Genomic DNA, 57,490 nt, shown 5'->3' with positions numbered 1-57,490 from the left:
GGCTGCTGCTCGACGCGTTCGCCCGGTTCCGCTACGCCGACGGGTTCACCAACTCGCGTTCTCTCGCCTTCCAGGTCGTCCTGGGCATGGTGCCGTTCACCATCGCGCTGGTCGGGGTGGCGACCACGGTCCACACGGAGAGCGTGGGGCGGATCATCGAGCTCACCCTCGGCCACATCGTGCCGGGCGCCAGTTCGGGTCTGGTCGAGGAAGCCCTCGACGGCACCGAACGCAGCGCCGGTTCAGGTATCTGGAACGCCGTCGCCATGTGGGTGGGCCTGGTCTTCGCGGTCCTCAACCTCGCCTCGGCCATGGCGCAGGTCGAACGCGGCGCCAACCGCATCTACGGCATCGAACGCGACCGGCCCTTCCTCGCCAAGTACGGGCGGTCCCTGGTCCTCGCCCTGGCCGCGGGCATGCCGATGGTCCTCGGGTTCCTCGTACTCGTCGCGGGGGACGCCGTCGGGGAGGCGGTGGGGGAGACCTTCGGCCTGCCCCAGGGGCCGCTCGACTGGTGGAGCTTCCTCAACGTGCCGCTGGGTGTGGCGCTGGCCTGGATCGGCTCGGCGGTGATCTTCCGCTGGGCGCCGCGCAGGGACCAACCGGGCTACACATGGCTGGCGTTCGGTTCGGCCGTCCATCTGGTGCTCTGGATCACGGCCACGTGGCTGCTGGCGCTGTACGTCGCCAAGAGCGGATCGTTCGGCGCGGTGTACGGGCCGCTGACCGCCTTCGTCGCCCTGTTGCTGTGGGCCAACCTCACGGGCGTGACGCTGTTCCTCGGCATAGCCTTCGCCGCCCAACTCGAAGCGGCCCGGGCGGGGATCACCGACGCCGTGAAGCCGGATCCCGGGTCAGGCCCGTGATCGGCTGGGCCGTGATCGACCGGGCCGTGGCCGACCCTTCGGCGCCAAGTCTTGACTGCTTTGGTTCAGACCTTTAGCTTCACCGGGGATCGGTCACAAACTGACCTTCTGGTCATGTATCTGAATGCCTTGCATTGCCCCCACCATTGCGAAGGGCGACAACATGACACGATCCCGTCCCAGATCCCGGCTGTCCCGAACAACCCGCTTCCTGCTGGCCGGTGTGGTCGCGGCGGCGACGCTCGCCGCGACCGGCGGCACGGCCGAGGCGGCGAACGAGCCGGTCAACGTCTGGCTGACGACCACGTCCGACTCCGCCGGGCGGAACGTGACGCGCGGTCTGGCACAGCAGACAGCGCTCCGGTTCGGCCCCGCGGGCGGAACGGCCCAGCACACCATCACCGTCAACGAGGGCACGACGTACCAGCAGTTCGAGGGCGGCGGTGCCTCGATCACGGACACCACCGCCTACCTGTTGCGCGGCGGGCCGATCAGCGCCGCCACCCGTGACGCCGTCATGCAGAAGCTGTTCTCGCCGACCGCGGGCATCGGACTGTCCTTCGTCCGCAACCCCATCGGAGCCTCCGACCTCTCCCGGCCGGGCAACGTCTCGCTCGACGACACCTGCTGCGACCTGAACGACTTCGGCGCCAACGGATACGACACCAACGTCCGCCTCCTGACCGGACAGGCCAAGCAGCTCAACCCGGCGCTCCGGGTCAAGGGTGTGCCGTGGAGTTCGCCGGGGTGGATGAAGGACAACGGCCGCATGGACCAGATGGGCTGGCTCAAGTGGGAGTACTACCCCACGTACGCCCAGTACCTGGTCAAGTACATCCAGAGCTACCAGGCCGCCGGCATCCCGGTGAACTACATCTCGGTGCAGAACGAGCCCAACTGCTGCCAGGCGGCCAACCCGACGGCGATGAACTACCCGGGCATGAGCTGGAACCCCTCAGGGCTGGTGGAGTTCACCAAGAACCACGTGTACCCGGCGTTCCGGGCGGCCGGCATCAGCACCAAGGTCCTCGTGCACGACTGGAACTACGGCGACTACGCCAACTTCGGTTCGGCGATCCTCGCCGACGCCGGTGTCCGCAACGACCCGCTGTTCGGCGGGATCGCCTGGCACGGCTACTTCGGCGACCCGGCGGTCGGCACCCAGGTTCACAACCAGTACCCGGCGGTCAAGCAGTTCAGCACCGAGCACTCGGGCGGCACCTGGATCGGCAACCAGCACAACGAGGACCTCGCCGACATCGTCAACTACACCCGCAACTGGAGTGGCAGCCTGGTCAAGTGGAGCCTGGCGCTGAACCAGAACATGGGCCCGCACAATGGCGGTTGCGGCACCTGCACAGGCCTGATCACCGTGCAGGAGGGCGGCTCGCGGGCCGGACAGGTCGACTACACCGTCGAGTACTACACCACCGGCCACCTCACCAAGTTCGTCAAGCCGGGCGCGTACCGCATCGCCTCGACCGCCAACGGCACGGTGCAGAACGTCGCCTGGCGCAACCCCGACGGCTCCAAGGCGCTGATCGCCCACAACGGCGGCACCAGCAGCCAGTCGATCCGCGTGAACTGGGGCAGCCAGTCCTACGTCTACACCCTCCCGGCCCGCACCACGGCGACCTTCACCTGGTAACCGACACCCACCGTGCGGGGTTCGTCCTGGCCGGACCGGACCCCGCACCCGCCGACACCGTCCTCGCCCCTCGACCGTCGGCCTCTGTCGGTCGTCAGGCCCCGTCGACCGGCAGGGCGTACAACCGGGGAAGGTTCACCACGATCGCCTCCTGGGTGCTGCGGGCGATGACGACCACGGCCTCGTCCGCCGGGTCCGGGTTCTCCTCGCGGTGCGGCACGAACGGCGGTACGAAGATGTAGTCGCCGGGAGAGGTGCGCAGCCGTACCTCCTCCGGCTCGTCGCCCGAGTCGTCGACGAACACGAACTCCGGATGCCCGCCGACCACGTAGATGGCGGTCTCCGACTCGCCGTGATGGTGGTCGGAGGAGGAGGTCGCGGGGGCCACGTGGGTCTGGCCCATCCACAGCTTCTCGGAGCCGACGGTCTTTCCGCTGACGGCCGCGAACCTGCGCATGCCACCGGTCTGCGCCGTGTCGCCGTCCAGGGAATCCGCCCGGACGTGGTGCAGCCGGGCACGCAGGGGTGCCGTCAGGTCGCCCTGTCGGGTGTGGAGGTGAGGGTGAAAGCCCTCGCCGGGGGTCGTCAGCGGCTCGCTCATGGCGGGGACGCTAGGGCGGCGCCGGAAAGGATGTCAAGAGGTGTCCATTAGCCTTCATCTGCGGCAATGTTCCCGCAACGCATGCGGCGATGCGGTGGAGAGCCGCGCTTCGGCCGGGCCGTCGGGCATGATGTGGGCATGCATATCTCCGCGAAGGCGGACTACGCCACACGGGCCCTTCTGGAGCTCGCCTGTGAGCCGGAGCGTCCGCTTACCTGTGAGGCCATCGCTTCCTCCCAGGAGATCCCGTTCAGGTTCCTGAAGTCCGTGGTGGGCGAGTTGCGCAAGGCAGGCCTGGTGCGCAGCCAGCGCGGCTGCGAGGGCGGCTACTGGCTCGGCAGGCCCCCCGAGGACATCACCCTGCTGGACGTGGTGCGCGCCATCGACGGCGACGTCATCACCCTGCGTGGCGAGCCGCTTGCCGGGCTCGACTACCCCGGTCCCGCGGGTGCGATGCCCGGGGTGTGGCGGCAGGTCGAGGCAGGCGCCGCGGCCGTTCTGGGCGGGCTGACCCTGGCCTCCCTGCTGCCCGCCGAGGCGGTCGAACGGCGGCCGAGGATCGGCGCCGCGTGACCCACCCCCCGGCAGCCGCCCTCGAAGTCGTCGAGTACACCGACCCGTTGTGTCCCTGGGCGTGGGGATCGGAACCCGCCTTCAGGAAACTGCGGGCGGCGCTGGCCGGCCGGGTCCGCTGGCGGCGGGCGTACGCCATCCTCTTCGACCACGACGACGACCCGGCGCCCGATCCCGCGGCCGAAACGGCCTGGTACTCGCGTTACGTGGCGGACATCAGCGCGCACACCCAGGCCCCGCGCGCCGTCCGGCTGAAGCGGGTGGCGGCGAGCTCCTGGCCGGCCTCGCTCGTCGCCAAGGCCGCGGAACTCCAGGGCCCCGAGGTGGCCGAACGCGTGCTGCGGCGGCTGCGGGAATCCGTCTTCGTGCTCGGCGACCCGGCGGACACCGCAGCCCTGGCTCTGTCCGCGGCGCGCGGCGTGCCGGACCTGGACCCCGGGCGCCTGGCGGTGGACGCCGCGTCCGCCGACGTACGGGAACAGGTCCGCGCCGACCGTGCGGAGGCGCGCCGTCCGGTCCCCGAAGTGCTGTCCGTGCCGGGCGGAACGCCGCATCCCGGAGCGGCGAAGGAGACGCCCGACGGTGGGCACCGTTACGCCCTGCCGACCCTTTTGTTCCGCGCTCCCGGCGGGTACCGCGCGGTGCCCGGCCGACGGCCCTACGAGGCGTACGCGGCGGCTGTCGAGGAGCTCTGCCCGGGACTGCTGATGGACCCGGGGCCGCTGCCCGCGACGGTGGCACTCGAGTGTCACCGGAGCCTGACGGAGCCGGAACGCGGCCTGTTGACGGAGGGCGAGTTGCCGTCGTACGCGGTCCGGGTGGAGACCGGCAACGGCCCTCTGTGGCTGCACCCCGAGGAGGCGGCCGTGCACCCGGCGGCCATCCCGCAAGCCGACGCAGGGCTCTGATCTGCGGTCAGGCGCCGTCCCGCCGAATGAGACACCAATTGGTGTCCATTGACAGCCGCCGACGACTGCCCCCAGGATGTGCAACATGCTCACGACGCACCCCGGCGTGGAGTGCCGCTACGTTGATCTGCGGCGCACCTCCAGCGCCCTCTGTCGCTGACCGCCGGCCGGCCACGGCCCACCGGCGCCTGACGGCTCCCGGCAGCACCGGCCTCCCGCCGCTTCGCTGAGCCGCGCCCGTCGCCCGCGCCACCTCCGCGCCCCGTCGCTTCCTCCCTCTCCTCCCCGCATCCCGGTCCGCCCCGCGAACCTGCCGACACCCCGTGCCCCGAACGTGGTGTGCCGACGTGCGCAGCGAAGCCACGTCGCCATGCCCGCTCCCGGCTGGGCCGGCGACAGGCGCGGACAGGTCCAGCTTCCGCGCCCCGACCCCGCCGCACGGCAGGGGTCCGGGCCGTCAAAGAAAGAATGAGATGTCCGGACGACTCACGCCCCGCCGCCCCAGACTGGCCCCCCGATCCTCCCGACGGGCCGGCCGACTGCGCGCCGCCGCCCTGGGAACCGCACTCGTCACCGTGCTCGTCCCCGCCCTGAGCGCCTGCGCCGGTGACGCCTCCACCGCGAACGGCGACGCCACGCTGAAGTGGACCTCGTCCTACTTCCCCACCCACTGGGACCCGGTCGTCGGCGGAAGTGGCGCCCAGTTCCGCGAACTCGCCCTCGTCTACGCGTCGTTGACGCGCACGGACGAGAGCGGCAAAGCCGTCCCGGACCTCGCCAAGAGCTGGAAGTACAACGACAAGGGTGACGAGATCACTTTCCACCTGCGGCCGAACCTGAAGTTCAGCGACGGTGAACCGGTCGACGCGGCGGCCGTCAAGGCGGCCATCGAGCGGGCCAAGAAGCAGAAGAACTCCGCGCTCTTCGGCGACCTGACCTCCATCAAGTCCGTGCAGGCGAAGGGACTTGACGCCGTCATCCACCTCAGCCAGGTCGACTACCAGATCCCGCAGCTGCTCGGCGAGCGCGTCCTGCAGATCGCCAGCCCCAAGGCCGCCAAGTCCCCGGAGAAGCTGGACCAGTCCCCGGTCGGCGCCGGACCGTTCACCGTCACGCAACTGGTGCCGGGCACCAAGGTCGTGCTGAAGAAGAACCCGGACTACTGGGACGCGAAGAACATCCACATCGACAACGTGGAACTCACCTCCGCCCCTGACGCCTCCACGGTCGTCTCCGGTCTGCAGACCGGCGTCTACAACTTCGCGGACATCGACCCGAGTCAGGCCGCCGCCGCGAAGAAGGCGGGCCTGGACGTCTTCGTCCAGCCGGGCTTCAACGCCTCCAACATCAGCCTGAACATCAACAAGGCGCCGTTCGACAACGACAAGGTCGTCGACGCCGTCCGCTACGCGATCAACCGTCAGGAGTTCGTCGACAAGCTGACCTTCGGCTACGGCTCCACGACCAACCAGCCCTTCCCCAAGGGGTATGTGGCCTACGACCCCAAGTCGGAGAACGACTACGCCTACGACCCCGCCAAGTCGAAGCAGCTCCTCACCGAGGCGGGCTACAAGTCCGGCGAGATCAAGCTCGACCTGGTCATCCCGGCGGAGGACCCGCAGGCCGAGGTCGTCCAGTCGCAGCTCGCCAAGGTCGGCATCACGGTCAACATCAAGATCGACAAGAACTGGGCCACCCCGTTCTTCGCCAAGGACCTGACGTTCTCGCTCTACGGGACCACGGGCCGCGACTCCGCCGCGCAGACGCTCACCGCCCACTTCGGCCCCAACGGCCCGCTGAACCTCAGCTCCCCGTACGAGCCCGACGGCTTCGAGGCCGCCATCGCCAAGGTCCGCCAGACCCCGCTGGACTCCCCGGACTACGCGGACGTCCTCCAGGCCGCGACCCGGGCCGGCCTGGAGAGCAAGGCGCTGGTCTTCACCTACTCCCAGCCGAACCTCATCGCCAAGAGCAAGTCCATCTCCGGACTGCCGAAGAACCCGGCCCACATCGACTGGACCGGCGTGACCATCTCCGGCGCCAACTGACATCCGTTCACCGAGCTCACCACAGAGAGCTCAACTCACTACAGAGAGGGGGCAACCCATGACGACGACCGCGGTACAGGCCACGCCTTCCCGCCGTCGCGGGGTCGCCATGACCAGGGCGCGGCACACGCTGGGCCGCGTCCTGGTCACCCTCGCCCGGTCGATCGCGATCTTCGTGCCCGTCTTCCTGGTCGCGACGTTCGTGACGTTCGCGCTGCGGTCGCTGAGCGGGCTCAGCCCGGCGCGGATCCAACTGGGCGAGGAGGCGACACCCGAGGCGGTCGCACGGGTCGAGGCACAGTGGGGCCTCGACAAGCCGTTCCTGACCCAGTACTGGGACTGGTTCACCGGCATCCTGCACGGACAGCTCGGCACCAGCTGGACCAACGGCGCCGACATCTCCACCCTCATCGGCCTCGGCCTGGGCGTGAGCCTGTCGGTCGCGACCTTCGCGCTCGTCATCGGCGTGGTCGTGGGGTTCGTCCTCGGCACGGTCGCCGCGCTGAAACGCACCACCGCCATCGACCGCGCCATCACCGGATTCGTCACCGTGATCTCGGTGATGCCGGCCTTCGTCGTCGGCATCGTGCTGGTCGCGGTGCTCGCGGTGGGACTCCACGTCTTCCCGGCCGCCGGCTACGTCCCGGCGGAACAGGGAGTCGGCCCGTGGCTCGCGCACATCACCCTGCCCGCACTCGCCCTGAGCTTCGACGTCATCGCCGACGTCGCCCGCCAACTGCGCGGCAGCCTCGTCGCCGCCTACCGCGAGAACTACGTGACGGGCGCGGTCGTACGAGGGCTGAGTCCGCGCCGGATCTTCTTCGGCCACGTGCTGCGCAACGGACTCGGTCCCGCGCTCGCCACGCTCGGCCTGAAGTTCCCCACGCTGGTCGGTGCCTCCGTCGTCACGGAGTGGATCTTCGGCCTCCAGGGCTTCGGCAGATTCGCCAACGACTCCGCCCAGGCCGGTGACGTACCCGCCGTACAGGGCGTGCTCGTGGTCTCGATCGTCCTGGTCGTCGCCTTCAACCTGATCGTCAACCTGGTGCTGGCACGCGTGACGCCGGCATCCCAACGAGGGGTGTGACCATGGTGCGCCGCGTCCTCGCGCTCACGTCCGGACGGATCGCCGTCGCCATCCTCGCCGTCATCGCACTGCTCGCGCTCTTCGGCCCCTGGCTCGCTCCGCAGAACCCCCTGGCGACCAGCGACAACACGCTCGCCGCCGCCTCGGGCGCACACTGGCTCGGCACGGACTACCTCGGCCGTGACGTGTTCAGCCGCCTTCTGGACGGCTCCCGCGTCAGTGTGCTCGGCTCGCTGGAGGTCGCGCTGATGGCACTGGTCGTCGGCGCGGTCCCGGGCATCCTCTCGGTCTACCTCGGCCGCGTCTTCGAGTGGCTCACCCTGCGGCTCGCCGACACCCTGGTCGCCCTGCCGTTCCTGTTGTTCGCGGTCGCCGTGATCGCGCTGCTCGGCAACGGCATCACCCAGGCCATGCTGGTCACGGGCGCCCTCGTCTCCCCGCTCTTCTACCGGGTGTCCCGCGCCGCCACCCTGGCCGTCGCCCGGTCCCCGTACGTGGAGGCCGCGCTCATCTCCGGTGCGTCCGTCGGCTGGGTCGTACGCCGTCACGTCTGGGCCAAGGTGCTCCCGCCGATCGCGGTAGCCCTCGCGCAGACCATCGGGGTCGGCTTCGTCATCGTCTCCAGCCTCACCTTCCTCGGCATCGGGGTCCAGCCTCCCGCTCCCACCTGGGGCGGGCTGCTCGCCTCGGACCTCGGCTACCTCAACTACCAGCCGTGGGCGCCGCTGGCCCCCGCGCTGCTGATCATGATCACGGTCTGGGCCAGCAACGTGCTCGCCGACGCCATCCGCGACGTCTCCGGGGAGGCGGGCCGCGCGTTGCTCAACACCCGCAAGGCGCGCGCCAACCGCCTCGACAAGGCCGGTCCCGTCTCCGCCGGAGGTGCCCGATGAGCACGCTGTCCCAGAAGTCCGCGCCTGAGCGGTCGGAGAGCTCCGCGCCCGAACGGACGGAGAGCTCCGCGCCTGAGCGTACGGAGAGCTCCGCGCCTGAGCGTACGGAGAAGTCCGTGCCTGAGCGCACCGAGAACCCGGCGCCTGAGCGCACCGAGAACTCCGCGCTTGAGCGCCCCGAACGCCCCGAGCGGACCCGAGCGTCCGAGGCCGACCCGGCCGGCCCGCCCGACCCGCCGCCCGCGCCGGTGCTCGCTCTGCGAGACGTCCGCATCAGCGACCCGGTGACCGACCGGGAGATCGTCCACGGCGTGAGTTTCGAGCTGACGCCTGGGAGGACCGTCGGCATCGTCGGCGAGTCCGGCAGCGGCAAGACCCTCACCTGCCGGGCCGCGCTCGGCATCCTGCCCGCCCACTTCGAGGTCTCCGGCGGCTCCGTCGAGATCACCGGCACCGACATCGCGACCCTCACCCCGCGCCGGTGGACGGAGCTGCGGGGGGCCACCATCAGCGCCGTCTTCCAGGACCCGGCGTCCTACCTCAACCCCTCGATCCGCGTGGGCGCCCAGATCGCCGAGGTCATCCGCGCCAAGCAGGGCCTGAAACGGCGCGCCGCCCGCCACCGTGCGGCGGAGCTGCTGCGGGCGGTCCAACTCCGCGACCCCGAACTGGTCTACAGCCAGTACACCTACGAACTCTCGGGAGGCATGCTCCAGCGCGTCCTGATCGCGGCCGCGATCGCCGCCGAACCGCGCATCCTCATCGCCGACGAGGCCACCACGGCGCTCGACGTCACCGTCCAGGCGGAGATACTCGACCTGCTCGCCGAACTCCGGGAGCGGACAGGCCTCGCACTCGTGGTCGTCTCCCACGACCTGGCCGTCGTCGCCCAACTCTGCGACGAGGTCCTGGTGATGCGCGAGGGACACGTGGTGGAGCAGGGCCCGACGCGCGAGGTGCTGCACAACCCGCGGCACGAGTACACCCGGCTGCTCATCGCCGAGCACGACCAGTACGGCCTGGAGAAGTTCCTCGCACCGCAGGAGGCGTCGTGACCACCGAGCGGACCAAGTCCCACAACCCCGGCCCGGTGCTGGACATCACCGGCCTCGAAGTGCACTACGGCCTGGGCCGCCGGCGCCGCCGGGCCCTGCACGGGGTCTCGTTGAGCGTCGAACCCGGCGAGACCATCGGCGTCATCGGCGAGACCGGGTCGGGCAAGTCCACCCTCGCCCGCGCCCTCCTCGGCCTGGTGCCGTCGTCGGCGGGCTCGATCCGCATCGCCGGCGAGGACGTGACCGCGTACCGCAACCGCCAGTGGCGCGCCCTGCGCCGTCGCGGCGTGATCCAGTACGTCTTCCAGGACCCGCTGCGCAGCCTCGACCCCGACCTCACCATCGAGGACTCGCTGACCGAACCGCTGCTCGTCCAGGGCGTTCCGCGTCAGGAGGCGACGGCACGGGCCCGCTCCTTCCTCGACCGCGTCCGTCTCTCCGCGGACCTGCTCGACCGGCTGCCCGGGGAACTCTCGGGCGGCCAGCGCCAACGGGTCGCCGTGGCACGGGCGCTGGTCACCGAGCCCCGACTCGTCATCCTCGACGAGCCGGTCAGTGCCCTGGACTCCGCCAACCGCGTCCAGATCCTGGAGATCCTCAAGGAACTCCGGGCCGAAGGAGTGGCCCTCGTGTTCATCTCCCACGACCTCGGATCCATCGCCGGCACCGCCGACCGTATCGCCGTCCTCTACCAGGGCGAACTCGTCGAGGTCGGCGCCGCCCGCGACGTCATCACCAGCCCGCGGCACGTCTACACCCGGCTGCTGGTCAGCTCGGCGCCCACCCTGCGCGGGAGCCCCGTCGGCCGCGCCGAGCGCGAGGCACTGCGCGCCCTCCTCAACGCCTGAGCCCGTCCAGCCCGAAACGCCGGGTCTGCCCCCCCCTGAAGCGCCTGAGCACACCACCGACAGGCCTGAACGCACCACCGAAAGGAACACCCCCATGTCCCGTACGATCCACCTCGCGCTGCACCCGTACGGCGTCGGCGGCCCCGGCCAGCACGGTCTGTGGAAGGACCCGCGCGTCGCCAAGAACGCCAGCATCGACATCAACTACTACATCCAGCAGGCGCAGGCGGCCGAACACGCCCTCTTCGACGCCCTGTTCGTCGTCGACAGCCAGTTCATCAACTCCACCTACCCGGCGCACTACCTCAACCGGCTGGAGCCCCTCACCCTGCTCTCGGCGGTCGCCACCCACACCAGGCACATCGGCCTGGTCGGCACGGCCAGCTCGACGTACAACTCGCCCTTCAACCTGGCCCGTCGGTTCGCCTCGCTCGACCACATCAGCGGCGGCCGGGCCGGCTGGAACGTCGTCACCAGCTTCGACACCGGCACGTCGAGGAACTTCGGGCTCGACGAACACCTCGACTACACCACCCGCTACGGCCGCGCCCTGGAGTTCGTCCAGGTCGCCCGCGGGCTGTGGGACTCCTACGAGGACGACGCCTTCCCGGCCGACGTGGAGCGCAACCTGTTCCTCGACCCGGAGAAGCTGCACGCCCTGGACCACGAGGGCGAGCACTTCCGGATCGCCGGACCGCTCAACCTCTCCCGCTCGCCGCAGGGCCAGCCGGTGATCTTCCAGGCCGGGGTCTCCGAGGAGGGCCGCGACCTGGCCGCGCGGGTCGCCGAGGGCATCTACGCGCCGGGCGGATTCCTGGAGCAGGCGCAGGAGTACTACTCCGACATCAAGAGGCGTACCGCCGCGTACGGCCGCGACCCCGAGCACATCAAGATCTTCATCCACGGCGGCCCGGTCGTCGCCGCCACCGACGAGGCCGCCCGTCTCCGTGAGCGGGAGATCTTCGAGGAGGACAACGACTTCGACCGCAACCTCGCGCTCCTGGGCCGCGCCTTCGGCGCCTACGACTTCAGCCGGCACGACCTGGACGCGCCCTTCCCGGACGTCGCCCACCTCGCCGAGAAGGGCGGCAGGACGGGCGCAGCGAAGATCATCGAGCGGGCCACGCAGGAGAACCTGTCGCTGCGTCAGGTCGCCGACTCCCTTACGGCGTTCCGCCGTTCACCGTTCGTCGGAGCCCCGGAGACCGTCGCCGACAGCATCGAGCACTGGTTCAACGCGGGCACCCTCGACGGCATCAACCTCGCCTTCCGTACCACCGACGACCTCAACCTCTTCGTCGACGGCGTCGTCCCGCTCCTCCAGAAGCGCGGACTGTTCCGCACCGAGTACGCCGCCGACACCCTGCGCGGCAACCTGGGCCTGCCGATCCCCGCCAACCGCCACACCCGCGAGCCCCAGCTCGTGACCGACTGAGGCCAGGACCATGAGCGAACTGTCGGTGACCGGTGGGCGTGACGTCCACACCGTACGATTCCCCCTCGCCGCACCGCCGACGACGGTCGACGTGCTGATCGTCGGCGCCGGCCCGGTCGGCCTGGCCGCGGCGACCGAACTGACCGCCCGCGGCGTCGAGGTCGCCGTCGTCGACCGCGCCCGCACCGCGACGCTGGTACGGGCGGGCGCGATGGGCCACACCCCGCGCGTGGTGGAGCACTTCCGCCGCTGGGGGCTCCTCCAGCGCGTCCGAGACGCCTGGACCTTCCCGCCGGAGTGGAACCAGGGCATCAAACTCCTCACCTCACTCGTCGGACACGAACTGGTGCCCGTGCCGCGCCCGGCGTTCGACGGCGACGTAGGACAGCCGGCCGGTGAGGCGCTGCGCCGGCCGCAGACCGTGCTCCAGCAGGTCTTCCTCGAACACCTCGGGGAACGCGGCGTCGGCGTGTCCGGCGGCTGGGAACTGCGGGCACTACGCGAACACGCCGACGGTGTGGTCGCCGAGATCGCCGACACCGAATCCGGCGAACGGCGCACCGTCCGCGCGGCGTACGTCCTGGGCGCCGACGGCGGTCGCAGCACCACCCGCCGGCTGTCCGGCATCGACCGGGAGGGCGAGCACGCCACCGAGAAACGGCTGCGCCTCATCGTCCGCACCGGCGACATCTCCGACCGCGTCGGCGCGGCGCCGAGCGCCACCAACCTCGTCTTCAACCACCGCGCCTCCGGATTCCTGGCGGCGGTCAGCAGCCGCGAGTGGCGCGTGTACGCCGGTCCCTACCCACTGGCGTACGAGCCCGGGGAGGACGAGCTGCTGGAGATCGGCCGTGCCGCCTTCGGGTTCGACCTCGACCTCGAACTGGTCTCCGCGACGACCTTCTACGAGGCCACCCGCATCGCCGAGACCTTCCGCCGCGGCCGGATCCTGCTCGCCGGGGACGCAGCCCACGTCCGCACCCCCGGCGGCAACCTCGGCGAGGGCATCGGGGATGTCGTCAACCTCGGCTGGAAGCTGGCCGCGGTGCTCGAAGGACAGGCCCCCGAGTCGCTGCTCGACTCCTACGACCAGGAGCGGCGCAGGCACAACTGGCGGATCGCCGACCACTCCCTGGAGCGTTCGCGGCGCGCACGGGCCACCCTCGACGAGATACGCCGAGGCGGCATCCCCGACGACGCGGACCTCGGCCCCGAGGCGGCACGGCGGCGGACCGCGATCGGTGACCGGCTGCGCCGGGACCACGTCGACGCGGTGGGAGTCACCTTCGACGAGCGGTACGACGCCTCGTCGGTGATCTGGTACGAACCCGGCCAGCTCGACACCGAGCCGCCTTGGCGCGCGGACCGCTACGAGGACGACCCGCGGCCCGGCCACCGGGCACCGGACGGCCCCGTCGATCCGTACGGAGGGACGTTGCACGACCGCATCGGCAACTCCTTCGCCCTGCTCGTGCTCACCGAGAACCGGAAGGTCGAGCGGGCCTTCGCCGCCGAAGCCGCGGCCCGGTCCCTGCCGTTCACGGTTGTCCACCTGACCGACCCGGCGGCGCGAGCGGTCTACGGCGCCGAGGACGTCCTCGTACGCCCCGACCAGCATGTCGCCTGGAGAGGCACCGAGTTGCCCGCCGGAGGGGCGGCAGGAGTTCTCGACCACGTACTGGGCGGTGGTCGCCGGCCCGCGGTGACCGGCGCCCTCGTCACCGCAGGCGCGGTGCGGGCATGAAGGCGCCTTGTGAACCCGGCTTTGAGCAGAGGGAACTGACGATGCGTCAACTTCGGCTTCCCGTGAACTCCCCGCGGGCCGAACCCCGAAAGGCGATCCACCCATGACGACCGAGACCCCGCGTTTCAGGCTCGGCTTCCTCACCCATGTCCAAGGCCGCGGTGACGACCTGTCGCGCACCTACCGCAACGCGCAGGAACTGTTCGTCGTCGCCGACGAACTCGGCTTCGACGTCGGCTGGGTCGCCCAGCACCATGTCTCCCTGGGCGGCGGCGGACTGTCCTCGCCGTGGACCTTCCTGGCCCACGCCGCCGCGCAAACGACCCGCATCCGGCTCGGCACCGCCATCACGATCCTTCCACTGGAGGACCCGGTCCGCCTCGCCGAGGACGTCTCCGCCGTCGACACCCTGAGCGGCGGGCGCGTCGAGATCGGTGTCGGCAGCGGATCCAGCGCTCTGGAGTACGCCGCGTTCGGCAAGGACGCGGCCCGCAAACGCGAGCTGACCAGCGAGAACCTCTCCGTGCTGCGCCAGGCACTGGCCAACGAGGAAGTGGGTACGCGCGGCTTCCGCATCCAGCCGCCGGCCACCGGCTTCGCCGACCGGATCTGGCAGGGCGTCTTCAGCGGGGAGGGAGCGGCCTACGCGGCGAGCGGCGGCTCGAACCTCCTGCTCAACCGGGCGGCGTACGGATTCGACGCCCCGACCGACGAGGTGCAGCGGCCCTGGGCGGATGCGTTCCTCTCCGCATGGGACCGACCGCGACGGCCCCGGATCGGGCTGTCCCGCTTCGTGTTCCCCGCGAAGGACCGGAGCACCGCTCTCCGGCAGATCGGTGACGACGTCCACCGGGCGGCGCTGCGCATGGCGGAGAGCGGGGCCTTCCCCCAAGGGCTCGACAGGGACGAGGCGTTGCGCCGCTTCCACTCCTTCTACGGCCACCCCGACGAGATCGTCGCGGCGCTACGGCAGGAGAGGGTCCTGCCGGTCGCGACCGACCTGATCACCCAGTTCAACCCCGCCGTCCCCGACCACGACGCCGCGCTCCGAGCCCTTGAGCTCATCGCGACCGAGGTGGCACCCGCCCTGGGCTGGAAGCCCGCGCGCGATCCCGAACCAGAACCCGCAGGAGTGTGAGATGACCGAGTACACCGACCACCACGGCCCCGAAGGCCTCCGTATCCGTGGCACTGTCGTGGTGGTGCCCGGCAGGGGAGAGACCCGGGCCACCTACGGCCGGTTCGGCAGGCGGCTCGCCGCCGACGCCTACCGCGTGCGGGTCGTCGACGCACCGGACATCGACGCCGACGACCTTCCCGGCTCGCTCGACCGCCTCGGCACACGGCTCGCCGAGGCCGTCGAGGGCACCGCCGCCGAGGCCGGCGTCGTCCACCCCGTCGTACTGGTGGGAGCCGACTCGGGCGCCGCGGCCGTGGCCGCACTCCTCAGCCGTACGAAGGCCCCGTCGCCCTCCGCGGCATGGTGGCCGGACGCCGTCGTACTCGCGGGCCTCCCCGGCCACACGGCGACCACCGTCGGCGAGTGGGACGACGAACTCGACGTACGCACCTCCTGCCCCGCCCATCGGGGCACACTCACCGACGACTCCCAGGTCCGGCGGGGCTCGCTCGACGAAGCCCTGCCCGGCCCCCTGCTCACGGCGGCCTACGAGAGCGAAGCCGGCGTCCCGGCGCTGCTCCTCATCGGCGACGCCGACCCGCTCGCGGACCACGACGCACTCGCCCGCGCGGCCAAGTCCCTGCCCCGTGCCCGCCTTTCGATCGTCCAGGGCGCACACCACGACGTCCTCAACGACCTGCAGCACCGCTCGGTGGCGGCCGAGACCGTCACCTTCCTGGAGACGCTGCGCAACGAACTCGTGCCGGTCGTCGCGGTGGAATCCAGCGCATGGTGAGCACCGCCGTCCGTCCGCGAACCGGCGCGCCGACCCTGCCGCCGCCGGGCGGACGGCGGCGTAGGAGGGCGGCGTAGGCGGCCGGCATAGGCGGGCGGGCCCGCCGTCCACCCGGTCCCCCCGCCGTCCACCCGGTCCCGGCACTTCTGAAAACCCCGAACCCGGAAGGTCCATTCATGGCCGCCATCCTGTCCGTCTCCGGAAGTCCCTCCGCCACCTCCCGCACCGCACGGCTCGTGCGCCACCTGGACGACCGGCTCCGGCGCCAGGGCCACGACGTGACCCCGCTGGACGTGCGGACCCTGCCCCCCGAAGCCCTGCTCGGCGCCGACTTCCGGCACCCCGCCATCGTCGAGGCCACGGCACTGTTCGAACAGGCGGACGGCGTGGTGATCGGCACGCCCGTCTACAAGGCCGCCTACTCGGGGCTGCTGAAGTCACTGCTCGACCTGCTCCCGCAGTACGCGCTGACCGGCAAGACCGTGCTGCCGCTCGCCACCGGCGGCAGCACGGCCCACGTCCTGGCCATCGACTACGCGCTGCGCCCGGTCCTGAGCTCGATGGGCGCCGCGCACATCGTTCCGGGCTGGTTCACCCTCGACAAGGACCTCACCGTCGCCGACAACGGCACCCTGACCGTCGCCCCGGCCGCCGCGGAGGCCCTGGCCCAGGTGACGGACCGGTTCTCGACGGCGCTCGGCGGACTGACGAGCGTGCCGGCGCCCCTGACCGGCCGGGCAGCCGCCGCGCACGCCGCCGCCGGACTCCAGGCGGGAGGCAGGCAGGTGGCGCGCAGCGCGGGCTAGCGGTCAGCCATGGGCTCGGAGCCGCCCCGGCGCCTCGTCTCCAGGGGTGTCGGGACCGGCGAAGCGGAAGGGGACCGAGAGGCGGGCGGCGAGGGCTCTGCCGGCTCTGTCCGCGGCGAAGGCCGACGGGTGCAGCGGGCCGGGATCCTCGTCGCCGAGGTGCCGTACGGCGGAGTCCCGGTAGATCGTGGCGAGCGGATGCCCGCCCGCGGGGTCGGCGGTCACGGCGAGCGGAAGCACGAACCAGTCGTGGACGGTGTCACCGTCCCAGACCGCCTCGATCGCCACCACGCGGCCGGGAACACCGGCTGCTCGGGCGCCCAGGGACTCCAGGTCGAGCGGGCTGTCGGCGGTACGGGCGATTCCGGTCCCGGTGCCGTACGTATCGCTCGTGGACGACCAGTTGGGCTTCGTGGAGGCCCAGACCGCGGGCGCGGCAGACCTCGAACACGACGAGGACCGCCGGAAGGCGGGCATCCCGCAGGACATGGCCGTCCACCTCGTCGCGGACTTCGGGCGGCAGCGACTCCCACCACTGGCCCGGGGAGATGTCGGTCATGGGACGCCCGCCCCCGCTACTCGACCCCGGCGGCTGCCAGCAGGGCGGTCGCCGTGGTCGCGCCGATGCCCCTGAGCGCCTCGGCGCGTACGACGGCCCGGGCGCTCGCGCCGTCGAACACGATCGTCAGCTGCACGGCCAGGGTCTCCGGATCCTCGGCGCCGGCGGCGACCAGCTGCTCCTGGAAGTAGTCGGTCAGGTGCTGCTTCATGCGGCGCGCGACCACGCTGCCCGGATGCCCGGGGTCCTTCAGTTCCACCGCGGCGCTCACGAACGGGCAGCCGAGCAGTCCGCCCTCGCTGAGCAACCGGTCCTGCCGTTCGAACACGGTCAGGACGCGCTCGCGCGGTGAGAGGTCGGCGTCGGGGTCCGGCAGCAGAGCGGCCTGATAGCCGGGGCCGAGGCCGGCGAGGCTCTCCGCGATCACCTCGTCCTTGGACCGGAAGAGCTGGTACATCGACTTCTTCGAGACCCCTGCGGCCTTGCACAGGGCGTCCACGCCGACACCCATGCCGTCGCGGTAGAAGAGTTCGCCCGCCGCTTCGAGCAGTCGCTCGCGGGGTGTCGTCGAGGTCGTCATGGCACCGAGAGTACCGGCTCGGCTTGCCAGAAGAAACCGATCGGTTTACGGTGAGCGGAAACCGATCGGTTTCTCATTCTCCCTGGAGTTGAAATGACCACTCTCGAAGGCGCCGTAGTCCTGGTGACCGGCGGCAACCGCGGCATCGGCAAGGCGATCGTGGACGACCTGCTCACCCGTGGCGTGAGCAAGGTGTACGCCACCGCGCGCAAGCCCCTGCCCAGCACCGACCCGCGCGTCGTCACGCTGCCTCTCGAGGTCACCGACCAGGCCTCGGTCGACGCGCTGGTGGTGGCCGCGCCCGACGTCACCGTGCTGATCAACAACGCCGGCGGCAGCTCGCCCGACACCTACCTGGACGCCCCGATCGAGGACATCCGCAACGTCTTCGAGACCAACTTCTTCGGACCGCTGAACCTGACCCGGGCCTTCGTCCCGGTGATCGAGGCCAACGGCGGCGGCCACATCCTGAACGCCCACTCGGCGCTCTCCTGGGTCGCCCTGCACGGCGCCTACTCCGCCACCAAGGCCGCGCTGTGGCTCCAGACCAACGCCCTCCGTATCGAGCTGCTTGCCCGCGGTATCGGCGTGACGGGCCTGCACATGGGCTACGTCGACACCGACATGACCGCCGGGGTGACCCAGCCCAAGTCGAAGCCCGCCGACATCGCGAGGGAGGCGCTGGACGGGATCGAGAAGGGCGCGTACGAGGTGCTCGCCGACGAGACCTCCCGCCAGGCCAAGGCCGCGCTGTCCGGCGACATCACCAACCTCTACCCGCAGCTCAAGGCCTGATCGGCGGCACGTCGTACCCGCGGGTCTCGCGGCGGCGGCGCCGGTGGACGCACCACCGGCAACCGCCACCCCGCGCCACGAACGCCGGGACTTCCCGCTACGTCGTGAAGCGGTGGCGGCCGGAACCGACCCGGTACACCGCGCAGCCGTCCTCGGTCCGCAGGAACGTTCCGTGGGTGTGGGTGACCGCCTCCGGAGCCTTCGCCGGAATCCACACCTCGGCGGTCGTGTTCGGCGGCACGGCACAGGTCAGCAGGAACCCGTCGGACCGCTGCCGCCACTGGGTGGATATCGGGCCGTAGACCGAAGTGAACGTGGCGCGCGCCGAGGTGACGTCACCGCCGGGCCGGGGCCGGACGACGATCTCGCGGTAGCCGGGCCGGCCGGCCGAGATGCCGGCGATGTTCGTGTACATCCACTCGCCCACGGAACCGTAGGCGTAGTGGTTGAAGGAGTTCATGTCCGGGGTCTGGAAACTGCCGTCGGGCCGGATGGAGTCCCAGCGTTCCCACATCGTGGTCGCGCCCTTGTCGATCTGGTAGCCCCAGCTGGGGAAGGAGCGCTGCTGGAGCAGCCGGTAGGCGACATCCGTGTGCCCGGTGTCGGTGAGGACGGGCAGCAGCCGGGGCGTACCGAGGAAGCCCGTCGACAGGTGCCAGTCCTTCGCCTCGATCAGGGCGAGGAGACGGTCGGCCGCCGCCGTTCGCAGATCCGTCGGCACCAGGTTCATCGAGAGGGCGAGGACGTAGGCGGTCTGCGTGTCACCCTTCACCCTGCCGCCGGCGTCGACGTAGGCGTTCCGGAACGCCGTGCGCACGCGCTCGAACAGGTCGAGGTAGGGGGCGGAGTCCTCGCCGAGTTCCTCCGCCGTACGGGCCGCGAGGTCGGCGCTGTGCGCGAAGTACGCGGTGGCGACCACGTCCTTCGGCGTCTCGTCCTCGATGTTCAGCCAGTCGCCGTAACCCCCGGCCGGCCGCAGCAGGTTCTCGCTGTGGTTCTCCAGGTAGGTCAGCCAGGCCCGGATCGACGGCCAGGCATCCGCCAGCACCTGCCGGTCGCCGTACGCCTGGTACAGCGCCCACGGGACCGTCACCCCCGCGTCTCCCCACCCGGCGACACCGTTGCCGACCGTGCCCACCATGGGAGCCACGTCCGTGAAGGCGCCCTCGCTCGTCTGCGCGTCACGCAGGTCCACGAGCCACTTGGTGAGGAAGCGGGCCGACTCCATCGTGTAGGCCGCCGTCGGCGCGAACACGTTGATGTCACCCGTCCAGCCGAGCCGCTCGTCGCGCGCGGGCGTGTCCGTCGGGACGGAGAGGAAGTTGCCGCGCTGGCCCCAGGTGATGTTGCGGTGCAGCTTGTTGAGCATCGGGACGTCGGTCTCGAAGTCGAAGGTGAAGGGCGCGGAGGTGTGCATCACGCGACCGGTCACGGCCTTCGCCGAAGGAGTGCCCGGGAACCCGGTCACCTCGACATAGCGGAAACCGTGGAAGGTGAAGCGCGGCTCGTACGTCTCCTCGCCCTGGCCCTTGAGGGTGTACGTGTCGGTCGCCGTGGCCGTGCGCAGGTTCGCGGTGTAGAGGGTGCCGTCCGGGTTGAGGACCTCGGCGTGCCTCAGCCGTACGGTCGTTCCCGCGTCGCCCGAGACCCGCAGCCGTACCGCCCCGACCATGTTCTGGCCCAGGTCGAGGACGAAGACGCCGGGACGGGGCTCGGTCACCTTCTTGACCGCGAGTTCCTCGGCCACCCGGACCGGGCCGTCCACCTGCGCGACGATCAGACCGGGAGCGGCGTCACCGGCGTCGGTGACATCGAGCCATGTCCGGTCGTCGAAGCCGGCTGCGGTCCAGCCGGGGGTCTCCTTGCGCGCGTCGTACGTCTCGCCGCCCAGCAGGTCGGCGGCGACGATCGGCCCGGCGGCGGCCCGCCAGCCGGTGCCCGACGTGACGCGCTCACTCGTACCGTCGGTGTACTCGATCTCCAACTGCGCGAGCAGAGCCGGGCGTTCGCCGTACTGGTGCGGCCCGAACATGCCGACGTTGCCCGCGTACCAGCCCGGCGCCACGTACGCGCCGATGGCGTTGGGACCGGTCCGCAGCAGCTTGGTGACGTCGTACGTCTGGTACTGGACGCGTTCGCGGTAGTCGGTCCAGCCGGGAGCGAGCTGATCGCGGCCCACCCGGCGGCCGTTGAGGTGGGCCTCGTAGACCCCGAGAGCCGTGGCGTACAGGCGGGCGCGCGCCACCTTCTTGCGCGGCAGCCGGAACTCGTGCCGGAGCTGGTTGGCGGCGTACTTCACCGGGACGACCCGCCCCCAGGGGCCGGCTCCCCAGGCCGCCGCCTCCTTGGCCGCGGGCCAGCCGCTGTCGTCGAAGCCGGCCTCGCGCCAGTCGGCGGCGGGTTCCTGGTTCGTCGACCTCCAGGAGTCGTCGGTGACGGTCCGCTGTTCGCCGGAGGCCGTGTGGAGGGTGAGGACGGCGTCGAGTCCGGCGGGACCCTCGGACGCGTTGATCGCCGAGACCGCGATGACGTTCCTGCCGGAGAGCAACTGGGGGAGTACGTCGATGATCGCGGGGCGCCGCCAGTTCTCGAACTCCGTCGCCAGGTCGGTGCGGGACACCTCGGTGCCGTTCACGGAGGCGGCGTACACGTTGTCCGCGGTGATGGTCAGGGTCGCCGCCGTGACCGCGTCCGTGATCTCGACGGTTCGGCGGAACCAACGGGTGCCCGCCGGAGCGCTCCCGGCCGGGTCGCCCTCGGGGAACCAGATCCACGAACTGCCCTCCAGCGAGGGCGCGTCGGTGAGGGCCGGGGGAGCGGACACCCACTGCGCGGACCACTGCGAGGCGTCCATGAGGCCGGTTTCCCACCACGACGGCGTACTCCAGCCGGAGACCCCGCCGCTGGTGTCCCACACCTGGACGGACCAGAAATACCGTGTGCGTGGCTTGAGTTGAGGGCCCGCATACGGGACGAGCACGGACTCACCGGACGTGACTCTCCCGCTGTCCCAGACGTCCGGGTGCGAGAGGCCGGACTCGCTGGAGGCGACACGGATCTGATAGGCGCTCTGGCGCACTCCCGGACTGTCCGAGGCCATCGGCCAACTGAGCCGGGGGCGTTGGGAGTCGAGACCCAAGGGGTGCTGTACGTACTCGACGGTCGGCGTGGTGACGCGTACGGCGCCGCGTCGCGCTGGCGCCTTGGCGGGGGTGGAAACCGGTGCGGCCACTGCCGGTCCCGCGGCGGCCGTCGCGGCCACCGTGGCCGCCGCTCCCGCCAGTATGTTCCTCCTGCTGATCATTGCGGCCCCTCACGTAGAAAGGATGAATCGATTCACAGCGGTGAACGTAGGTGAACGTAGGGGCGCGCGGGATGAGGGTCAATGAGCGTGCAGAGACTTTCTTGACGGGGCGTCGGATGGGTATGCGCTTTCCGTCGGGTCTGACGCGACTGCGGAACGGGCGATTGAACGGTTTCAATTCCCCCGCCGAATTCGGCCGTTCGCGGGTTGTCCGAAAGCCGGGCCGATACCGCTCCGATGACGCTCCGGCACCGCTCCGTCGCCGCGCGGGTGCCGTCACCGGTGCCGCTCGGGCCCGGGTCGGGCGCGGGTCGGCCGGAGCGACCGCTCGGACCGGCCGGGGCGACTGCACGGCCCGTCCGGAGCGGCAGCGTCGCCCGCCAGGAGCGGCTGCCAATCGTGCGGCGAACAGAACGCGGCGTTCAGCTTCCTGCCATCGCCCGGCCATCGCTGATCAGCACTGTGCGGACTGATCCCAACCTCGCTCCCATGGAGGACACATGAGCACCACAGGGCATCAGGACGGACCGGGCAGACGCTCGCTGCTGCGGGCCGCGGTCGCCGTACCGGCCGTCGGCATGGCGGTCGCCGCCTCGACGGCGGTACCGGCGGAGGCCTCCGCCACGTCCGGCGGCGGTGGCCGATTCGATCCCGAGAGTCCGCGCTTCGCGCTGGCCGTGCTCCCGGACACGCAGTACCTCTTCGACGCCGACAGCGCGGACCCGGCGCCCCTGAAGGAGACCTTCCGCTATCTCGTCGCCGAGCGGGCCGAGGCGAACATCGCCTTCATGACGCACCTGGGCGACGTCACGGAGCACGGCACCGAGGACGAGATCGAACTCGCCGCCGACACCTTCCGCACCATCCACGGCAAGGTGCCCTACAGCGTCCTCGCGGGCAACCACGACATCCGTTCCTCCACGGACGACCAGCGCGGTGACTCCGCCTACCTCACGGCGTTCGGGCCCAAGCGCTACGCCTCCATGCCGACCTTCCGGGGTGCTTCGCCGGACGGCTACAACAGCTACCACGTGCTGAACGCGGCGGGCCGTGAGTGGCTCGTTCTGGCCCTTGACTGGCGGGTGTCGGACAAGGGGCTGGGCTGGGCACAGGGTGTCCTCGACGCGCACCCGACCCTGCCCGCCATCCTCACCACGCACGACATCGTCTGGTCGGACGACGAGGGCAAGGCGCAGCTGTCGGACAACGGCAAGCGTCTGTGGGACGGCCTGGTCCGCGGCAACGACCAGATCTTCCTGGCGCTGGGCGGCCACTACTGGCCGCCGGGGCGCACCGTCCTCACCAACGACTCCGACAACGATGTCCACGTCCACATCACCAACTACCAGGACCGCTACTACGGTGGCGCCGGCATGATCCGTACGTACGGCTTCGACCTGGCCCGCGGAGTCATCGACGTCGAGACCTTCTCGCCGTGGTTCCTCGCCCGCGACCCGGGTAAGCGGGCGCCGTTGGAGGCCGAGACGATCGAACTCACCGGCGACGTCGACCGGTTCAGCCTGGACATCGACTTCGAGGAGCGGTTCGCCGGCTTCGCCCCCGTCGTACCGCCGAAGCCGCGTCCGGCCTCCGCCGTGATGCTGCGGGGCACGCTCGCGTACTGGCGCTTCGACGCGTCAGGCACCGTGGGCGCCCCGGTCGCCGACGGGACGCGGGTGCGCGACCTGACCGGCAACGGCAACGACCTGACCGTGAGCCGCCTGCACTCCAGTGGCCCCGAGGCGCTCACCTGGTCTGCCGACCACCACGTGGGCCAGCCCGCGCACGCCAGCCTTCGCTTCGACGGCGGCCAGAGCCCGGACCGCGGCGCCGTCCTCACCACCGGACCTCACGCGGCCCTGAACAACGAGAAGTTCACCCGCGGCTACACCATCGAGACCTTCGTCCGCCTGCCCGAGCCCTTCGACGGCGACCACAGCTGGATGGGCATCCTCAGCTGGGAGGGGCGCAACGGCGACGCGGGCAAGACCACCGGCTGGTCCCCGCTGGAGCCCACGTGCAGCCTCAACCTGTCGCCCGAGCGCTTCCTCCAGTACGTCGTCTACCCGCACCGTCAGGACGCCGACCCGACATCCTGGAGCCACGCCGTCCCGGTGGGCCGCTGGATGCACATCGCCGTCGTCAACGACGGCCGCCGTACAGTGATGTACGTGGACGGGTCGAAGATCGCCCGTAACCCGTCCCAGCCGTCGACGGGCATCGCCACGCTCGGCAAGCCCTTCGTCATCGGCGGGACGCAGTTCGACGAGAACTTCGGACAGGGTTTCTACGGGTGGATCGGCGACACCCGCATCGTCAACCGTGCCCTGCCCGTACGGGACTTCCTCACGTCCTTCGAGTAAGCCGCGGCGTGCCTCGCACCCCCTCGCCGGTCCGGCACCGATGCCGGACCGGCGGCGGCCGCGCCCTTTCCCGCGGTACGACGGTCAGCGGCTGCCGGTTCGCTCGCGCCCGTTCGTGCAGGGGGCCGGAACGCCTCGGTCAGGGGGCCGAACGCTTGGGTCAGGGGGCGAACGCCTCGGTCAGGCGCACGTTGAAGCCGTCCTCCTCCATCAGGATGACGGTGACGCCGAAGGGGGAGGGGTGGTCCAGTTCGAGCGGGGTGAAGGAGTAGTCGACGGCGGCCCTGACCGGCACGACCAGTTCTCCGTCCGGTTGCGGCACCGGAGCGGGCAGCCACTCGGGTGCGACCGCGGCCCCGTCGTCGGGGGAGCCTGCGGGCGGCTGCTCGGTGTAGGGGAACTGGTGGAGGATGTGCCCCTCCTTCGTGGCGTGCACCATGTTGAGACACGGGGCCGGGCCGACGACCGGCAGTTCGCAGGCGGTGGCGACATCGCGGGTCTCCCAGGCGAGGACCACCTCGTCGGCGCCGGCCGCCGCGGCGATGTTCGAGAGCTGGGCGATGCCGGTGAGCGCGTCGTCGCCGGACTTGAGTGGGCGCACCCAGATCAGTCCGACCAACTCACCGCGTACCAGGGGCATGATGACCGGGCGGGGCACCGTCCCGTCGCCCAGACCCGCGGTGTACGCGTTCTTCATCGACGCCACCAGCGCGTCCCACACCTGCGTGTCCACGAACTCTCCCTCACCAAAGCCACGTTCACGAGCAAGCCGACCCTGTCACGACGCCCTCGCCGCCGCCAGTCGCGGTGACCCGACGGGGTTCTCCGACAGGCGTGTCACGGGGCCACCGCGCGGGCACGAGGGGGCGCGGGAAGCCGCGCCGGGTGACGGCCCCGTGAGCGGTAGTCCCACCGCGTATCCGGGCTCGAAAGTCCCGCTCCCTGCGGCAGTCCCACGCGGGGCTTCCGTTCCGGCGGCGCGGTGGCGCGGTGGCCGGGCGGCGGTCCCACGCCGGGCTCCCGTTCCGGCGGCGCGGTGGCCTGGGCGGCGGTCCCACGTCGGGCTTCCGTCTCGGCGGTCCGGCTGCCTGAGTGGCAGTCTCACGCGGGGTTTCCGTTCCGGCGGCGCGGTGGCCTGGGCGGCGGTCCCACGTCGGGCTCCCGCCCCGGCGGCCCGACTGCCTGAGTGGCAGTCCCACGCGGGGCTTCCGTTCCGGCGGCGCGGTGGCCCGAGTGACGGTCCCACATCGGGCTCCCGCCCCCGCAGCCCGACCGCCTGAGTGGCAATCCCACCGCCGACTCCCACCCCCGCAGCCCGACCGCCTGAGCGGCACCCCCACCGCCGACTCCCACCCCAACGGCCCAACCGCCTGAGCGGCACCCCCACCGTCAACCCCCGGCCCCTCAGCCGAGGAGACGCCCCCGGCCAAGGCGGTCACCCGTCCGCCCGCGGCCGAAAACCGCCCCGCTCGACGGCGAACCCCCAGTACACGGGGGCCAGTTCGAGCCGTTCTGTTGTCGCATCCATGACAAGATCGTGCGGGCGGTGTCAGTCTGATCGTCGCGCGTTCACTGTTCCTTCACGCCCCCACGTCTTGCGCGCCACCGAGTTCGGACACGCCTCGTGTGTGTTCTCGGGCGCGCCCTTCCCCGTTCAGCGCGTCGCCGGTCGGCCACACCCCGCCGACCGGCTCTCCCGGCCTGCATCACAGGCCACCGTCGCAGAAGGAGAAGCCCTTGTTCCGGCCATCCCCCACCTCCAACCGACGCAGACGCACAGCGGCGTTGGCCCTCACGGCCGCGGGCACGCTGCTCGCCGCCGGCTTCCAGACCGGCGTCGGATCGGCGGCCCCCCGCGACCGCGACGACGCCAAGATCGTCGCCACTCCCCGGGCCGGTGCGGCTCCGGCCGAACTGTCCCCCGCCCAGCGCACCGCGCTCCTGAAGAGCGCGACGCGGACGGTCGGCGACACCGCGAAGTACCTCGGCCTCGGTGCCAAGGAGAAGCTGGTCGTCAAGGACGTCACGAAGGACGCCGACGGCACCACCCACACCCGCTACGAGCGCACCTACGCCGGTCTGCCGGTACTCGGCGGCGACCTCGTCGTGCACGTCAAGGGCGCTCGCAGCACGGTGTCCGAGGCGACTGAGGCCGCCATCAAGGTGCCGACGACGAGCCCCAAGGTCACCTCGGGCACCGCCGCGGGCCAGGCGCTCGCCACCGCCAGGAAGGCGGAGGCCAAGAGCCCCGCGGTCGAGGGCGCCCCACGGCTGGTCGTCTGGGCCGGCGAGGCCAGGTCGGTCCTGGCCTGGGAGTCGGTGGTGGAGGGCATGCAGCACGACGGCACGCCGAGCGAACTCCACGTCGTCACCGACGCCACCTCGGGCAAGAAGCTCTTCGACTTCGAGAAGGTGCACACCGGCAGCGGCACGGGCCAGTTCAGCGGACCGGTTCCGCTCGGCACCACGCTCGTCGGCTCCACGTACCAGCTGACGGACCCCGACCGGGCCGGCCACAAGACGTACGACCTGAACCAGGGCACCTCGGGCACTGGCACCCTCTTCACGGATGACAACGATGTCTGGGGAGACGGCACCACGGCCGACCGGCAGACAGCCGGTGTGGACGTCGCGTTCGGCGCCGCGGCGACGTGGGACTACTACAAGGACGTTTTCGGTCGCAACGGCATCCGCAACGACGGTGTGGCCGCCTACAGCCGGGCGCACTACGGCAACGCGTACGTCAACGCCTTCTGGTCCGACAGCTGCTTCTGCATGACCTACGGCGACGGCGCGAGCAACACCCACCCCCTGACGTCCCTTGACGTCGCGGCGCACGAGATGACCCACGGTGTCACCAGCGCCACCGCGGGCCTGGTCTACTCGGGCGAGTCCGGCGGCCTCAACGAGGCGACGTCGGACATCTTCGCCGCGGCCGTGGAGTTCAAGGCCGACCTGGCCGCCGACGTCCCCGACTACCTGGTCGGCGAGAAGATCGACATCCGCGGCAACGGCACCCCGCTGCGCTACATGGACAAGCCGTCGAAGGACGGGGCTTCCCGCGACAACTGGGACTCCTCACTCGGCAGCATCGACGTCCACTACTCCTCCGGTCCGGCCAACCACTTCTTCTACCTGCTCTCCGAAGGCAGTGGCACCAAGACCGTCAACGGGGTCGACTACGACAGCCCCACCTACGACGGCGTGGCGGTGACCGGCATCGGCATCGAGAACGCCGAACAGATCTGGTACCGCGCCCTCACCACCTACATGACCTCCACCACCAACTACGCCGCTGCCCGCACCGCGACCCTGCAGGCCGCGGCCGACCTGTTCGGCGCCTACAGCGACACCTACCTCTCCGTCGCCGCGGCCTGGGCCGGGATCAACGTCGGCGACCGGATCGCGCTCGGTGTCAACGTGGCCCCGATCGACGACCAGACCAGCGGCGTCGGCCAGGAGGTCTCCCTCCAGATCGACGCCTACACCACCAACTCCGGTGCCGGCCTGACCTATGAGGCGACCGGCCTGCCGGACGGACTGACGATCAGCGACACCGGACTGATCTCCGGCGTTCCGACCGCTGCCGGGTCCAGTGACGTGACTCTGACGGTCACCGACAGCACCGGGGCGACCGCCCCGGTGAGCTTCGTCTGGCGGATCGCGTACATCTACGCCAACGGCACCCGCGTCGACATCCCCGACGTCGGCGCCGCGGTGGAGTCCCCGGTCGTCATCACCGGCCAGGACGGCAACGCCTCGGCCACCACCCAGGTCTACGTCAAGATCGTGCACACCTACCGCGGTGACCTGACGGTCGACCTGGTCGGCCCCAACGGCACCGTCTACTCGCTGCTGAACCGCAGCGGCGGCTCGGCGGACAACGTCGACCAGACCTTCACGGTCGACGCCTCCGCGCAACCGGTCAACGGCACCTGGATCCTGCGGGTCCGTGACGTCGCCTCGATCGACGTCGGCTACATCGAGCGGTGGCAGCTCACCCCGTAACCCTTCCAGCCCTTGCCACCTCGCCCAGAGCTGCCCGCCCGGACCGCTTCCCGCGGTCCGGGCGGGCAGTCCCGCCGCAACCCGCAACCCGCAACCTGCCGGGACGGCTACCGCTGTTCCACGGGAGTGACGGGAGTGTCCTCGCGCAGGCCCCACGGCGAGCCGTACTCCGTCAGCAGGTCGAGGAACGGCCGGGGCGGAAGCGCCTCGGGACCGAGGACCCCGCTGCCGTGCCAGGCGCCGGACGCGATGAGTTCGAGCGCCGCCACCGGGTTGATCGCGGTCTGCCAGACCACGGCCTGCGAGCCGTACTCCCGCATCGACCACTCGTTGTCGACCACGTGGTAGAGGTAGACCTCTCGGGGCCGGCCCTCCTTGATCCCCTTGACCCAGGTGCCCGCGCACGTCTTGCCGTGCATACGGTCGCCGAGGCCGGCCGGGTCGGGCAGACAGGCGGCGACGACATCACGTGGGGAGACCGCGACCCGGCCCGCGCCCGCGCTCCCGTCGACGGTGACCGGTTCCGTGCGGTCCAGGCCGAGCTTGTGCAGGGTCCGCAGGACGGCGATGAACTCGTCGCCGAGGCCGTACTTGAAGGTGACCCGCTTGGCCTTCAACCACCGGGGGACCAGCAGTACTTCCTCGTGCTCGACGTTGACGCACTCCACCGGCCCGATGCCCTCGGGGAACTCGAAGACCTCCGGCTCACTGAAGGGCGGTGTGGTGAACCAGCCCCGGTCGGCTTCGTAGACGACCGGCGGGTTGAGGCACTCCTCGATCGTCGTCCAGATGCTGAAGGAGGGGGCGAAGTCGTATCCGTCCACGGTCAGATCGGCCCCGTCGCGGATGCCGATCTCCTCGATCTCGTCGAAGAGTTCGTCGGCGGCGTACCGCGCGAAGACGTCCGACAGGCCCGGCTCCACCCCCATGCCGACCAGCGCGAGGCGCCCGCTCTCCTCCCACTCGGCGGCCCGTTCGAACTGGGCGTCTCCCAGCTTCACGCCGCACTCCTCGTACGGGCGGGAGGTGTGCGGCCTCGACAGGGACATCGCCATGTCGAGGTAGTGCGCGCCGTGCGCGAGGGCCGCCTCGAACAGCGGCATGACGAAACGGGGGTCGGTGGCGTTGAGCAGGACGTCGCAGCGATGCTCGGCGAGAGCGGCCCGTACGCCTGCCGCGTCCGAGGCGTCGAGGCGTACCGCCGTGAATCTGCCGTCGTCCCCGACACCCGCGACGGCCGACTCCGCCCGCGCCCTGTCGTAGTCGGCGACGACCATGTGCTCGAAGAAGGCGCGGCGGGCCGCGATCTTCGTGATCGCGGTGCCCACGCCTCCGGCTCCGACCATGAGAACTCGCATAGCACCGTGCTCCTTCGCCCCGCCCTCGGCAGGGGATGCCGACACCGCTGACCCCGTGCGCGAGGACGATATCGGCTTTCGGCGCCGCTCAGTGTGAAGGGGTGGCGGGAGGCGGCTCGGGCGGCCGGGGGCCTCCGCCACCTGTCAACTCGCCTCGCCGACGGCCCGGTTGGCCGTCAGGCGGGAGTGTCGGCCGGGTCGGACTGGAGTACCCATAGGGTGATCCCCATGTCTGCCACCCTGAGTTCGACGAAAACCCGTGCCGCGCTGCGCACGTCGGCGCGTATCTCCGTTGACGTGTTGTTGGTCCTCGTGATGGCCGGGGTGGCCCTATGGGCGTTGGGCCGGATGTGGTCGATCGTCTGGCCGCTCATAGTCGCCCTCTTCATCACCACGCTGACCTGGCCGTTCACCCGGTTCCTGCGTCAGCGCGGGTGGCGCCCCGCGCTGGCCGCGTCGGTCGTGACCGTGTTGTTCCTGCTGGTCGCGGCGGGCATCGTGGCGCTGATCGCGGTGCCGGTGGCGTCCCAGTCGGGAGACCTGACCGACGGTGTGGTGGACGGCATCCAGAAGCTGCGCGAGTGGGCCGCGGGCCCGCCGCTGAACATCGCCGACGACCAGATCGCGGACGCCTCCGACGCGGCGATCGCCCGCATCCAGGACAGTGTCGGCAGCATGGTCTCCGCCTTCGTCTCCGGGGTGAGCACGCTGGTCAATGGCGTGGTCACCGCCATCCTGGCGCTGTTCCTGATGTTCTTCTTCCTCAAGGACGGTCCGCGGTTCCTGCCGTGGCTGACCCGTCAGCTTCCCGGGCGGCTCGCCACCGACGTTCCGATCGTGGCCGCGCGCAGCTGGGACACCCTCGGCGCCTTCGTGCGTTCCCAGGCGTTCGTCGGTCTGCTCGACGCCGTCCTGATCGGCATCGGGTTGTGGGCTCTGGACGTACCGCTGGTGCTGCCGCTCGCGGTGCTGACCTTCGTCTCCGCTTTCGTACCGATCGTGGGCGCGCTGTTCGCCGGTTTCGTCGCGGTTCTCATCGCCCTGGTGTCGAACGGTCTGACGGACGCCCTGCTGGTGCTGGCGATCATCGTGGTGGTGCAGCAGTTGGAGGGCAACGTGTTCCAGCCCATGATCCAGAGTCGTGGACTGGGCCTGCACGCGGCCGTCGTCCTGCTGGCGGTGACGCTGGGCGGCAGTCTGGCGGGCATCGTGGGCAGCCTGCTCGCCGTCCCGGTCGCCGCACTGATCGCGGTGTTCTGGAACTACCTCCGCGAGCAGTTGTCCGAACCGACCCAGGAACCGGGGACCGACGAGCCGCACCCGGGTGCCGCTGTGCCCTCGTAGCGGGCGGTCCGGCCGTGCCGCCACCGACCGGAGGACGGTCGCCGGTGTGCGCGGCGACAGGGTCTCCGGCCCGGGAATGCGACGAGGGGGGTGGGTGTTACAGACACCGAGAAGCTGACATGCGCGAGTCAAGCCGCGGATGTGGGTGAGAGGAGAACCTGATGGCACGCAGTAACGCACGCCCTGTGGTCACGCTGAGGTCGACGGCCGGGACCGGCACCGCCTACGTGACGCGCAAGAACCGTAGGGACGACCCCGATCGGCTCGTCCTGCGCAAGTACGACCCGGCCGCCGGTGAGCACGTCCCGTTCCGCGAGGAACGCTGAGCCGGGCCCGGACCGCCGGGCGCACGGTTTCCGGGCGGACAGTCACAGGGAAGGAAGTCGCATGAAGTCTCGTATCCACCCCGTATCCCAGCCGGTCGTCTTCCGGGACCGCGCCGCGGACGTCGCGTTCCTGACGCGGTCGACCGCCCACTCCTCCCGGACGATCGAGTGGGAGGACGGACACACCTACCCGGTGATCGACGTCGAGATCTCGTCCGCGAGCCACCCCGTCTACACGGGGACCTCGCGAGTGGTGGACACCGCCGGCCGAGTGGAGCGCTTCGAGCGCCGCTACGGCCGGGCGGTCCCGGCCCAGCGCTGAACCGCGCGGCCGGAGCGGAAAAGAAGGAGGACAGAGCCATGAAGGTACGCAATTCCCTGCGCTCGCTGAAGTCCAAGCCCGGGGCCCAGGTGGTCCGTCGGCGTGGAGTGGTCTTCGTCGTCAACAAGAAGAACCCGCGTTTCAAGGCCCGCCAGGGCTGACCGGTCGAGTGCCGCGCACAGGGGCGCCGGGATCGCTTTCGCGACTCCCGGCGCCCCTTACGCGTACCGCGGCCGGGGAACCGTTGTGTCCGCCTCCGCCGTCCTCCGTGACGGCGGACAGGGAAGGTGCTGTGCACCGCGGGGCGGTTGGTGTGTTCTGAGTTCAAGTCCCTTTGGAATGACGGGCGTTGAGAGACATCCGCCGCAGGGCGCTCAGGAATGACCGACTCCGACGAGGTCGGTAGTGAACCCGCGGCACAGTCGATACCCTCCCTGCGGGGAACGTACGTGCGGATGGGGGAAGTTGACGGTGTACCGGAGACCATTACGCCTGTGCTGCGGCGCGTTAGCCGCGGGGCTGCTGCTGGCCGGCTGTTCGGGGGCGGAGGACCGCGGGCCGCGGGGCGCCGGTTCCGAGCCGGCGGACGCCAAGGGCGGAGCCCCGTCCAGCCCGTCCCCCAGTGCCGCGAGCCTGAACTTCACCCCCGATCCCGGCCGCGCGCCGAACACCCGCGCCGAGGCCGAACGCCTGGTCCGCATCGTCGGAGCCGCCCCCGTCGACCTGGGACCTGGCTACGTCAAGCGCAGCCCATACCAGAGTGAACCGGGATTCTGGCCCGTGCTCGACGCCAACTGCGTCTGGCAGCGCGAGCCACTGCCCGACACGGCGCTCGCCAGCCTCACCCGCTACATGGAACTGCCCGCGGAGGACGGCAAGGGACCGATCCGCGTCGCCGCCGTCGTCACCGTGCACCCGACAGTGGTCGACGCCGAATGGGAGATGGCCGAGACCCTCGAAGAGGCGCTGCGCTGCCCCGACCAGCAGCTCCGCCAGGGCGAACGGATCACCGGACTGCTCTCCCAGGGCGCCGACTTCGGCCTGATGGGCAACTTCACCTCCGAGGACACACTCACCGAGGCCGGCGAGTACTACAGCGACCAACTCGGCGGCCCCCACTACTACTACTGGGTGCAGAGCAGGCTGAGCCAGGTCACCGTCGCCGTCGTCGGCAAGGGAGCGAAGGGCAGGTCCGACGATGACGTCGACGCCGCCCTGCTCCAGGGAGTCAGCCAGATGCTGAGCCGCGCCGAGATCGAGCTGGAGGCGCCGGAATGAGCGAGCCGCTGCTCCCCACCGACCCCGCCTCGATCGGCGGACACCGACTGCTGGCCCGCCTCGGCGCCGGGGGAATGGGCGTGGTCTACCTCGGCCGTACGGAGTCCGGGTCGCTGGCCGCCGTCAAAGTCATCCAGTCCGAGTTCGCGGACGAGCCGGAGTTCCGCGCCCGATTCCGCCGCGAGGTCGAGGCCGCCCGCCGGGTGTCCAGCCCCTGGGCCGTGCCGGTCACCGCCGCCGACCCGGACGCCGCGGCCCCCTGGCTGGCCACCGCCTTCGTGCCCGGCCCCTCGCTGGAGGAAGCGGTCCGGCGCCACGGCCCGCTGCCCGTCCGGAGCGTGCGCGTCCTGGGCAGGATGCTCGCCGCCGCGTTGAGCGAGGTGCACGCCGCCGGACTGATCCACCGCGACGTCAAGCCCGCCAACGTCCTGCTCGCCGTGGACGGTCCGCGTCTGATCGACTTCGGGATCGCCCGCGCGGCCGACGAGACCGCGATCACCTCCACCGACCTGGTCATCGGCACCCCCGGATTCCTCTCACCCGAGCAGGCCGAGGCGCGCGGCGCCGAGATGGGCCCCGCCAGCGACATCTTCTCGCTCGGCGGCCTCCTGGCATACGCGGCCACCGGCCACCCGCCCTTCGGCACCGGCACCGCGGACGCCCTGCTCTACCGCACGGTCCACGACGAACCCGACCTCAGCGGCATCGAGGCCGACCGTTCCGAAGGCTCCGACGACCCCGACAACCCCGAAGACTCCGAACTGCCCGCGTTGCTGCGCCGGTGCCTGGCGAAGGACCCCGCGGACCGTCCCACGGCCGAGCACCTGGGCGCGGTGCTGCTGATCGAGGACGCCGTTCCCGAGGGCGGCCGGATCGACTGGCTGCCCGAGGACGTCGTACGGTCGATCGCCGACCGCTCGGCGGAGATGCTGGCCCTTCCCGACATCGAGCCGACCGTCTCCGACGCGCCGGCCGACGAGGAGCCCGCGTCGCCAAGCCGGCGGCGGCTGCTCGTACTGGCCTCCGGCGCGGCCCTGGCCCTGGCGGCCGGCGGGACCGCGGCCTGGGCAGTGCTGCGCGACGACGACACCCCGGCCAAGCCCACGGCACGACGCTGGGCCATCGGAGTGCAGGCGGACCTGAGCGGCGCGCAACGTACGGCGGGAAGGGCGCAGGAGCAGGGCGCACGGCTGGCGGTCGAACAGTTCAACGCCCGCCGGAACAAGCCCTTCGAGCTCACCCTGAAGACCGCCGACGACGGCGGCACCGCGGGGCGGGCGCCGGCCGCGGCCAGGAAGCTGATCCAGGACGCCGACGTGCTCGCCGTGCTGGGCCCGACCAACGACCAGACGGCCCACGCCGTCCTCGGCGCGTACGACGAGGCCCGGCTGCCACTGCTCTGCGTCTCGGCCGGAGGACTGGTCCTGACCAGGAACGAGTACCGGTCCTTCGTGCACTGCCGCCCCAGCGACGCGGCGCTCTCCCTGCCGATGACCGTCTACCTCCTGCGGCAGAACGCGGCGCTGCGCCCCGGCCTGCTCCAGGACCGCACCGCGCAGACGTACGCCCAGGAGACCGCCTCGATCAACGCGATGATGCTCCGCCAGATGGGCTCGCCGGCTTATCCGCGGGTGATCCCGGCGGGCACGGACGACATGGGCCCCGTCGTCGCCGACATGCTGCGGGCCGGGATCAGCTCCTTCATCTACGCCGGCTACGCGCCGGGCGCCGCCACGGTGGCCCGCGAGCTGGCGGCGGCCGGCTTCGACAAACCGCGGCTCAGCTCGCAGGCCGTCATCGACCCGGCGTTCCTGGAACAGGCGAAGGAGGCGGCCGAGGGCTGGGTGCTCACCTCCTCCTTCGTCGACCCGGCCGCCGTGCCCGGATCGGCGCCCTTCACCGCCGCCTTCCGCAAGCGCTACGGCGCCGCGCCCGGCTACTACGCCGCCGAGGCGTACGACGCCGTCAACCTCGTCCTCCAGGAGCTGGTGAAGGCCACGAAGGCCGGACGGCCGCCACGGCGGCAGGAGCTGGCGGGCCTGCTGCGCAAGAGCCGCTACAAGGGCATCACCAAGGAGTTCTCCTTCAAGCCGGAGGACGGCACGTTCGCCGGCTGGGGCATCTTCCTGCACCAGGTCGAGGGCGGCCGGTTCCGCTTCCTCGGCGCCGCGCCCTCCGAGGTGTAGCGGTGGCCGAGGCGCACGCGGACGGGCGGGCGGGAGTGCAGGCGCTCAAGCAGGGCGACCCGCCGTTCGTCGGCGGCTACCGGCTGCTCGGCCGGCTCGGCGCGGGTGGCATGGGCGTGGTCTACCTGGCCCGCTCCACGGGCGGCGCGCTGGTCGCGCTGAAGGTGATCCGCGCCGACTACGCGGCCGACCACGGCTTCCGGGCCCGCTTCCGGCGCGAGGCCGAGGCCGCGGGCTCCCTGACCGGGCGCTGGCTGGTTCCGGTCACCGCGGCGGAACCGGGAGCCCGCGAACCCTGGCTGGCGACCGCCTTCGTACCGGGACCCTCGCTGGCCGAGGCCGTCGCGCTGCACGGGCCGTTGCCGTACCGGACGGTGCGTGCCCTGGGCGCCAGGCTGGCCGAGGCACTCACCGAGGTGCACGCGGCGGGCCTGGTGCACCGGGACGTCAAACCGGGCAACGTCCTGCTCGCCCTGGACGGACCCCGGCTCATCGACTTCGGCATCGCGCGCTCCACCGGCGCCACCGCGCTGACCGCGACCGACGTGGTGATCGGCTCACCCGGCTTCCTCTCGCCCGAGCAGGCGCGGGCGCGGAGCGGCGACATCGGCCCGCCGAGCGACGTCTTCTCGCTGGGCTGCGTACTGGCGTACGCGGCGACCGGCAGACGCCCGTTCGGCACCGGCACCCCGGCCGCCATAGTCTTCCGTACGGTCCACGAGGAACCCGACCTCGACTCCGCGCCGTGGGCCCTGGTCCCGCTGCTCATCCGCTGTCTCGCCAAGGATCCGCAGGCGAGGCCCACCGCGGAGGCGGTGCGGAACGCCTTGGCCGGGGAGGGCCACGGGGAGGGCGAGTGGCTGCCGCCCGCGCTGCCCCGCCTGATCGCGGAGCGCTCGTCAGCCGTGCTGGCCATGCCCGACCCGGCCCCGGCCACGCTTCTCCTGCCGCCGGAGGGCCCCGGCATCTCCCGGCGCCGTCTCCTCGCCCTGGGCTCGGCGGCCGGTGTGGTGGTCGCGGGCGGGGGAGTGGCGGCCTGGGCCGCCTCCAGGTCCACCACCGCAGACGACGGCGCGGCGGGCCAGGACCCCCTGCCCCGGTACGTCATCGGCCTGCACGCCGACCTCTCGGGCACCGGCAGGGCGACGGGCCGTGCGCAGGAGCGGGGCGCCCGGCTGGCCGTGGCGGACTTCAACTCCCGTTCCCGTGAAGGCCGTACCTTCGACCTGGCTCTCCAGGTCCACGACGACACGGGGAAGGTGAAGCAGGCCGAGCGGGTGGCCGGAAGGTTCGTCGCGGACGACGACGTGTACGCCGTGATCGGCCCGACCGGCAGCGCCGTGACCGAGGCCGCCATGGTCCGCTACCAGAAGGCCCTGCTGCCGATGGTGACCGTATCGTCCGGCAGCGATCTGTACTCGAAGACCCTCACCCGCGCGTTCTTCCAGCTCAGGCCCAACGAGAACGCCCTGTCGACGGCCTTCATCCACTACCTCACCCACGCGGCGAAGAGCCGCAGGACCGCCCTCGTCGACGACAGGGCCGCCAGCCGCACCAGTTGGCAGATCGTCAAGGACCTGGCCGAGTATCCGCCCGCGGGCGGCACGACCACCACCCATGCCGTCGCCGCGGACAGCGAGGACTTCGACATGGTCGCCGCCGCGGTGGTCGCGGCGGACGCGCAGGCCGTGGTGTACGCGGGCGCGTCGCCGCACCGGGCGGCCCTGTGCGCCCGCGCGCTGCGACAGGCCGGCTTCAAGGGCACGCGCATGGCCTCGGAACCGGTCCTGGAGGCTGCGTTCCTCAGGGAGGCGGGCCCGGCGGCCGAGGGCTGGGTGATCAGCACGACCTACGTGGACCCGGCCCGGCTGCCCGCCGCGGCCCGCTTCGTCGCGTCGTACAAGAAGCGCTTCGCGGTCGAGACCGTCGAGCGCTTCGCCCTGGAGGCGTACGACGCGGTCCTCTTCGTCGCCCAGGGGCTGCGTGAGCTGGCCGATGTCGAGGTCGAGCGGGGCGCGATGGTGCGCAGGCTCCGCACGATCAAGTACAAGGGTCTCGCGAAGACCATCGAGTTCGACGCGGTGACGGACGAGTTCCGCTGGGTCAACAGCCTCTTCCTCCACCGGGTGGAGAACGGCGCCCCGCGTTTCCTCGGCCGCTACGACCAGGTCAAGAAGGCCTGAGCCGGTCGAGAGTCGGGCCGTCCCATGACTGGCGGCCCAGTTGACCGGCGGCCCAGTGATCGATGGGCGGGCCAGTGATTCGGGTTCCATGGTTCGCGCTGCGCGGATCCGCTGATAGCGGCGCTCACCCCACGGTTCGCTATGATCCGATATAGAGCCAATCAGGTCATTTGTTCTAGCGATGTATCCATCCGATGCGTCCATCCGATGCGTTTTTCCGACGCGTCCTTCCTCCTGGGGTGGTCGATGTTCCGCAAGCGCCCCACGGACGACGGCGACGAGCTGCTGGACAGACTCGGGTCGCTGACCGCCCAGGCGCGTGAGCGCGCCGAGTTCCAGCGCTCCCAGGTCGAGCTGGCGATCGCGCTGCAACGCGGCATGCTCCCGGGTGACATGCCGAGCGCCCCCGGCTTCCACGTGGCCGTCCAGTACGCGCCGGCCTGCTACGGCCTCAACGTGGGCGGAGACTGGTACGACGCCTTCGAACTCCCGGACGGCCGCATCGGGCTCTCCATCGGCGACGTCCAGGGCCACAACATCGAGGCGGCCGCGTTCATGGGCCAGGTCCGGGTCGGGCTGCGCGCGCTCGCCTCCGTCACGGGCGAACCCGGGGAACTCCTCGCGCGGACCAACGCCCTCCTCCTGTCCATCGGCAGCGACCTCTTCGCCACCTGCACCTTCATGCGGCTGGACCCCTCCACCGGCGTGCTGGAGAGCGCGCGGGCCGGACACATACCGTGTGTCTGGGCGACCGCGGACGGGAAGTCCGGCATCGCCGAGGACGAAGGGGGGCCACCGCTGGGCATCGAGGAGGGCGTGGAGTACCCCGTGACCCGGTACGAGCTCACCACCGGCGGAGTGTTCGTGCTGCTGACCGACGGCGTGGTGGAGGGGCCCTCGATGAGCATCGACGAAGGGCTCGACCAGGTGGTACGGCTCGCCGGCATCGCCGCCGTGGCGGGTATGTCGGCCGGTTCGCTCGCCGCCGCCGTGATCAAGGGCGCCGAGCGTGTGGGCCACGAGGACGACGCGGCCGTGCTGGTGGTCGGCCACGAGGCGTCCGGCCCGACGCGGTAGGGCGCGCCCTCGTCGCTCGCCTCGCCGACCGGGCGGCGACGGTGTCTGATGGCTGCTGTGGCGGGTACACGCGAGCTGAGCCGGCCGGCCGTCGTCGCGCTCCAGGCGTTGACGGTGGCCGCCTGCTACTACGGGGCAGGGCGGCTGGGACTCCTGCGGCGGCTCGTCGTCGAGGGAGCGGTGTTCACCCCCATCTGGCCCCCTACGGGCGTGGCGGTGGCCGCCCTGCTGATCTTCGGTGTGCGGGCCTGGCTCGGGATCGCCCTCGGCGCCCTGCTGATCGTGATGTCCTTCGGCTCGCTCCAGCCCACGGTGGTCGGCATCGTCGCGGGCAACACCGCCGCTCCGGTCTGCGCGTACTACATGCTCCGAGGGCTCGGCTTCCGGATCGACCTGAGCCGTCTGCGGGACTGCCTCGCCCTGGTGTTCCTGGGCGCTCTCGGCAGCATGCTGATCAGCGCGAGCGCCGGCGTCGGCATGCTCGTCCTCACGGACAAACTCGCGACGGACAGCGTCTGGCCGGTCTGGCTGGCCTGGTGGGTGGGCGACGCGATGGGTGTCCTGATCGTCACCCCCGTCATCCTCATGCTCTACGGGGTGCGCCTGCCCCTGCGCCCGGCGCGGTGGAAGGAGGGCCTCGTGCTGGCGCTCGCCGCCTGCGTCATCGTGCCGATCGCCACCAACAGCCCGATCAGCGTCCTCTTCCTCGTCTATCCGCTGCTGATCTGGGCGGCGCTGCGCTTTCAGTACGGAGGCAGCGTGCTGTGCGCCCTCTTCGCCTCCGTCCTGGCCACGATCGCCGCCACGGACGAGGTGGGCCCGTTCGAGAACCTGAGCGACACGACGCTGATGATCAAGCTCCAGGCCTTCAACGGATCGATGGCCCTGACCGCACTGCTGCTGGCCGCCGTGATCACCGAGCAGCGCAACACGAGACGTTCCGTGGAACGGGCCTGCCAGGATCTGGTGCAGGTGCTTGAACACCTCACCGCCGGGAACTCCTCCCCCCGGCCGCCACCGCCGGACGACGGCGCCATCGGGCGGCAGGACCAGGCCCGGTGAGCCGCCCGCGCCCCGGCGCCATCCCCGGCAGGCGGACGGGCTGTCCCGGGGGCGCGGTCCGTGAGGAAAGATGGGACCACAAACGAAGGACAACCACTGTGGAGGTGCGGGCTCATGCAGCACGAGCGAGCGGGCCGTCCGGCAGGCCCCGAGGATCTCGTCGACGTCGCCCGGCTGGTCACGGCGTACTACTCGCTGCACCCCGACCCGGCGGAGCCCGGCCAGCGTGTCGCCTTCGGCACGTCCGGCCACCGCGGGTCCTCACTGGCGACCGCGTTCAACGAGGACCACATCGCCGCGACGAGCCAGGCGATCTGTGAGTACCGCGCCGGGCAGGGGACCGACGGTCCGCTCTTCCTGGGAATCGACAGCCACGCGCTGTCGGAGCCGGCCAGGGTCACCGCGCTGGAGGTGTTCGCGGCCAACGACGTGCCGGTGCTCCTCGACGAGGCGGACGGCTACACGCCCACCCCGGCCGTCTCGCACGCCATCCTGACGTACAACCGCGGCCGGTCCTCAGCGTTCGCCGACGGCGTCGTGGTCACGCCCTCGCACAATCCGCCCGGCGACGGCGGCTTCAAGTACAACCCGCCCAACGGCGGTCCGGCGGGCTCCGAGGCGACCGGCTGGATCCAGGACCGGGCCAACGAACTCATCGCGGGCGGTCTCAAGGACGTACGGCGCATCCCCTACGCCAGGGCGCTGACCGCCCCCGGCACCGGTCGCTACGACTTCCTCGGCACCTACGTCGCCGACCTGCCGAACGTCCTGGACCTCGACGCGATCCGGGCGGCCGGCGTGCGCATCGGCGCCGATCCCCTGGGCGGGGCCTCGGTCGCCTACTGGGGACGCATCGCCGAGCAGCACGCGCTCGACCTCACCGTGGTCAACCCCCTCACCGACCCCACCTGGCGCTTCATGACGCTGGACTGGGACGGCAAGATCCGGATGGACTGCTCGTCGCCCTACGCCATGGCCTCGCTCATCTCGCAGCGCGACCGCTTCCAGATCGCCACGGGCAACGACGCCGACGCCGACCGCCACGGGATCGTCACCCCGGACGCCGGTCTCATGAACCCCAACCACTACCTCACCGCTGCCATCCACTACCTGTACTCCCATCGCGAGCGGTGGCCCGCGGACACCGGGATCGGCAAGACCCTGGTGTCCTCCGGGATGATCGACCGGGTCGCCGCCGACCTCGGACGACAGCTGGTCGAAGTGCCGGTGGGGTTCAAGTGGTTCGTGGACGGGCTGTCCGACGGATCCCTCGGATTCGGCGGCGAGGAGTCGGCCGGCGCGTCCTTCCTGCGGCGTGACGGCTCGGTGTGGACCACCGACAAGGACGGCATCATCCTCGCGTTGCTCGCCTCGGAGATCACCGCGGTGACCGGCAAAACGCCCTCCGAGCACTACGCCGTGCTGACCGAACGGTTCGGTGAGCCCGCCTACGAGCGCATCGACGCTCCGGCGACCCGCGAGGAGAAGGCCCTCCTCGCGAAGCTCTCGCCCGCGCAGGTCGGCGCGGAGACCCTGGCGGGAGAGGCGGTCACCGCCGTGCTCACGGAGGCGCCGGGCAACGGCGCGGCCATCGGCGGCATCAAGGTGACCACCGAGAACGCCTGGTTCGCGGCCCGCCCCTCGGGCACCGAGGACGTCTACAAGATCTACGCCGAGTCCTTCCTCGGCACCGACCACCTCAGGCAGGTGCAGGAGGAGGCGAAAGCCGTGGTGTCCGCGGCACTGGCCGGCTGACCCACCCCGGGGGCAGGCGCGCGGACGCGGTACGGGAACACCGCGTCCGCGCGCTCAGGCGTCGGTAAGGTCGTGCGTCCATACACTCACGCGTTCGTTCACGCGTCCGTACGCACCGGCCGACGGAGCAGATAGACGGCGGCGGTCGTGACGAGGACGGCCATGCAGGCGATGAACACCAGCCCCGCGTCCTCCAGGCCGATCGGGCCCGACAGCACGCCCACGCCGATCACCGGCAACGAGATGCCCGCGTACGCGACCACGAACAGCATCGAGATCACCGCCGCGCGCCGGTGCGGGGGAGAGGCCTCGGCCACCGCGGAGAGCGACCCGCGGAACGCCAGTCCCTGCCCGACCCCGGCGACGAGCGCGCTCGCTACCACCAGCGCCAGGAGGTCCCAGCGCAGCGCACCCGCGAGCAGCGCGAGCGCGACGAAGAGCGTGGCACAGCCCAACGGCAGCGACCGCCCCACCCCGAACCGCCCGACCAGCAGCTGACCGGCGATCGAGGCGAAGAAGGCCAGCGCGACGACAAGCCCGCTGACGGCGTGGTTGCGGACGTCCAGGGACTCGGCGAGGAACGCGGGGCTGACCGAGGTGAACACGCCGAACAGGGCGAACCCCACGAACGAGGCGATCGCCGCGGGCCCGAACACCGTCCGCACCCCTGGGGGCACGCCGGGCCGCTGCGGCCGCACCGTGCTCAGCGGACGCCGCTCCCGCACGGTCTCCGGAAGCCTCAGCAGCACGACGGCCGAGCAGGCGACCAGCACGAGGTGTACGGCGAACGGCAGATAGAGCGGCCAGTCGGCGTACTCGGCGAGTACCCCGGCGAGCACCGGGCCGCAGCCGAGGCCGCCCATGTTCACGGCCGTCGCCACGAAGGTGGCCCGGGAGGCGCCGCTGTCCGGCGCCAGCTCCAGCACGTAGACCGTGGCGGCCCCGGTGAACAGGCCCGCGGAGAGACCCGACATCAACCGGCCGGCGTACAGCCAGGGCAGTCCGTCGGCGCACAGGAAGCAGACGGCGCTCACGGCCGCGAATCCCAGGCCCGCCAGCAGCACCGGCCTTCGGCCGACGGCGTCGGAGGCGTTGCCCGCCAGTAGTAGTACGCCGATGACTCCGAAGGCGTACACGGCGTACACGACGGTCACCATCAGCTCGGAGAACCCGAACTTGTCCTGATAGAGGCCGTAGAGCGGGGTCGGCAGCGTGGTGCCGGCCATGCACACGGCGAACACCGCTCCGCCGAGCAGGCACTGGCGCCACTTCCGGCGATCATCGTCCATGCACCGACGGTAGTCCCGCCCGTCACATGCGGCGCGCCACACGGGATTACGTTCGAGGACCGGCGTGTTGTCCGTGAGCGGGACACGAAGAGGGGCTCCGGACCCCGTCGGTTTCCGGCCCTCGGCTCGTGAGGGGCGCTTGCGTTCCGGCGGGAGGCGCCGTAGCTTATGTGTACGAAACCGTTTCGTATACATGGGGGTCCGGGGTGCACCCCAGCCACAGCAGCAGGAAGCCGCAGACGCCGGGTTCCGGCAGAGCCGGAGCTCCGCTTCCGGCCGTAGCGGCGCGGACCTCGCGATGATGACCTCGCCGGTCTTCCTGGCCGTCGCCCTCTCCCTCTTCTCCGTGGTCTGCTACGCCACAGCCGCCGTGGTCCAGGAACGGACCGCGGCCAAGACGGTCGGCCTGCGGGGCGCACTCCTGCGTGTCTCGTGGTGGTGGTCGGTCGTCCTCAACGCCGGCGGAGCGCTGCTGCACGTGCTCGCCCTGCGGTACGGGCCGCTGACCCTGGTGCAGCCGCTCGGCGCGCTGACCCTGGTGGCGGCCGTACCCCTGGGCTCGCTGGCCACGCGCCGCCGCACCACGGGCACGCAGTGGCGAGGCATGACCTTCACCCTCGTCGGCCTGGCCGCGCTGCTGATCGTGACCGCCTCGGGCAACGTGCCGGACAACACCCTGCACACCACCGAGGTCCTGGTGGTCACGCTCACCGCCGGCACTGTCGTCGCGGTACTGGTCGGCTTCGCCTCGGGCCGTTTCGCCCCGGGCGGCCTCGCCTTCGCGGCGGCCTCCGGCATCGCCTCCGGCGTCGGCTCCACGATGGCCCAGAAGGTCGCCGTCGGACCGGCCCTGTCGTGGAGCGTGGCGGTGGTCGCGGTCCTGACCATGACGTTCGCGGTGGCCGGCCTGCTGCTCTCGCAGAAGGCCTACCGCGCCGGTCTCGGCGGTCCGCTGGCCCTGCTCACCCTCGTCAATCCCGTCACGGCGTCCGTCATCGGCATCACCCTGCTGGGCGAGGGCTTCCAGTACGGGGCGGCGGGCACCGCGCTCGCTCTCGCCGGCGCGGCGACAGCCGGGCACGGTGTGGTCCTGCTCAGCCGGCCTCAGCCCCGGCACGACCTTCCCGACCATCCCGACCACCTCGACGGCGGTGACGGCCTGCCGCGCCCGGGTTCCGTACCGGGTCCGCGGCCTTCCCGGCTTCTCCGCTCCGCGCCGGCGTCCACCGGACGGCCGCGCACGGCCGCGGCCGACGCCACCGGAACGAGCAAACCGATCTGAAAGGAAGAACACGACCATGACGACCCTCCAACTCCCCACCCGGACGGCCGTTCGTGCGGCGGGGCTGGTGGACGTGCCCGCCGTGGTACGCCTGATCGCCCCGACTCCGCCCCCGACGTCGACGCCGGACGGCTCCGAACTCGACTGGGAGCGGAAGCGGAGCGCTCTGCGGCTGGTGCTGGCCCACTACGCGCTCGAAGAGGGCCACGTACGCGTGGCGGAGCGAGCGGACGGCGCGCTCGTGGCGGTCGCCGTCTGGCTGCCGCCCGGTACCGACTCCAAGCCACCCGACACGTTCTTCACCAGCCTCCTCTCCCGCGAACTCGCCGCGGGGCCGCGCTGCCGCCCGGTCGTGCCGACGTGGCCGCAGGACGCGGAACCGGAGGTACCGCACTGGAAGGTGGTCGTCGTCGGCGCGCTGGACGACGCGAACATCCTGGACGACGACGTGGTCGCGGACCTGCTGGCCCCCGGACTGCGCACGCTCGACGACGAGGCCGCGACCGCCGTCGCGATCACGGTTTCCGCCGCCCACGCGGAGGGACTGCGCCCCCTCGGATTCCACGGGCCGCGTGAAGCCGACCTCGTGCCGGGTGCGAGCGTGTGGCTGACGACTCGTCACCCCTCGGACCGGTGGACCGCCTGACGTCCGGTTCCACCGCCTGAGGTCCCCTCCGCTGCGGCCGGGTCGTCCAGCCCGCAAGCCTGCCCCGGCGCGTCCCCTACCGGGCTTCGGCACTCGCCGACCGGGAATGGACGCGGACACCCAGCACCACCACGAGCAGCGAGACGACGCCGACGCAGGCGGCGCTCCAGATGCCCGCCCGGACGCCCAGCGGAAGAAGTATCGCGGCGGCGAGCGCGGCGCCGAGCTCGCGCCCTCCGGCGGTCACGCCGGACGCGACGCCCTCCTTGCCCGGTTGCGCACGGGCCAGCCCCGCCGTGGAGGTCGTGGGAACCAGCAGCCCCCAGCCCGCCCCCAGCAGGGCCAGCGGCACGACCAGCGCGCCGTAGTGGTCGAACAGCAGGGGTATGACCACCAGGACGGACGCGACCAGAACCGACCCGAGGATCATTGCCCCTCGTACGCCGAGACGGCCGATGATCCGGCCCGCCAGGAGCGCCGAGACGATGTTGCCGCCGGCCAGCGGAAGCAGTGCGAGACCTGCCGTGAAGGGCGCCATGCCCAGCTCGTCCTGGAAGCCCATGCTGACGATGTAGAGGGTGCCGAAGAAGGCGGCCGTACCGACCACCGTGACCACGGCGTTGGCGCTGAAGGACACGTCGCGGAGCTGGCTCAACGGCAGCATCGGGGCGGGGGAGCGCCTCTCCACCCTGCCGAAGAGCCAGACGGCGGCAGCGGCGATCAGCACGCCGGCCGCGAGAACGGCGGTGGGCAGCGCCCGCCAGTCGTGCGCGAGGAACGCCACGACTCCGATGAGCACCACCATGACCAGCAGCCCGGGCAGGTCGAGTCGCGCGTGGCCGCCGCGGAGCAACGGCAGCACGGGCCGTCCGATCAGGGCGAAGACGACGGCGAGGAGCGCGACGACCACGAACATGGCCCGCCAGGAGGACACGGACACCAGGGCTCCGCACAGCACCGGTCCCAGCGCCGCCCCCAGCGCGTTCGCGCCCGCCCAGATGCCGATGGCCCAGGCCACCCGGCCGGGAACGTCCTGGTAGACGAACTGGATCAGCGCGAGCGCCGACGGCAGGACGAGCGCTGCTCCCAGGCCCTCGCCGAAGGTGCCGACCACGACCAGGGCCACGGTGGGCGCTGTCGCGGCGACGAGACTGAAGGCGCTGAAGACGCCCAGGCCGACCAGGAAGACACGGCGCGCGCCGAACCGGTCGGTCAGCGCCCCTCCCGTGAGCGACAGCATGGCGAAGGCCAGGGTGTAGCCGGAGAGCACCCATCCGATCGCCGTGTCACCGGCGTCGAACGTCGACCTGATAGCGGGCGACGCGATGTTGTGCCCGGAGGTCAGCAGGATCACCAGCAGGGTGCCCAGGCTGGTGCTGGCCAGGACCAGGCCGGGTGAGCGGCGCCGGGGGGCCACCGCGGCACGGGCCGAGGCCGTGTCCGCATCCAGCACGGAGGGCGGAGAAGGATGATCGCTGCGCATACCACGTAACCTTATATATAGTTCGCGAACGAATCAAATGAACGAGTCGCCGCTTGTAGGGTGGATTGGACGGCCGGATGGAAAGGGAGCGAACTACATGCCTGAGGCGGATGTCATCGACGCGGCGGCGCGGGAGTGGGCGGAGGCCTACCCGCGCCTGGATGTGTCGCCGGGCGATGTGCTGGCGCGCGTCCAGCGCCTGGGCCAGCTCATCGAGGAGGCGCAGAACCGGCGGCTGCGACGGCGCGCGGGCATGGTCGTGAACAACGTCGGCGACTTCGACGTCCTGCGGGCACTGCGGCGCGTCGGCCCGCCGTACGCCCTGACCCCCGGCCGGTTGCGGGAGGCCATGCTGGTGTCGGGTGCCGGGCTCAGCGGGCGCCTGAAGCGGCTGGAGCAGGAGGGGTGGATCACCCGCGAGGCCTCTCCGGACGACGGACGCTCCCTCCTGGTCCGGCTCACCCCTGAGGGAGTCGCCGACCTGGACCGGGATCTGGAGGCGCACTACGCGTTCGAGTCGGACCTGCTGCGGTCGTTGGACCTCGACACGCGTCGCCAGTCGGCCGATGTCCTGCGTGTGCTCCTGCTGGACGTGGAGTCCCGCCTCTGATCGCGGGGGAACGGCGCGGCCCCCGGGTTCGTCCTGAGCCGGACGCCGCCGGTCAGCCGCTCCCTCTCAGCCGCCCCCGTCAGCCGTGCACCGACGGGCGAAGGCCAGGGTCCGGTCGAAGCAGTCCTCGACCTCCCCCTCGGACAGGCCCAGCCAGAGATGGTTGCCGCCGGTGAGGAGACGCAGGTCCGGCTGGTGACCTGCCTGCCGCAGGGCGTCGGCGAGGCGTGCCGACTGCCGCGCCGGGACCAGGACGTCGTCGGTGCCGTGCAGGAGGAGGAAGGGCGGCGCCTGAGGGCCGACGTGCGTGACCGGGCTGGCGTCTCGGGCCGCCTCGGGCCGGCCCGCGAGGGCGCCTCCGACGAGGAGTGCCTCGAACGAGGCCGGATCGCGGAGGTCGTACGCGCCTTCGGGAAGGTCCTCGGCGAGCCCGGTCAGGTCGGTGGGGGCGTACCAGGTGACGCAGCCCGTGACGGTGGCGGTGCCGGTACGGGCGTGGTGGGTCAGCGCCGTGAGCGCTGCCAGGTGTCCCCCGGCGGACTCGCCCCACAGGACGGTCCGGGCGGTGTCGAGCCCGAGTTCGCCGGAGCGGGTGTGCAGCCACGCGAGCAGGGCGGCCAGGTCGTCGGTCTGGGCGGGGTGCGAGGCCTCACCGCTGAGCCGGTAGTCGGGGCAGGCGACGGCGAAGCCCCGCTGTGCCATGCGGGCGAACGGCCCGGGCACCCAGTGCCGGAATCGGGGCCCGAGGTCGTCACGCAGGCCCGTACGCCAGGCACCCCCGTGGACGAACACCACCACTGGGACGGGCCCGTCGGTGTCCGTGGGCAGCCACAGGTCGACGGCCGACGGACGGCTGCCGTCGGGTATCGCGTAGACGGCACCGCGCAGCAGCCGCACCCCCTCGGCGGGGGCGGCCGGATGAGGGAGGGGCAGGACGGCCGGATCGGGCGGGGCCAGCAGTTCGCCCGGGAAGGGCACGGGTCCGCTCGTGGTCATGTCGTGGACTCCGTCGTCTCAGAAGTTGGCGCGGGGCAGGATGCGGCGGGCGTTCTCGGTGGTGAGGGCGCGCCAACTCGCGGCGGCGCCGGGCGCCGGGGCCGCGTCCAGGCCGGCGACGTGGGCCTCCACTCCGGCGGCGGGCGTCCAGCAGTGGTCGCTGCCGTACAGGATCCGGTCGGCGCCGACCAGGCTCAGCAGGGCGGGCAGTTGACGCGGCAGGGCCGGGCCGGCCAGGTCGTAGTACAGACGGCCGAGCTGGTCGAGGGCGCCGGGGCCTTCCTGGTCCTGAGGCATGAACATGCGCATGAACCCGTCGATGCGGTCGGCCAGGACCGGCAGGGCGCCACCGCAGTGCGGCACGATCACCGTCAGGTCGCGGTACCGGTCCAGGGTGCCCGACATGAGCAGGTCGGTCACCGTACGGGCGGTGTCGAAGACGAACTCGACCATGGGACGGGGGCGTCCGAGAGCAGACTGCTCCCAGCACACGGGTGAGGTGGGGTGCAGGAAGACGACCGCTCCGCGCCGGTCCAGTTCGGCCCACACCGGTTCCAGCCGGGGGTTGCCGAGATAGGTGCCGTGGGTGTTGGTCTCCAGGACCACGCCGTCCGCGGCCAGGGTGTCGAAGGCGTACGCGATCTCCGCTAGGGCGCCGTCGACGTCCGGGAGGGACAGCGAGGCGAACAGGCCGAAACGGCCCGGGTTTTCACGCACCGTCTCGGCGCCGGCCTCGTTGACCTCGCGGGCCAGGCGGCGGGCCGCGGTGTCGTCGCCGAAGTGAATGCCGGGGGAGGAGACCGACAGCATCGAGGTCTCGATGCCGCAGCGGTCCATCAGCTCCAGGTGGGCCTTCGCCGACCAGGACGGCCAGGCCGGGACGCCGTCGGGAAGTTCGTGCCCGGCCTCGCGGGCCTGCCGGACGTACGAGTCGGCGACGAAGTGCGCGTGGACATCGAGGAACCCGGGGGCTTCGGAGGGCACGGGCGTTTCCTTTGACTGGGGGACCCGGCGAGGGGAAGGAGCGTCTCTCCGCCGGAGAAGGGGTGGGGGGTGTGGAACCCGGGCGCCGCGAGTGACGCCCTGGCGCGCCCCCCGGCGGACCGAAGGCGCCGCCGAGGGCCGAACGTGCCGCTGGGGAAAGGCGGTTGGGGAACGGTGGCTGGGGAACGCGGTGGGGTCAGCCCTCGGTGCGCCACTCGTGCTCGGGAAGGAAGCTGACGTCGTACTGCCGCGGCACGGTGCCGAACTTGTGCGGCTCCGGGACGAACGGCCTTCGGGGCAGGCCGTGTTCGTCGGTGGGCGTGCCGAGGTTCTCGAAGAACCGCTCGAAGGTGCCGCCGGGGCCCGCGGCCACGCCGACGATCCTGCTGTGGTGGCGTTCGATGCGGTAGGCGTGCGGACAGTTCTTCGGTACGAAGCCGAAGTCGCCCGAGGTGAGCAGCTTCTCGTGTTGTTCGCCCGCGAGGTCCTCGACGAACAGGCGTACCGCGCCGTCGGTGATGTAGAAGACCTCGTAGGTGTCCGCGTGGGAGTGGGCCGGGATGGTGTCGCCGTTGGGCCCCTCGCAGGTGAAGAAGTTGAAGGTGTTCTCGGTCTGCTCGCCACCGGCGTAGATGGTGAACATGTCCGTGAAGAGGTGGGCGCGGTCCCCCATCCCCTTCTCGATGAAGTACGGCTTGCCCGGCTCCGGTGGGATGTGGGAGCGCTCGCGGTAGCGGGTCGCGAACTCGATGGTCATCCTGAACCTTCCTGATCAAGGGACAGTGCTCGTCCGGGCCTGCCCTGGCGGGGTGGCCCGCCGCGGTTCGTGGGCGCAGGCGGCCGTGGGGCCGTGCTGGGTGCCTGCCGGACGGCATGCGGGAAACCGGCCTGGACGTACGCGGCTCGCCCGCGGTGCGGTTTCCTCCGCCCAACGTAGGTCCGTCGCCGAGGGGTGTCGGCATAGACTTGGGCACGAGATGAAGAAAAACGGACACTTCTCGGCGGTCGGCCGGACGGGCGGTATCTCGGCGGTCACCTATCGCCCTACGCCCGGAAGGCCTCCGGGTCTGGAGGTCCTCGACCTGCCGGGACTCGCCGCGGGCGCCGATGAGCGGAAACGGCCCCTCACCGAACCGGCTCGACCGGCGTTCCACCTGGTCGTCGCGGTGCACGGGGGCCGGCTCGAGTGCTCGGTGGACTTCACCTCCTACGTCCTCGGGGCGGGCGACTGGCTGTGGGTGTGGCCGGGACAGGTGTTCCAGCTGCCGGCGGGGCACGGGGGCGGCGACGCGACCGTGCTGGTGTTTCCCACCGGCTTTCCCGGCAGCGCGACCGACGCCCTGATCCGGGACGGCGAGTACCTCCCGAACCGCCTCGTCAGGCCCGACCCGGCATCGCAGACGTCCCTGATCCGTCTCCTGGACGCCCTGAGCGAGGAACACCAGGCACTGTCCGGCCTCTCACTGGAGGCGCACATCGAGACACAGCGCGGTCTGCTCTCCGTGATCCTCATCCGGCTGGCGCACCTCGCCGAGCCGCGCCGGGAGGCTCACTCCAGTGGCACCGAGCCGTTCCAGAGGTTCCACCAGGCCGTGGAGGAGGGCTTCGGCCGGACCCACCGGGTCGAGGACTACGCCGCCCAACTCGGCTACAGCCCACGCACGTTGACCCGCGCCACCCGGGCCGCCCTCGGCTGCGGCGCCAAGCGCTTCATCGACGAACGGGTACTCCTGGAGGCGAAACGCCTCCTCATCCACACCGCACTGCCCCCGGCCACCATCAGCGAACGCGTCGGCTTCACCTACCCCACCGTCTTCAGCGCCTTCTTCCGACAGCACACCGGCATGACCCCGACCGAGTTCCGCGCACAGACCAGCCCTTGACGGGCCGGGTCCGGGTGTCGGTGGGTGCCTCTATTCTGCGTTCGCCGACCGCGGGGTGCGGTCGGCGAACGATCGGAGTGTGGGCGTGAGCGTGTCCTTGTTCTGCCGGCGTACATCTGCCGAGAGTGTCTCGTCGCTGTCACCGCAGGACCTGCTGGAACTCGTCCCGGACTGGGGCGAACAGCCGGAGTTGTGGGACACGGGCCTGGTCACGGGAGTGGAGTTCCACTGCTCCGTACTGCACCGCGTACTTGTCGAGAGCTGCCCCGAGCAGACCTCGAACGCCGAGCTTCCCGTCTTCGGCGGTGAGCCACGGAAAGACCTGTGGACCAGCCCGGACGGCGAAGTGGAGGAGTACACCGTCGTATCCGTGCTCACGCCCGAGGCGGTCGCGGCGGCAGCCGGGGTCCTGAACAGCGCTCGGTACGAAGCGTGGGTGTCCGGCAACCACCACCGCATGACCGGGATGGTCCAGGAACTCGGCTTCTCCAGATCCTGGGACGACGACTGGGCCCGGCAGGTCAGCGGCGACCTGGACGACCTCGCGGCCTTCTATCTCACTGCGGCGGACGCCGGCGACGCGATGGTCAAGTACCTGAGCTGCTGAGGTCGTTCGGGGTCCAGTGGCTGGAGCTGTTCTACGTGGGGTCGGGGTCGTCGAGGAAGGCGAGCAGGACGGCGGCTTCCGTGCGGAGCCGGGCGGCTCGGTCGGCGTGAGCGGGGGAGGGCAACTGGGCCGCGGCGTCCAGGCGTTCGGCGGCTTCGGCTCGTACGATGTCCGCTGCCTCGCGCTCGCTCAGCTCACGCCTCGCCGCCTCGGTGGCGCCGGCGCCGACCGGTGACTCCTCCAGGGCCACGCCGCGGAGTTCCGCGTCCCCGACCGGCACCGCTTCGGCGTTGTCCAGCGCGGCGAGGGTCGCGCGCAGTGCACTGACGGCGGTCTTGTCACGGGCCCGCATCGCTTCGGGCAGGGCTTGACGCATACGGAGACGTAGGGACATGTCGGTGACCCTATGGCGGAGCTCCGGTACCCACCAAGCGATATCGGCGTGCCCTGCGACGTTCTGCCTGGGGCGCCGGCCCGCCAATGGCCAGTACTCGTCGATCAACTGCCGTGCGGCTACGGGTTGTTGGTGTCACGAGGCTCTACGATCTCTCCGTCCGTACGGCTCTTGGCACGGTGGGAACCGGCGGGCGTTCGTGTGGCATCGGTACGTGTACGAGGTGGCGTTCCGCGGGCGGGGGTGAGGAGGTGGCACGGGTGAGTGGGTTGCGGCTGTACGGGCTTCCCGCGGTGGTGTGCTCCATGCTTGTCGTGGGGTGCACGGCCGAGGCCGAGAACGACGGGGGCCGAGACGCACGGCCCTCCGCGACGCGTTCGGTTCCGTGGTGATGTCGGCGTCCGCGTGCGGCGGTGCGGGCCGCGCCCTATCCGGTTCATCAGCGGGCCGGGTCACCAACTCGTGGGAGAGAAGGCCGGATTCCTGCACCAGGTGAGGAAGGGTGATTTCCGTTTCCTCGGCCGCCATGACGAGGTGACGGAAGTGAGTTGACGAGAGGCGCACGCCGACCGCGACACCGCGGAGCGACTCGTGGCCGGGGTTCTCGGCCGGTGATCCGCTACCGTCCGCCCTTGAGTGGGTGACATTCTGGGAAACTACTCGTCCAGGTCCTGACCAGACCTGAACACATCGCGCATTCAGCCATTTTCGTCCTGCGGCGGATGCCCGAAGAGCCGCTGAGAATTGGGGAATATTCAGAGTGACCACAGTGATTGTGCAGCTTCCCGACGTGACCGTCCGCCACTCGGACGACCCCCGGCCCGAACCACGTCTGGTCCGCCTGAGCCCCGGCCAGAGCGCCGAGTTCGGACGCGGGGAGCCCGGAGCGCCCCTGCCCATCCCGCTCCGTGATCCGGCGGTGTCGCGGTGCGCCGGACAGGTCACCGCGGTGGAGGACTACTGGCGCCTGTGCAATTACAGTGCCGCGGCGACCTACGTCGTGGAGAACCTGGAAGGCGCGGGAGAACACATCCGCGTCGCACCCGGCCGTATCGGCGCGCCCGTGCCCTTCGAGATGTCCCGGGTAATTCTGCCGGCCGAAACGCCCATGGAATTCAAGGTGTTCGCGCCTCAGCACGCGTATGCGGAACCCGGCTGCGACGACACCCCCGCCGGGGAACCCACTACGAGCCCCTTCTCGCTGAACCCCTCGTCCAAGTATTTCCTGGTATTGCTGGCCCTGTGCGAACCGCGGCTCCGCTCCCCGTCGAGCGCGGTCGTTCCCGGCGTGGGGGAGATCCTCGAACGACTGCGACCGCTGCCGAGTTGCCATGACCTCTCGCGATCCGCGCTCAACTATCACATCGACTATCTCGCCGACACCAAGCTACGGCTGAGGGAAGGGCCGGTCGGCTCCCACGGCCGGGCGGGAGGCAAGCGCGAACGGCTGGTCAGTCTCGCGCTGCGCTTCAACCTGGTCCGCGAAGAGCACCTGGCCATGCTCCCCTCCGCCGTCAGACGCTGAACCGAAAGGCCCGCCCAGGATGAACCACCCCCACACCCCCCACGGCAGAGCGCCACTCGACCCGGCACCGGGGTACCGGATCGCGGACTGGAGCATCACCGGCCTGATCGGCTCCGGCAGTTGGGGCAGCGTGTACGCCGCGGAGAAGGTCGTCGACAGTGCCGCGGGCGGCCCGGCCGTCGCCATCAAGCTCCTGCGCACCGACCTGCTGACCCCGGGACAGCGCGCGTCGATGGAGGAACTGGCGCGCAAGGAGGCGCGGTTCAGCACGGAGGCGGACCACCCCCACCTCGTACGCACCCACGCCGTCGTCACCCTGCGGGATCCGGACCGGCCCGAACTGGACGGCATGACGGCACTGGTGATGGACCAGGCGGAGGGGAGTCTGCAGGATCTCCTCGCGGCGGGCGGCACCGGGCAGCCTTTACCGGACGCCGAGCGCATCCTCGGCGGAGTGGCCGCGGGCCTGGCACACATGCACACCCACGGCTGGATCCACGCGGACCTCAAACCGGCGAACATCCTCCTCGGCCCCGAAGGAGCCGTGTGGCTCGCGGACTTCGGTCTCACCGTCGAACTAGAGGGCACCCACGCGTACGTTCCGCCGCTGGGGTCGCTCGACCACGTACCCCCGGAGTGGTGGTCGGAGCGCACCGGCGTCCACGGCACGACCGTCCGCAAGACAGCCGACATCTGGGCCTTCGGCGTACTCGCGCACCAGGTGCTGACGGGCGGGCTCCATCCGTTCCCCGGCAGCACGGCGCGAGCGCGCTCCCTGGCCGCGCAGGCCTATGCCAACGGATCGGCGCAGCTTCGCCTCGACGACTCCCTGGAGCCGGGCTGGCGGAAGCTGACGGCCGAGTGCCTGGCTCCGGACCACGCCACCCGGTCCGCCCTGGACGCGGGTGAACTGGCCAGCCGTGTGCGGGAGTTGCACGCCGAGCGGCTGCCCCGGCCACCGCATCGGCGTCCGGCGGTCCTGCTCGCCGCCGGCCTCGCCGTCAGTGCGTCGGTCGCCGGCCTGCTGGTGGCCTTCGTACCCTCCGACGACGACGGCACCCCCGCGAAGTCGCGCTCCTCGGCGACCGGGACGGCGATCGCCGACACCGCCCTGCCCGGAGCCATCCCCGCCGACTCCGATGTGCCCGTCGCCCTGCGGCGGATCATCACCGACGCGGCGAAGCGGTGCACGGACGCGGAGGTCACCCCCGCGTTGCTGGCCGCGATGCTCAAGGCCGAGAGCGGCTTCGACCCGAACGCCTCCCGGCCCGCCACGGGCGAGCACGGCATCGCCATGTGGACACCCGCGGTGTTCAAGGCATGGGCCGTCGACGGCGACCGCGACGGCGACAAGGACCACATGTCACCCCCCGACGCCATCGCGACCATGTCCGTGTTCACCTGCTGGCTCGACCAGCGGTTCAAGCAGAGCGGGCTGCGCGAGAACCTGCCCGGGCTGATCGCCGCCGGTTACCGCACCAGCGACCGGACGGTGATCGAGGCCGGCGGCGTGCCGGAGACCGTGCAGCCCTACGTGGACACCGTCCTCGCCAACCTCAAGGACTACACCCGCTGACCGACCTGTCCCCGGCCGCTACTGACGTACATCAGGAGCGGACGGGGACCATCCCGAATAGCGTCGCGGATCGTTCCGTAACCGCACGCAAGAGGGGGAAGACGCCCATGCGGCACATCTCATCCATCCGCGGACGGCCGACGGGGGCCCGGCGGGCACTGCTCCCGGTGGCCGCCCTGCTGCTCGGTCTGGTCACGGCGGCCACGGCGACCGCCGCCCCGGCCCCACCGGGCGGCGCGACGACCGGCTCCCGGGGCGCGGTGTCCACCACGGCCGCGCAGGTCCAGATCCCGGCCGGTGTCACCGCCGGAGTCGTGGTGTACGACCGGCAGACGGGGACCTTCACCGAACAGGTCAACGCGAGTACGCAGTTCCGCTCGGCCTCCATAGTCAAGCTGCTGCTGACCCTCGACTTCTTCGCCAACCGTGGTCCGGACTACACCATCCCGGCAGCCGACCGCGCCCGGCTGGAACCGATGCTCCGCAGCAGCGACGACGCCGCGGCGAACCACTACTGGGTCGTCAACGGCGGCCCGGCCATCATCGACCGCACGGCGGACCTGCTCGGTCTGAGCGACACGGAGGGGCCGCCCGCCGGACAAGAGGGCTTCTGGGGCTACAGCGCCATCTCGGCCCGCGACACGGTGAAGATCTACCGCTACATCCTGGAGCAGTCACCGGCTCCGGTACGGGACTTCATCATGACCAACCTGCGGCAGTCGACGCGGTGCGCCTCGGACTCCTTCGACCAGCACTTCGGCATCGCCGCCGCCTTCGAGCGCCCCTGGGCCGTCAAGCAGGGCTGGTCGGGCGAGTACGAGGACGGCACCTGCGGTCCTTCGGGCACGAGGAGCGCGGCACGGACGAGCGCCGCCGAACGGGCCGACGCGCAGGTGGAGTTGTCCAAGCCCGCCCTGCACACCACCGGCACGGTCGGCGCCGGCGACCGTGCCATCGTCGCCGTGCTCACCCTGCACCCCCTCGGCACTTCTTACGGCAAGGCCTACACCGACATCGGCCGGCTGACCCGCAGCCTCGACGTGCCCGGTGCGACGAGGCCGACGGGCAAGTGGTACGGCACCTGGGGATCGCAGGTCCACGTCCGCGACGCGGCGACCACCGCCTCGAACTCCCGGACACGGCTGCCCGCCGGGGCGGAGGTCCTGATCAGCTGCCAGAAACAGGGCGAGACCGTCTCCGTACCGCCGTACACCAACAACTGGTGGGCGTACCTGCCCCAGTACGGCGGCTACATGTCCAACATCTACGTCAGCTCCCCGGACGACAAGCTGCCCGACGTACCGGTCTGTGCCACGACGTAGACCTGTTCGGCGCCGCCCAGTGCTCCTGACGTTCGTCAGGACCCGGGCCGTCGCCGCTTGCCTAGCGTTCCCCTTGTCGGAACAGCGGGACGGGGGAAGCGAAATGGCGGGATCGGGCAGTCGTACGGTGGTGGCAGCGGCCCTGTTGTGTCTGGGGGCGGCGGTGCTGTCGGCGTGCACGGGCTCCGGTGTTCCCGACGTCCGTACATCGGCCGCGGCGGCGACGGGCAGCGCGATCCGCGAGCTGACGGACAGTCAGCGGGCCGTCCTGGCACGGGCCGAGAACCTGTTGGTGCGCGACTGCATGCGCGAACAGGGCTTCTCGTTCTGGGTCACCGAGGAACTGCCCGCGAGGGTCGGCACGAAGTTCCCGTACGTCGTCGACGACGAGGCCTGGGCCGCCGAGAACGGGTACGGCGGGAGCATCCAGAAGCGCCGGGACGCCCTGGCCGCCGAGAATCCCAACCAGCGCTACTTCAAGGGGCTGTCAGCGGCCCGCAGGTCCGCGGCGGTCAGCGCGCTGAACGGGGCCGAGCCGAAGGGCCTCGAAGCGGACGTGCCCGGCATGGGAAGGGGCCGGCACAGCGACGAGGGATGCGAGGCCGAGGCGCAGCGGTCGCTCTACACCGATCTGCCGAGGTGGTACCGGGCACGCAAGGTGACCGAGGCGCTCGAACAGCAAGTCCGGTCCGCCGTCGTCGGGGACGCGCGCTTCACCCGGGCCGTCACCCGGTGGGCCACCTGTATGCGGGCCGCGGGACACGCGTACAGCACCCCTCCGGAGTCCCGGCGCGCCTTCGCGCGCGGACCGGACGCGCGCCCGGCGGACGAGGTCGAAACCGCCGTGGCGGAGGCGCGGTGCGCCGCCTCCTCGGGGCTGTCGTCAGGGATCCGAACCCTCGAACGCGTGCACCGCGACGAGGTCAACTCCCGGTACGCCGTCGAGGTCCGGGACCGGAACGAGCTCGAACACCTGGCCTTGGGCCGTGCACACCAGATCGTCCGACGCGGATGAAACACGCGGATGAGAACACGCGTATGAGAACACAAGGAGAAGGAAACAGCATGATGAAGAAGACACGCCTGCTGGCAGCGGGTGCGGTAGCGGTCCTGGCCATGACTCTCCCCATCGGGAGTGCCCAGGCCGCCGAAGGCAAGGACACCGCTTCCAGCCAGTCGGCGTCCGCCGCCGCGGAGGACGGCATGCTGCACGCCTGGGTGGACTCCTACCGGGGCGGCGCGGAGTGCACCTGGGCGGGCAGCAGCCGCAACTGGGACGGCAATGACGAGGCGATCGACTGCGGTGGTATGCGCAACAGGGCGTCGTCCCTGGAGAACCGCGGTTACGAGGGCATCGACGCGGTGAACCTCTACTGGGACATCGACCAGGAAGGCGCATGGGCCTGTCTGGGACGAGGCGACATGTGGCTGGACCTGTCCCTGGGCCGGGAGATCTTCAGCTTCAAGGACTTCTTCAACAGCGGCGGTTACGGCCAGAGCCTCGAGAACAACATCTCCTCGCACAACTGGGTCGACCACTGCTGACGGCGGCTGGTCGGTGACTGGAGCGGTCACCCGTAACGGGTGAGCGGGTCGGCCACGGGGCCGCGGACGGCCGGGATCGAAGGCCGCCCGCGATGGGGTCGGCTGGAGAAGGCCGTGGGGGGCATCGCGCTGACGCGGTGTCCCTCACGGTTCGTTCGTCGGACCGTGTTCTCCCCCAGCCATGAGCGTCGCGGCTGCTGTCACGCGAAGCGCATGCGGACCGGAGGTGACCGAAACAGGACGCCCGGTCGGGTGCGCCGGACCGGCGGGCTGCCGAGTCAGGGCTTCACGCCTGCGTACCTCAACCGCCTGTCATGCGGTGGATGCGATCTGTGCGGCGGCGAGTTGGTGGTGGAGTTGGGCTCCGCGTTGGGGGGTGTTGCTGAGGGTGGCGAGGACGGGGGGTGTGGTGATGCTGGG

Annotated in this window: 48 protein-coding genes and 1 pseudogene (1 of these 49 cut by a window edge); 37 read left to right on the top strand and 12 right to left on the bottom strand. The window is 71.1% G+C overall.

Translation table 11 applies throughout. From position 1 onward, the window contains the following. A protein-coding gene (locus ACIP79_RS26300; RefSeq protein ID WP_401227103.1) for a YihY/virulence factor BrkB family protein crosses the window boundary here: on the top strand, positions 1 to 866 show its 3' portion. It extends 100 nt beyond the left edge of the window; the window shows 866 of its 966 coding nt (coding positions 101-966); its start codon lies off the left edge, out of view; it ends in the stop codon at positions 864 to 866. A gap of 163 nt (positions 867 to 1,029) precedes the next feature. After that, positions 1,030 to 2,511, top strand: a pseudogene (locus ACIP79_RS26295) (glycoside hydrolase family 30 beta sandwich domain-containing protein); the annotation flags it as partial. Positions 2,512 to 2,608: 97 nt separating this feature from the next. On the opposite strand, the gene ACIP79_RS26290 reads toward ACIP79_RS26295, so the two are convergent. Beyond that, positions 2,609 to 3,115 carry a cupin domain-containing protein gene (locus tag ACIP79_RS26290; RefSeq protein ID WP_401227102.1) on the bottom strand — a complete coding sequence of 169 codons (507 nt, stop codon included), beginning with the start codon at positions 3,113 to 3,115 and terminating at the stop codon, positions 2,609 to 2,611. 138 nt (positions 3,116 to 3,253) lie between these two features. Here ACIP79_RS26290 and ACIP79_RS26285 point away from each other — a divergent pair, with 138 nt between their 5' ends. From ACIP79_RS26285 to ssuE, 12 genes are all read left to right on the top strand, one after another. Beyond that, complete coding sequence (locus ACIP79_RS26285) at positions 3,254 to 3,688, top strand: RrF2 family transcriptional regulator (RefSeq protein WP_401227100.1); 435 nt, start codon at positions 3,254 to 3,256, stop codon at positions 3,686 to 3,688. Next, complete coding sequence (locus ACIP79_RS26280) at positions 3,685 to 4,596, top strand: DsbA family protein (RefSeq protein WP_401227099.1); 912 nt, start codon at positions 3,685 to 3,687, stop codon at positions 4,594 to 4,596. Before ACIP79_RS26285 ends, ACIP79_RS26280 begins: the two co-directional genes overlap by 4 nt. Positions 4,597 to 5,069: 473 nt before the next feature. Further along, positions 5,070 to 6,644 (top strand): ABC transporter substrate-binding protein, encoded by a 1,575-nt coding sequence (locus tag ACIP79_RS26275; protein ID WP_401227097.1) that lies wholly within the window; start codon positions 5,070 to 5,072, stop codon positions 6,642 to 6,644. 58 nt (positions 6,645 to 6,702) lie between these two features. Beyond that, complete coding sequence (locus ACIP79_RS26270; protein ID WP_383688339.1) at positions 6,703 to 7,731, top strand: ABC transporter permease; 1,029 nt, start codon at positions 6,703 to 6,705, stop codon at positions 7,729 to 7,731. A gap of 2 nt (positions 7,732 to 7,733) precedes the next feature. After that, positions 7,734 to 8,624 (top strand): ABC transporter permease, encoded by an 891-nt coding sequence (locus ACIP79_RS26265; RefSeq protein ID WP_401227096.1) that lies wholly within the window; start codon positions 7,734 to 7,736, stop codon positions 8,622 to 8,624. A 248-nt stretch (positions 8,625 to 8,872) separates the two neighbouring features. After that, a complete protein-coding gene (locus ACIP79_RS26260; protein WP_401227351.1) occupies positions 8,873 to 9,679 on the top strand; it encodes an ABC transporter ATP-binding protein in 807 nt (268 codons plus the stop codon). Continuing rightward, the gene (locus ACIP79_RS26255; protein ID WP_401227094.1) at positions 9,676 to 10,527 is read left to right on the top strand and encodes an ABC transporter ATP-binding protein; all 852 of its coding nucleotides are present in this window, start codon (positions 9,676 to 9,678) and stop codon (positions 10,525 to 10,527) included. The genes ACIP79_RS26260 and ACIP79_RS26255 overlap by 4 nt, the downstream gene beginning before the upstream one ends. Before the next feature lie 94 nt (positions 10,528 to 10,621). Continuing rightward, complete coding sequence (locus ACIP79_RS26250) at positions 10,622 to 11,962, top strand: LLM class flavin-dependent oxidoreductase (RefSeq protein WP_401227092.1); 1,341 nt, start codon at positions 10,622 to 10,624, stop codon at positions 11,960 to 11,962. Positions 11,963 to 11,972: 10 nt separating this feature from the next. Continuing rightward, entirely contained in the window at positions 11,973 to 13,706 is a 1,734-nt protein-coding gene (locus tag ACIP79_RS26245; RefSeq protein ID WP_401227091.1) for an FAD-dependent oxidoreductase, read from the top strand. A gap of 103 nt (positions 13,707 to 13,809) precedes the next feature. Next, a complete protein-coding gene (locus ACIP79_RS26240; protein ID WP_401227089.1) occupies positions 13,810 to 14,844 on the top strand; it encodes an LLM class flavin-dependent oxidoreductase in 1,035 nt (344 codons plus the stop codon). 1 nt (position 14,845) lies between these two features. Next, positions 14,846 to 15,622: an alpha/beta hydrolase gene (locus tag ACIP79_RS26235; RefSeq protein WP_401227088.1), complete on the top strand. Its 777-nt coding sequence runs from the start codon at positions 14,846 to 14,848 to the stop codon at positions 15,620 to 15,622. Positions 15,623 to 15,798: 176 nt separating this feature from the next. Then, complete coding sequence (gene ssuE, locus ACIP79_RS26230; protein WP_401227086.1) at positions 15,799 to 16,428, top strand: NADPH-dependent FMN reductase; 630 nt, start codon at positions 15,799 to 15,801, stop codon at positions 16,426 to 16,428. A gap of 3 nt (positions 16,429 to 16,431) precedes the next feature. Here ssuE and ACIP79_RS26225 read toward each other — a convergent pair whose 3' ends face one another. Beyond that, positions 16,432 to 16,917, bottom strand: coding sequence for a hypothetical protein (locus tag ACIP79_RS26225; RefSeq protein WP_401227085.1), 486 nt, complete (start codon positions 16,915 to 16,917; stop codon positions 16,432 to 16,434). An 86-nt stretch (positions 16,918 to 17,003) separates the two neighbouring features. Beyond that, positions 17,004 to 17,567 carry a TetR/AcrR family transcriptional regulator gene (locus tag ACIP79_RS26220; protein WP_401227084.1) on the bottom strand — a complete coding sequence of 188 codons (564 nt, stop codon included), beginning with the start codon at positions 17,565 to 17,567 and terminating at the stop codon, positions 17,004 to 17,006. 93 nt (positions 17,568 to 17,660) lie between these two features. On the opposite strand from ACIP79_RS26220, the gene ACIP79_RS26215 reads away from it, so the two are divergent. Continuing rightward, complete coding sequence (locus ACIP79_RS26215) at positions 17,661 to 18,362, top strand: SDR family oxidoreductase (protein ID WP_401227082.1); 702 nt, start codon at positions 17,661 to 17,663, stop codon at positions 18,360 to 18,362. A gap of 97 nt (positions 18,363 to 18,459) precedes the next feature. Here ACIP79_RS26215 and ACIP79_RS26210 read toward each other — a convergent pair whose 3' ends face one another. Further along, the gene (locus tag ACIP79_RS26210) at positions 18,460 to 21,666 is read right to left on the bottom strand and encodes an alpha-L-rhamnosidase (protein WP_401227081.1); all 3,207 of its coding nucleotides are present in this window, start codon (positions 21,664 to 21,666) and stop codon (positions 18,460 to 18,462) included. 500 nt (positions 21,667 to 22,166) lie between these two features. Between ACIP79_RS26210 and ACIP79_RS26205 the strand changes: the two genes are divergently transcribed. After that, positions 22,167 to 24,029, top strand: a complete 1,863-nt coding sequence (locus tag ACIP79_RS26205; RefSeq protein WP_401227079.1) for a LamG-like jellyroll fold domain-containing protein — start codon at positions 22,167 to 22,169, stop codon at positions 24,027 to 24,029. A 160-nt stretch (positions 24,030 to 24,189) separates the two neighbouring features. On the opposite strand, the gene ACIP79_RS26200 is transcribed toward ACIP79_RS26205, so the two are convergent. Then, entirely contained in the window at positions 24,190 to 24,762 is a 573-nt protein-coding gene (locus ACIP79_RS26200; protein ID WP_401227077.1) for a hypothetical protein, read from the bottom strand. A gap of 1,004 nt (positions 24,763 to 25,766) precedes the next feature. On the opposite strand from ACIP79_RS26200, the gene ACIP79_RS26195 reads away from it, so the two are divergent. Continuing rightward, entirely contained in the window at positions 25,767 to 28,037 is a 2,271-nt protein-coding gene (locus ACIP79_RS26195; protein WP_401227076.1) for a M4 family metallopeptidase, read from the top strand. 107 nt (positions 28,038 to 28,144) lie between these two features. On the opposite strand, the gene ACIP79_RS26190 is transcribed toward ACIP79_RS26195, so the two are convergent. Continuing rightward, positions 28,145 to 29,395 carry a saccharopine dehydrogenase family protein gene (locus ACIP79_RS26190; RefSeq protein WP_401227074.1) on the bottom strand — a complete coding sequence of 417 codons (1,251 nt, stop codon included), beginning with the start codon at positions 29,393 to 29,395 and terminating at the stop codon, positions 28,145 to 28,147. Positions 29,396 to 29,623: 228 nt separating this feature from the next. Here ACIP79_RS26190 and ACIP79_RS26185 point away from each other — a divergent pair, with 228 nt between their 5' ends. From ACIP79_RS26185 to pgm, 10 genes are all read left to right on the top strand, one after another. After that, positions 29,624 to 30,739: an AI-2E family transporter gene (locus ACIP79_RS26185; RefSeq protein WP_401227073.1), complete on the top strand. Its 1,116-nt coding sequence runs from the start codon at positions 29,624 to 29,626 to the stop codon at positions 30,737 to 30,739. 161 nt (positions 30,740 to 30,900) lie between these two features. Beyond that, positions 30,901 to 31,065: a 50S ribosomal protein L33 gene (gene rpmG, locus ACIP79_RS26180; protein ID WP_401227072.1), complete on the top strand. Its 165-nt coding sequence runs from the start codon at positions 30,901 to 30,903 to the stop codon at positions 31,063 to 31,065. Between the two features lie 61 nt (positions 31,066 to 31,126). After that, a complete protein-coding gene (locus ACIP79_RS26175; RefSeq protein WP_401227071.1) occupies positions 31,127 to 31,387 on the top strand; it encodes a type B 50S ribosomal protein L31 in 261 nt (86 codons plus the stop codon). A gap of 38 nt (positions 31,388 to 31,425) precedes the next feature. Continuing rightward, complete coding sequence (gene ykgO, locus ACIP79_RS26170) at positions 31,426 to 31,548, top strand: type B 50S ribosomal protein L36 (RefSeq protein ID WP_387187497.1); 123 nt, start codon at positions 31,426 to 31,428, stop codon at positions 31,546 to 31,548. A 310-nt stretch (positions 31,549 to 31,858) separates the two neighbouring features. Continuing rightward, on the top strand, positions 31,859 to 32,665 hold the full coding sequence (locus tag ACIP79_RS26165; protein WP_401227350.1) for a hypothetical protein: 807 nt from the start codon (positions 31,859 to 31,861) through the stop codon (positions 32,663 to 32,665). Continuing rightward, positions 32,662 to 34,851, top strand: coding sequence for a bifunctional serine/threonine-protein kinase/ABC transporter substrate-binding protein (locus tag ACIP79_RS26160; protein ID WP_401227070.1), 2,190 nt, complete (start codon positions 32,662 to 32,664; stop codon positions 34,849 to 34,851). The genes ACIP79_RS26165 and ACIP79_RS26160 overlap by 4 nt, the downstream gene beginning before the upstream one ends. A gap of 2 nt (positions 34,852 to 34,853) precedes the next feature. Then, entirely contained in the window at positions 34,854 to 37,034 is a 2,181-nt protein-coding gene (locus ACIP79_RS26155) for a bifunctional serine/threonine-protein kinase/ABC transporter substrate-binding protein (protein ID WP_401227068.1), read from the top strand. A 246-nt stretch (positions 37,035 to 37,280) separates the two neighbouring features. Then, positions 37,281 to 38,111, top strand: coding sequence for a PP2C family protein-serine/threonine phosphatase (locus tag ACIP79_RS26150; protein ID WP_401227349.1), 831 nt, complete (start codon positions 37,281 to 37,283; stop codon positions 38,109 to 38,111). Between the two features lie 48 nt (positions 38,112 to 38,159). Further along, positions 38,160 to 39,173 (top strand): MASE1 domain-containing protein, encoded by a 1,014-nt coding sequence (locus tag ACIP79_RS26145; protein WP_401227066.1) that lies wholly within the window; start codon positions 38,160 to 38,162, stop codon positions 39,171 to 39,173. A 114-nt stretch (positions 39,174 to 39,287) separates the two neighbouring features. Further along, complete coding sequence (gene pgm, locus ACIP79_RS26140; protein ID WP_401227065.1) at positions 39,288 to 40,928, top strand: phosphoglucomutase (alpha-D-glucose-1,6-bisphosphate-dependent); 1,641 nt, start codon at positions 39,288 to 39,290, stop codon at positions 40,926 to 40,928. A 98-nt stretch (positions 40,929 to 41,026) separates the two neighbouring features. Here pgm and ACIP79_RS26135 read toward each other — a convergent pair whose 3' ends face one another. Next, positions 41,027 to 42,217: an MFS transporter gene (locus tag ACIP79_RS26135; RefSeq protein WP_401227064.1), complete on the bottom strand. Its 1,191-nt coding sequence runs from the start codon at positions 42,215 to 42,217 to the stop codon at positions 41,027 to 41,029. 301 nt (positions 42,218 to 42,518) lie between these two features. Here ACIP79_RS26135 and ACIP79_RS26130 point away from each other — a divergent pair, with 301 nt between their 5' ends. Then, positions 42,519 to 43,499, top strand: coding sequence for a hypothetical protein (locus ACIP79_RS26130; RefSeq protein ID WP_401227348.1), 981 nt, complete (start codon positions 42,519 to 42,521; stop codon positions 43,497 to 43,499). Positions 43,500 to 43,515: 16 nt separating this feature from the next. Continuing rightward, positions 43,516 to 44,145: a hypothetical protein gene (locus ACIP79_RS26125; protein WP_401227063.1), complete on the top strand. Its 630-nt coding sequence runs from the start codon at positions 43,516 to 43,518 to the stop codon at positions 44,143 to 44,145. Positions 44,146 to 44,221: 76 nt separating this feature from the next. Here ACIP79_RS26125 and ACIP79_RS26120 read toward each other — a convergent pair whose 3' ends face one another. Further along, on the bottom strand, positions 44,222 to 45,628 hold the full coding sequence (locus ACIP79_RS26120) for an MFS transporter (protein ID WP_401227062.1): 1,407 nt from the start codon (positions 45,626 to 45,628) through the stop codon (positions 44,222 to 44,224). Positions 45,629 to 45,725: 97 nt separating this feature from the next. Between ACIP79_RS26120 and ACIP79_RS26115 the strand changes: the two genes are divergently transcribed. Continuing rightward, entirely contained in the window at positions 45,726 to 46,238 is a 513-nt protein-coding gene (locus ACIP79_RS26115) for a MarR family winged helix-turn-helix transcriptional regulator (protein WP_401227060.1), read from the top strand. A gap of 66 nt (positions 46,239 to 46,304) precedes the next feature. Here the strand turns inward: ACIP79_RS26115 and ACIP79_RS26110 are convergent, their stop codons facing one another. From ACIP79_RS26110 to ACIP79_RS26100, 3 genes are all read right to left on the bottom strand, one after another. After that, positions 46,305 to 47,234 (bottom strand): alpha/beta hydrolase fold domain-containing protein, encoded by a 930-nt coding sequence (locus tag ACIP79_RS26110; RefSeq protein WP_401227058.1) that lies wholly within the window; start codon positions 47,232 to 47,234, stop codon positions 46,305 to 46,307. A gap of 18 nt (positions 47,235 to 47,252) precedes the next feature. After that, the gene (locus tag ACIP79_RS26105; protein WP_401227057.1) at positions 47,253 to 48,218 is read right to left on the bottom strand and encodes an amidohydrolase family protein; all 966 of its coding nucleotides are present in this window, start codon (positions 48,216 to 48,218) and stop codon (positions 47,253 to 47,255) included. Between the two features lie 196 nt (positions 48,219 to 48,414). Next, positions 48,415 to 48,975 carry a quercetin 2,3-dioxygenase gene (locus ACIP79_RS26100; protein ID WP_401227055.1) on the bottom strand — a complete coding sequence of 187 codons (561 nt, stop codon included), beginning with the start codon at positions 48,973 to 48,975 and terminating at the stop codon, positions 48,415 to 48,417. A 220-nt stretch (positions 48,976 to 49,195) separates the two neighbouring features. Here ACIP79_RS26100 and ACIP79_RS26095 point away from each other — a divergent pair, with 220 nt between their 5' ends. Then, positions 49,196 to 50,101: an AraC family transcriptional regulator gene (locus tag ACIP79_RS26095; RefSeq protein ID WP_401227053.1), complete on the top strand. Its 906-nt coding sequence runs from the start codon at positions 49,196 to 49,198 to the stop codon at positions 50,099 to 50,101. Positions 50,102 to 50,186: 85 nt separating this feature from the next. After that, on the top strand, positions 50,187 to 50,708 hold the full coding sequence (locus tag ACIP79_RS26090) for a DUF1877 family protein (RefSeq protein ID WP_401227052.1): 522 nt from the start codon (positions 50,187 to 50,189) through the stop codon (positions 50,706 to 50,708). Positions 50,709 to 50,739: 31 nt separating this feature from the next. Here ACIP79_RS26090 and ACIP79_RS26085 read toward each other — a convergent pair whose 3' ends face one another. Next, positions 50,740 to 51,060, bottom strand: coding sequence for a hypothetical protein (locus tag ACIP79_RS26085; protein WP_401227347.1), 321 nt, complete (start codon positions 51,058 to 51,060; stop codon positions 50,740 to 50,742). Between the two features lie 802 nt (positions 51,061 to 51,862). Here ACIP79_RS26085 and ACIP79_RS26080 point away from each other — a divergent pair. The 5 genes from ACIP79_RS26080 (at position 51,863) to ACIP79_RS26060 (ending at position 57,070) form a co-directional block, all read left to right on the top strand. Beyond that, entirely contained in the window at positions 51,863 to 52,627 is a 765-nt protein-coding gene (locus ACIP79_RS26080; protein WP_401227050.1) for a serine/threonine protein kinase, read from the top strand. Positions 52,628 to 52,646: 19 nt separating this feature from the next. Further along, positions 52,647 to 54,203, top strand: coding sequence for a serine/threonine-protein kinase (locus ACIP79_RS26075; RefSeq protein WP_401227048.1), 1,557 nt, complete (start codon positions 52,647 to 52,649; stop codon positions 54,201 to 54,203). A 107-nt stretch (positions 54,204 to 54,310) separates the two neighbouring features. Continuing rightward, on the top strand, positions 54,311 to 55,525 hold the full coding sequence (locus ACIP79_RS26070) for a hypothetical protein (protein ID WP_401227046.1): 1,215 nt from the start codon (positions 54,311 to 54,313) through the stop codon (positions 55,523 to 55,525). Positions 55,526 to 55,628: 103 nt separating this feature from the next. Further along, positions 55,629 to 56,540, top strand: a complete 912-nt coding sequence (locus ACIP79_RS26065) for a hypothetical protein (protein WP_401227044.1) — start codon at positions 55,629 to 55,631, stop codon at positions 56,538 to 56,540. A gap of 50 nt (positions 56,541 to 56,590) precedes the next feature. Then, positions 56,591 to 57,070, top strand: coding sequence for a hypothetical protein (locus tag ACIP79_RS26060; protein WP_401227042.1), 480 nt, complete (start codon positions 56,591 to 56,593; stop codon positions 57,068 to 57,070). Positions 57,071 to 57,490: the final 420 nt, after the last annotated feature.

The sequence above is a fragment of the Streptomyces sp. NPDC088747 genome, assembly GCF_044751025.1.
Classification (GTDB): Bacteria; Actinomycetota; Actinomycetes; order Streptomycetales; family Streptomycetaceae; genus Streptomyces.
Note: the sequence above shows the minus strand (reverse complement) of the source record. Positions and strands in the feature narration are given on the sequence as shown.

What these genes read in the sequence shown, in the direction of transcription:
- ACIP79_RS26290 (WP_401227102.1), bottom strand. Translation starts at nt 3,115, where the DNA reads ATGAGCGAGCCGCTGACGACCCCCGGCGAGGGCTTTCACCCTCACCTC.
- ACIP79_RS26285 (WP_401227100.1), top strand. Translation starts at nt 3,254, where the DNA reads ATGCATATCTCCGCGAAGGCGGACTACGCCACACGGGCCCTTCTGGAG.
- ACIP79_RS26275 (WP_401227097.1), top strand. Translation starts at nt 5,070, where the DNA reads ATGTCCGGACGACTCACGCCCCGCCGCCCCAGACTGGCCCCCCGATCC.
- ACIP79_RS26270 (WP_383688339.1), top strand. Translation starts at nt 6,703, where the DNA reads ATGACGACGACCGCGGTACAGGCCACGCCTTCCCGCCGTCGCGGGGTC.
- ACIP79_RS26265 (WP_401227096.1), top strand. Translation starts at nt 7,734, where the DNA reads ATGGTGCGCCGCGTCCTCGCGCTCACGTCCGGACGGATCGCCGTCGCC.
- ACIP79_RS26250 (WP_401227092.1), top strand. Translation starts at nt 10,622, where the DNA reads ATGTCCCGTACGATCCACCTCGCGCTGCACCCGTACGGCGTCGGCGGC.
- ACIP79_RS26245 (WP_401227091.1), top strand. Translation starts at nt 11,973, where the DNA reads ATGAGCGAACTGTCGGTGACCGGTGGGCGTGACGTCCACACCGTACGA.
- ACIP79_RS26240 (WP_401227089.1), top strand. Translation starts at nt 13,810, where the DNA reads ATGACGACCGAGACCCCGCGTTTCAGGCTCGGCTTCCTCACCCATGTC.
- ACIP79_RS26235 (WP_401227088.1), top strand. Translation starts at nt 14,846, where the DNA reads ATGACCGAGTACACCGACCACCACGGCCCCGAAGGCCTCCGTATCCGT.
- ssuE (WP_401227086.1), top strand. Translation starts at nt 15,799, where the DNA reads ATGGCCGCCATCCTGTCCGTCTCCGGAAGTCCCTCCGCCACCTCCCGC.
- ACIP79_RS26225 (WP_401227085.1), bottom strand. Translation starts at nt 16,917, where the DNA reads ATGTCCTGCGGGATGCCCGCCTTCCGGCGGTCCTCGTCGTGTTCGAGG.
- ACIP79_RS26220 (WP_401227084.1), bottom strand. Translation starts at nt 17,567, where the DNA reads ATGACGACCTCGACGACACCCCGCGAGCGACTGCTCGAAGCGGCGGGC.
- ACIP79_RS26215 (WP_401227082.1), top strand. Translation starts at nt 17,661, where the DNA reads ATGACCACTCTCGAAGGCGCCGTAGTCCTGGTGACCGGCGGCAACCGC.
- ACIP79_RS26210 (WP_401227081.1), bottom strand. Translation starts at nt 21,666, where the DNA reads ATGATCAGCAGGAGGAACATACTGGCGGGAGCGGCGGCCACGGTGGCC.
- ACIP79_RS26205 (WP_401227079.1), top strand. Translation starts at nt 22,167, where the DNA reads ATGAGCACCACAGGGCATCAGGACGGACCGGGCAGACGCTCGCTGCTG.
- ACIP79_RS26190 (WP_401227074.1), bottom strand. Translation starts at nt 29,395, where the DNA reads ATGCGAGTTCTCATGGTCGGAGCCGGAGGCGTGGGCACCGCGATCACG.
- ACIP79_RS26185 (WP_401227073.1), top strand. Translation starts at nt 29,624, where the DNA reads ATGTCTGCCACCCTGAGTTCGACGAAAACCCGTGCCGCGCTGCGCACG.
- rpmG (WP_401227072.1), top strand. Translation starts at nt 30,901, where the DNA reads ATGGCACGCAGTAACGCACGCCCTGTGGTCACGCTGAGGTCGACGGCC.
- ACIP79_RS26175 (WP_401227071.1), top strand. Translation starts at nt 31,127, where the DNA reads ATGAAGTCTCGTATCCACCCCGTATCCCAGCCGGTCGTCTTCCGGGAC.
- ykgO (WP_387187497.1), top strand. Translation starts at nt 31,426, where the DNA reads ATGAAGGTACGCAATTCCCTGCGCTCGCTGAAGTCCAAGCCCGGGGCC.
- ACIP79_RS26160 (WP_401227070.1), top strand. Translation starts at nt 32,662, where the DNA reads ATGAGCGAGCCGCTGCTCCCCACCGACCCCGCCTCGATCGGCGGACAC.
- ACIP79_RS26150 (WP_401227349.1), top strand. Translation starts at nt 37,281, where the DNA reads ATGTTCCGCAAGCGCCCCACGGACGACGGCGACGAGCTGCTGGACAGA.
- ACIP79_RS26145 (WP_401227066.1), top strand. Translation starts at nt 38,160, where the DNA reads ATGGCTGCTGTGGCGGGTACACGCGAGCTGAGCCGGCCGGCCGTCGTC.
- pgm (WP_401227065.1), top strand. Translation starts at nt 39,288, where the DNA reads ATGCAGCACGAGCGAGCGGGCCGTCCGGCAGGCCCCGAGGATCTCGTC.
- ACIP79_RS26135 (WP_401227064.1), bottom strand. Translation starts at nt 42,217, where the DNA reads ATGGACGATGATCGCCGGAAGTGGCGCCAGTGCCTGCTCGGCGGAGCG.
- ACIP79_RS26130 (WP_401227348.1), top strand. Translation starts at nt 42,519, where the DNA reads ATGACCTCGCCGGTCTTCCTGGCCGTCGCCCTCTCCCTCTTCTCCGTG.
- ACIP79_RS26125 (WP_401227063.1), top strand. Translation starts at nt 43,516, where the DNA reads ATGACGACCCTCCAACTCCCCACCCGGACGGCCGTTCGTGCGGCGGGG.
- ACIP79_RS26120 (WP_401227062.1), bottom strand. Translation starts at nt 45,628, where the DNA reads ATGCGCAGCGATCATCCTTCTCCGCCCTCCGTGCTGGATGCGGACACG.
- ACIP79_RS26115 (WP_401227060.1), top strand. Translation starts at nt 45,726, where the DNA reads ATGCCTGAGGCGGATGTCATCGACGCGGCGGCGCGGGAGTGGGCGGAG.
- ACIP79_RS26110 (WP_401227058.1), bottom strand. Translation starts at nt 47,234, where the DNA reads ATGACCACGAGCGGACCCGTGCCCTTCCCGGGCGAACTGCTGGCCCCG.
- ACIP79_RS26100 (WP_401227055.1), bottom strand. Translation starts at nt 48,975, where the DNA reads ATGACCATCGAGTTCGCGACCCGCTACCGCGAGCGCTCCCACATCCCA.
- ACIP79_RS26095 (WP_401227053.1), top strand. Translation starts at nt 49,196, where the DNA reads ATGAAGAAAAACGGACACTTCTCGGCGGTCGGCCGGACGGGCGGTATC.
- ACIP79_RS26085 (WP_401227347.1), bottom strand. Translation starts at nt 51,060, where the DNA reads ATGCGGGCCCGTGACAAGACCGCCGTCAGTGCACTGCGCGCGACCCTC.
- ACIP79_RS26075 (WP_401227048.1), top strand. Translation starts at nt 52,647, where the DNA reads ATGAACCACCCCCACACCCCCCACGGCAGAGCGCCACTCGACCCGGCA.
- ACIP79_RS26070 (WP_401227046.1), top strand. Translation starts at nt 54,311, where the DNA reads ATGCGGCACATCTCATCCATCCGCGGACGGCCGACGGGGGCCCGGCGG.
- ACIP79_RS26065 (WP_401227044.1), top strand. Translation starts at nt 55,629, where the DNA reads ATGGCGGGATCGGGCAGTCGTACGGTGGTGGCAGCGGCCCTGTTGTGT.
- ACIP79_RS26060 (WP_401227042.1), top strand. Translation starts at nt 56,591, where the DNA reads ATGATGAAGAAGACACGCCTGCTGGCAGCGGGTGCGGTAGCGGTCCTG.